53 protein-coding genes and 1 pseudogene (2 of these 54 cut by a window edge) are annotated in these 56,292 nt (G+C 66.0%); 28 read left to right on the top strand and 26 right to left on the bottom strand.

Going from position 1 to position 56,292, the window contains the following annotated elements; translation table 11 throughout:
- On the bottom strand, positions 1–302 hold the 5' portion of the coding sequence (locus LFT44_RS20065) for a phage holin family protein (RefSeq protein ID WP_236800265.1). It extends 124 nt beyond the left edge of the window; the window shows 302 of its 426 coding nt (coding positions 1–302); it begins with the start codon at positions 300–302; the stop codon falls past the left edge of the window.
- 103 nt (positions 303–405) lie between these two features.
- Here LFT44_RS20065 and LFT44_RS20060 point away from each other — a divergent pair, with 103 nt between their 5' ends.
- The 5 genes from LFT44_RS20060 to LFT44_RS20040 all read left to right on the top strand — a co-directional run bounded on the left by LFT44_RS20060 (position 406) and on the right by LFT44_RS20040 (position 5,996).
- Positions 406–1,524: a histidinol-phosphate transaminase gene (locus LFT44_RS20060; protein ID WP_236800264.1), complete on the top strand. Its 1,119-nt coding sequence runs from the start codon at positions 406–408 to the stop codon at positions 1,522–1,524.
- A gap of 149 nt (positions 1,525–1,673) precedes the next feature.
- Positions 1,674–2,903 (top strand): pyruvate dehydrogenase (acetyl-transferring) E1 component subunit alpha, encoded by a 1,230-nt coding sequence (gene pdhA / locus LFT44_RS20055; protein WP_236800263.1) that lies wholly within the window; start codon positions 1,674–1,676, stop codon positions 2,901–2,903.
- Complete coding sequence (locus LFT44_RS20050; RefSeq protein ID WP_236800262.1) at positions 2,903–3,883, top strand: alpha-ketoacid dehydrogenase subunit beta; 981 nt, start codon at positions 2,903–2,905, stop codon at positions 3,881–3,883. The genes pdhA and LFT44_RS20050 overlap by 1 nt, the downstream gene beginning before the upstream one ends.
- 7 nt (positions 3,884–3,890) lie before the next feature.
- Positions 3,891–5,375: a dihydrolipoamide acetyltransferase family protein gene (locus LFT44_RS20045; protein WP_236800261.1), complete on the top strand. Its 1,485-nt coding sequence runs from the start codon at positions 3,891–3,893 to the stop codon at positions 5,373–5,375.
- 3 nt (positions 5,376–5,378) lie between these two features.
- Positions 5,379–5,996 carry a phosphatase PAP2 family protein gene (locus tag LFT44_RS20040; protein ID WP_236800260.1) on the top strand — a complete coding sequence of 206 codons (618 nt, stop codon included), beginning with the start codon at positions 5,379–5,381 and terminating at the stop codon, positions 5,994–5,996.
- A 31-nt stretch (positions 5,997–6,027) separates the two neighbouring features.
- Here LFT44_RS20040 and LFT44_RS20035 read toward each other — a convergent pair whose 3' ends face one another.
- The 5 genes from LFT44_RS20035 to LFT44_RS20015 form a co-directional block, all read right to left on the bottom strand.
- Positions 6,028–6,363 carry a hypothetical protein gene (locus tag LFT44_RS20035; protein WP_236800259.1) on the bottom strand — a complete coding sequence of 112 codons (336 nt, stop codon included), beginning with the start codon at positions 6,361–6,363 and terminating at the stop codon, positions 6,028–6,030.
- A 175-nt stretch (positions 6,364–6,538) separates the two neighbouring features.
- Positions 6,539–6,967, bottom strand: coding sequence for a universal stress protein (locus LFT44_RS20030; protein WP_236800258.1), 429 nt, complete (start codon positions 6,965–6,967; stop codon positions 6,539–6,541).
- 44 nt (positions 6,968–7,011) lie between these two features.
- On the bottom strand, positions 7,012–8,304 hold the full coding sequence (locus tag LFT44_RS20025) for an aminotransferase-like domain-containing protein (protein ID WP_236800257.1): 1,293 nt from the start codon (positions 8,302–8,304) through the stop codon (positions 7,012–7,014).
- Positions 8,305–8,392: 88 nt separating this feature from the next.
- Positions 8,393–9,037 (bottom strand): GerMN domain-containing protein, encoded by a 645-nt coding sequence (locus LFT44_RS20020; RefSeq protein ID WP_236800256.1) that lies wholly within the window; start codon positions 9,035–9,037, stop codon positions 8,393–8,395.
- 179 nt (positions 9,038–9,216) lie between these two features.
- Positions 9,217–9,774, bottom strand: coding sequence for an NAD(P)H-dependent oxidoreductase (locus LFT44_RS20015; protein ID WP_236800255.1), 558 nt, complete (start codon positions 9,772–9,774; stop codon positions 9,217–9,219).
- Positions 9,775–9,896: 122 nt separating this feature from the next.
- Here LFT44_RS20015 and LFT44_RS20010 point away from each other — a divergent pair, with 122 nt between their 5' ends.
- The 6 genes from LFT44_RS20010 to LFT44_RS19985 all read left to right on the top strand — a co-directional run bounded on the left by LFT44_RS20010 (position 9,897) and on the right by LFT44_RS19985 (position 17,905).
- Entirely contained in the window at positions 9,897–10,508 is a 612-nt protein-coding gene (locus LFT44_RS20010; RefSeq protein ID WP_236800254.1) for a TetR/AcrR family transcriptional regulator, read from the top strand.
- A gap of 266 nt (positions 10,509–10,774) precedes the next feature.
- Complete coding sequence (locus LFT44_RS20005; RefSeq protein ID WP_236800253.1) at positions 10,775–11,758, top strand: ABC transporter permease; 984 nt, start codon at positions 10,775–10,777, stop codon at positions 11,756–11,758.
- A 2-nt stretch (positions 11,759–11,760) separates the two neighbouring features.
- Positions 11,761–12,750: an ABC transporter permease gene (locus LFT44_RS20000; protein ID WP_236800252.1), complete on the top strand. Its 990-nt coding sequence runs from the start codon at positions 11,761–11,763 to the stop codon at positions 12,748–12,750.
- Entirely contained in the window at positions 12,747–14,945 is a 2,199-nt protein-coding gene (locus LFT44_RS19995) for an ABC transporter ATP-binding protein (RefSeq protein WP_236800251.1), read from the top strand. Before LFT44_RS20000 ends, LFT44_RS19995 begins: the two co-directional genes overlap by 4 nt.
- A 49-nt stretch (positions 14,946–14,994) precedes the next feature.
- Entirely contained in the window at positions 14,995–16,713 is a 1,719-nt protein-coding gene (locus LFT44_RS19990; RefSeq protein ID WP_236800250.1) for an ABC transporter family substrate-binding protein, read from the top strand.
- A gap of 109 nt (positions 16,714–16,822) precedes the next feature.
- A complete protein-coding gene (locus tag LFT44_RS19985; protein WP_236800249.1) occupies positions 16,823–17,905 on the top strand; it encodes a Gfo/Idh/MocA family protein in 1,083 nt (360 codons plus the stop codon).
- Positions 17,906–17,956: 51 nt separating this feature from the next.
- Here LFT44_RS19985 and ald read toward each other — a convergent pair whose 3' ends face one another.
- A complete protein-coding gene (ald, locus tag LFT44_RS19980; RefSeq protein ID WP_236800248.1) occupies positions 17,957–19,075 on the bottom strand; it encodes an alanine dehydrogenase in 1,119 nt (372 codons plus the stop codon).
- Positions 19,076–19,164: 89 nt separating this feature from the next.
- On the opposite strand from ald, the pseudogene LFT44_RS19975 reads away from it, so the two are divergent.
- A pseudogene (locus tag LFT44_RS19975) lies at positions 19,165–20,530 on the top strand (PucR family transcriptional regulator).
- On the opposite strand, the gene LFT44_RS19970 reads toward LFT44_RS19975, so the two are convergent.
- The 3 genes from LFT44_RS19970 to ptsP are packed head-to-tail and all read right to left on the bottom strand — an operon-like array spanning position 20,493 to position 23,483.
- Positions 20,493–21,311 (bottom strand): alpha/beta fold hydrolase, encoded by an 819-nt coding sequence (locus LFT44_RS19970; RefSeq protein WP_236800247.1) that lies wholly within the window; start codon positions 21,309–21,311, stop codon positions 20,493–20,495. The pseudogene LFT44_RS19975 and the gene LFT44_RS19970 overlap by 38 nt on opposite strands.
- Positions 21,312–21,322: 11 nt before the next feature.
- Positions 21,323–21,745 (bottom strand): helix-turn-helix domain-containing protein, encoded by a 423-nt coding sequence (locus LFT44_RS19965; protein ID WP_236800246.1) that lies wholly within the window; start codon positions 21,743–21,745, stop codon positions 21,323–21,325.
- A 52-nt stretch (positions 21,746–21,797) separates the two neighbouring features.
- Entirely contained in the window at positions 21,798–23,483 is a 1,686-nt protein-coding gene (gene ptsP / locus LFT44_RS19960; RefSeq protein ID WP_236800245.1) for a phosphoenolpyruvate--protein phosphotransferase, read from the bottom strand.
- Positions 23,484–23,645: 162 nt separating this feature from the next.
- On the opposite strand from ptsP, the gene LFT44_RS19955 reads away from it, so the two are divergent.
- The 3 genes from LFT44_RS19955 to LFT44_RS19945 all read left to right on the top strand — a co-directional run bounded on the left by LFT44_RS19955 (position 23,646) and on the right by LFT44_RS19945 (position 27,727).
- The gene (locus tag LFT44_RS19955) at positions 23,646–24,374 is read left to right on the top strand and encodes a TetR/AcrR family transcriptional regulator (RefSeq protein WP_159629673.1); all 729 of its coding nucleotides are present in this window, start codon (positions 23,646–23,648) and stop codon (positions 24,372–24,374) included.
- A 90-nt stretch (positions 24,375–24,464) separates the two neighbouring features.
- The gene (locus LFT44_RS19950) at positions 24,465–26,564 is read left to right on the top strand and encodes a PTS mannitol transporter subunit IICBA (RefSeq protein ID WP_236800244.1); all 2,100 of its coding nucleotides are present in this window, start codon (positions 24,465–24,467) and stop codon (positions 26,562–26,564) included.
- On the top strand, positions 26,564–27,727 hold the full coding sequence (locus tag LFT44_RS19945) for a mannitol-1-phosphate 5-dehydrogenase (protein WP_236800243.1): 1,164 nt from the start codon (positions 26,564–26,566) through the stop codon (positions 27,725–27,727). The genes LFT44_RS19950 and LFT44_RS19945 overlap by 1 nt, the downstream gene beginning before the upstream one ends.
- Positions 27,728–27,819: 92 nt before the next feature.
- Here LFT44_RS19945 and LFT44_RS19940 read toward each other — a convergent pair whose 3' ends face one another.
- Positions 27,820–29,019, bottom strand: a complete 1,200-nt coding sequence (locus LFT44_RS19940) for an IS30 family transposase (RefSeq protein ID WP_442863690.1) — start codon at positions 29,017–29,019, stop codon at positions 27,820–27,822.
- 520 nt (positions 29,020–29,539) lie between these two features.
- Here LFT44_RS19940 and LFT44_RS19935 point away from each other — a divergent pair.
- The 3 genes from LFT44_RS19935 to LFT44_RS19925 are packed head-to-tail and all read left to right on the top strand — an operon-like array spanning position 29,540 to position 31,774.
- Positions 29,540–30,031 (top strand): GNAT family N-acetyltransferase, encoded by a 492-nt coding sequence (locus LFT44_RS19935; protein ID WP_236802964.1) that lies wholly within the window; start codon positions 29,540–29,542, stop codon positions 30,029–30,031.
- 42 nt (positions 30,032–30,073) lie between these two features.
- On the top strand, positions 30,074–30,514 hold the full coding sequence (locus LFT44_RS19930; RefSeq protein ID WP_236800242.1) for a MarR family winged helix-turn-helix transcriptional regulator: 441 nt from the start codon (positions 30,074–30,076) through the stop codon (positions 30,512–30,514).
- Between the two features lie 33 nt (positions 30,515–30,547).
- Positions 30,548–31,774, top strand: a complete 1,227-nt coding sequence (locus tag LFT44_RS19925; RefSeq protein ID WP_236800241.1) for an MFS transporter — start codon at positions 30,548–30,550, stop codon at positions 31,772–31,774.
- 81 nt (positions 31,775–31,855) lie between these two features.
- Here the strand turns inward: LFT44_RS19925 and LFT44_RS19920 are convergent, their stop codons facing one another.
- The 3 genes from LFT44_RS19920 to rraA all read right to left on the bottom strand — a co-directional run bounded on the left by LFT44_RS19920 (position 31,856) and on the right by rraA (position 35,761).
- Entirely contained in the window at positions 31,856–33,298 is a 1,443-nt protein-coding gene (locus tag LFT44_RS19920) for a sugar porter family MFS transporter (RefSeq protein ID WP_236800240.1), read from the bottom strand.
- Between the two features lie 205 nt (positions 33,299–33,503).
- Positions 33,504–35,168 (bottom strand): MDR family MFS transporter, encoded by a 1,665-nt coding sequence (locus LFT44_RS19915; RefSeq protein WP_236800239.1) that lies wholly within the window; start codon positions 35,166–35,168, stop codon positions 33,504–33,506.
- 98 nt (positions 35,169–35,266) lie between these two features.
- Positions 35,267–35,761: a ribonuclease E activity regulator RraA gene (rraA, locus tag LFT44_RS19910; protein WP_236800238.1), complete on the bottom strand. Its 495-nt coding sequence runs from the start codon at positions 35,759–35,761 to the stop codon at positions 35,267–35,269.
- 128 nt (positions 35,762–35,889) lie between these two features.
- Here rraA and LFT44_RS19905 point away from each other — a divergent pair, with 128 nt between their 5' ends.
- From LFT44_RS19905 to LFT44_RS19885, 5 genes are all read left to right on the top strand, one after another.
- Positions 35,890–37,176 (top strand): MFS transporter, encoded by a 1,287-nt coding sequence (locus LFT44_RS19905; protein ID WP_236800237.1) that lies wholly within the window; start codon positions 35,890–35,892, stop codon positions 37,174–37,176.
- Positions 37,177–37,314: 138 nt separating this feature from the next.
- Positions 37,315–37,923: a TetR/AcrR family transcriptional regulator gene (locus LFT44_RS19900; RefSeq protein WP_236800236.1), complete on the top strand. Its 609-nt coding sequence runs from the start codon at positions 37,315–37,317 to the stop codon at positions 37,921–37,923.
- A gap of 287 nt (positions 37,924–38,210) precedes the next feature.
- Entirely contained in the window at positions 38,211–39,410 is a 1,200-nt protein-coding gene (locus tag LFT44_RS19895; protein WP_236800235.1) for an NAD(P)-dependent malic enzyme, read from the top strand.
- A gap of 105 nt (positions 39,411–39,515) precedes the next feature.
- Positions 39,516–40,019, top strand: coding sequence for a DUF456 domain-containing protein (locus LFT44_RS19890; protein ID WP_236800234.1), 504 nt, complete (start codon positions 39,516–39,518; stop codon positions 40,017–40,019).
- 39 nt (positions 40,020–40,058) lie between these two features.
- Positions 40,059–40,433: a nuclear transport factor 2 family protein gene (locus LFT44_RS19885; RefSeq protein ID WP_236800233.1), complete on the top strand. Its 375-nt coding sequence runs from the start codon at positions 40,059–40,061 to the stop codon at positions 40,431–40,433.
- A 20-nt stretch (positions 40,434–40,453) separates the two neighbouring features.
- Here LFT44_RS19885 and LFT44_RS19880 read toward each other — a convergent pair whose 3' ends face one another.
- Entirely contained in the window at positions 40,454–40,684 is a 231-nt protein-coding gene (locus tag LFT44_RS19880; RefSeq protein WP_236800232.1) for a hypothetical protein, read from the bottom strand.
- A gap of 139 nt (positions 40,685–40,823) precedes the next feature.
- Here LFT44_RS19880 and LFT44_RS19875 point away from each other — a divergent pair, with 139 nt between their 5' ends.
- On the top strand, positions 40,824–41,801 hold the full coding sequence (locus LFT44_RS19875) for a hypothetical protein (protein WP_236800231.1): 978 nt from the start codon (positions 40,824–40,826) through the stop codon (positions 41,799–41,801).
- A gap of 32 nt (positions 41,802–41,833) precedes the next feature.
- On the opposite strand, the gene LFT44_RS19870 is transcribed toward LFT44_RS19875, so the two are convergent.
- Positions 41,834–42,475: a LysE family translocator gene (locus LFT44_RS19870; RefSeq protein WP_236800230.1), complete on the bottom strand. Its 642-nt coding sequence runs from the start codon at positions 42,473–42,475 to the stop codon at positions 41,834–41,836.
- A 106-nt stretch (positions 42,476–42,581) separates the two neighbouring features.
- Here LFT44_RS19870 and LFT44_RS19865 point away from each other — a divergent pair, with 106 nt between their 5' ends.
- Complete coding sequence (locus LFT44_RS19865) at positions 42,582–43,037, top strand: Lrp/AsnC family transcriptional regulator (RefSeq protein ID WP_236800229.1); 456 nt, start codon at positions 42,582–42,584, stop codon at positions 43,035–43,037.
- A 2-nt stretch (positions 43,038–43,039) separates the two neighbouring features.
- On the opposite strand, the gene LFT44_RS19860 is transcribed toward LFT44_RS19865, so the two are convergent.
- Entirely contained in the window at positions 43,040–43,510 is a 471-nt protein-coding gene (locus LFT44_RS19860; RefSeq protein WP_236802963.1) for an Lrp/AsnC family transcriptional regulator, read from the bottom strand.
- Positions 43,511–43,851: 341 nt separating this feature from the next.
- Here LFT44_RS19860 and gluQRS point away from each other — a divergent pair, with 341 nt between their 5' ends.
- Together gluQRS and LFT44_RS19850 are read left to right on the top strand one after the other, a co-directional pair.
- Positions 43,852–44,751 carry a tRNA glutamyl-Q(34) synthetase GluQRS gene (gene gluQRS, locus LFT44_RS19855; RefSeq protein WP_236800228.1) on the top strand — a complete coding sequence of 300 codons (900 nt, stop codon included), beginning with the start codon at positions 43,852–43,854 and terminating at the stop codon, positions 44,749–44,751.
- A 9-nt stretch (positions 44,752–44,760) separates the two neighbouring features.
- Positions 44,761–45,369 carry an HD domain-containing protein gene (locus LFT44_RS19850; protein ID WP_236800227.1) on the top strand — a complete coding sequence of 203 codons (609 nt, stop codon included), beginning with the start codon at positions 44,761–44,763 and terminating at the stop codon, positions 45,367–45,369.
- On the opposite strand, the gene LFT44_RS19845 is transcribed toward LFT44_RS19850, so the two are convergent.
- A complete protein-coding gene (locus LFT44_RS19845) occupies positions 45,366–46,682 on the bottom strand; it encodes an ATP-binding protein (protein ID WP_236800226.1) in 1,317 nt (438 codons plus the stop codon). The genes LFT44_RS19850 and LFT44_RS19845 overlap by 4 nt on opposite strands.
- A 74-nt stretch (positions 46,683–46,756) precedes the next feature.
- Positions 46,757–47,704 carry an L-lactate dehydrogenase gene (locus LFT44_RS19840; RefSeq protein ID WP_236800225.1) on the bottom strand — a complete coding sequence of 316 codons (948 nt, stop codon included), beginning with the start codon at positions 47,702–47,704 and terminating at the stop codon, positions 46,757–46,759.
- An 87-nt stretch (positions 47,705–47,791) separates the two neighbouring features.
- On the opposite strand from LFT44_RS19840, the gene ggt reads away from it, so the two are divergent.
- A complete protein-coding gene (ggt, locus tag LFT44_RS19835; RefSeq protein ID WP_236800224.1) occupies positions 47,792–49,624 on the top strand; it encodes a gamma-glutamyltransferase in 1,833 nt (610 codons plus the stop codon).
- A gap of 91 nt (positions 49,625–49,715) precedes the next feature.
- Here the strand turns inward: ggt and LFT44_RS19830 are convergent, their stop codons facing one another.
- The 7 genes from LFT44_RS19830 to LFT44_RS19800 form a co-directional block, all read right to left on the bottom strand.
- A complete protein-coding gene (locus tag LFT44_RS19830; RefSeq protein WP_236800223.1) occupies positions 49,716–51,230 on the bottom strand; it encodes an amino acid permease in 1,515 nt (504 codons plus the stop codon).
- Positions 51,231–51,252: 22 nt separating this feature from the next.
- Positions 51,253–52,683: an aspartate ammonia-lyase gene (locus LFT44_RS19825; RefSeq protein ID WP_236800222.1), complete on the bottom strand. Its 1,431-nt coding sequence runs from the start codon at positions 52,681–52,683 to the stop codon at positions 51,253–51,255.
- Positions 52,684–52,691: 8 nt separating this feature from the next.
- A complete protein-coding gene (locus tag LFT44_RS19820) occupies positions 52,692–53,774 on the bottom strand; it encodes an asparaginase (protein ID WP_236800221.1) in 1,083 nt (360 codons plus the stop codon).
- 30 nt (positions 53,775–53,804) lie between these two features.
- Positions 53,805–54,512 (bottom strand): FadR/GntR family transcriptional regulator, encoded by a 708-nt coding sequence (locus LFT44_RS19815; protein ID WP_236800220.1) that lies wholly within the window; start codon positions 54,510–54,512, stop codon positions 53,805–53,807.
- 42 nt (positions 54,513–54,554) lie between these two features.
- Positions 54,555–55,190 carry a DedA family protein gene (locus tag LFT44_RS19810; RefSeq protein ID WP_236800219.1) on the bottom strand — a complete coding sequence of 212 codons (636 nt, stop codon included), beginning with the start codon at positions 55,188–55,190 and terminating at the stop codon, positions 54,555–54,557.
- A gap of 182 nt (positions 55,191–55,372) precedes the next feature.
- A complete protein-coding gene (locus LFT44_RS19805; RefSeq protein WP_236800218.1) occupies positions 55,373–55,990 on the bottom strand; it encodes a uracil-DNA glycosylase in 618 nt (205 codons plus the stop codon).
- A gap of 102 nt (positions 55,991–56,092) precedes the next feature.
- Positions 56,093–56,292 carry the final stretch of a cytochrome c oxidase assembly protein gene (locus LFT44_RS19800; protein WP_236800217.1) on the bottom strand. The gene runs 682 nt beyond the window's last position, so the window shows 200 of its 882 coding nt (coding positions 683–882); its start codon lies beyond the right edge, outside the window; the stop codon is at positions 56,093–56,095.

The following is a 56,292-nucleotide window of genomic DNA, read 5'->3' as shown; positions in this document are numbered from 1 at the left end:
CATGCCGTCAGGTAGAGCATGGCGGCATTGATGACGATGGCGAACAGGCCAAGCGTCAGGATGGTGATGGGCAGTGCAAGAAGGCTGACCAGCGGCCGGACAAAAGCGTTCACCAGGCCGAAGATGAGGCCGATGAAGAGGTAGGCGAGGACAATCCCGATGATTCCGGGGTCCTGGGAGATGCCGGTTCTGGCCACCGCAGCGGACGCCCCGGTGCTGGTGATGTCCATGCCCGGCAGGATCCAGTTGGCGATCCAGAGGCCGGCAGCATTAACCACGATCCGAAGGATGAAGGAACCCATGGCACCATGCTTCCATACCGTCCCTCCGGGCGACTGGCGGCGGCCTGAATTTCTGCCGTTCGTTCCCCGGAACCCTTGAGGGCCTCGAAGTAGGCTAGGGGCCATGACTTCATCTGAGACCAGGGCGGGCGGAATCACGCCGCGCCCGGTGCTGGACCGGCTGCCCCGCTACGCCGCCGGAAAGCCGCCGGCCGCGGTCAACGGACTGGCCAGCTACAAGCTGTCCTCCAACGAAAACCCGCTCCCGCCGATTCCGGCCGTGCTGGACGCCATCGCCAACCAGAAGGACGTCAACCGCTACCCGGATCCCCTGAGCAGCAAGCTCCGTGCCGCGCTCGCAGAGTTCCTTGATGTGCCTGCCGAGGACATCGTGACCGGAGCTGGAAGCCTAGGCGCGTTGAACCAGATTCTGGCCGCCTTTGCCGGCCAGAACGATGACGGCAAGGCTGACGAAGTCATTTACGCGTGGCGCTCCTTTGAGGCGTACCCCATCAGCGTGGGCCTGGCAGGCGCCGAGAGCGTACGGATCCCCGTGACAGCCGACGGACGGCACGACCTCGCAGCCATGGCGGCCGCCGTGAGTGCCCGCACCAAGGTGATCCTGCTCTGCACGCCCAACAACCCCACCGGCCCCGCCCTTACCGCGGCTGAAACGGAGGCCTTCATCCGGTCCGTCCCGGCCGACGTCGTGGTGGTTATCGATGAGGCCTACCAGGAGTTCGTCCGGGCGGAGGATGCAGTGGACGGGATCGCGCTTTACCGCAAATACCCCAACGTTGTGGTGCTCCGGACGTTCTCCAAGGCACATGGCCTGGCCGGACTTCGCGTTGGCTACAGCGTCTCCCATCCGGAACTGACCCAGTACCTTCGGGTCGCCGCCACACCCTTTGCCGTGTCCCAAATTGCCGAAAAAGCGGCAATTGTTTCCCTGGAGAATTACTCCCAGGTTGTGGAAAGGGTACAAAAGCTCGTGGCCGAGCGGACACGGGTCCTGGCCGGCCTCCGGGAGCTGGGATGGGCGGTTCCCGATGCCCAGGGCAACTTTGTGTGGCTTGCCCTTGGCGCTGAAAGCACAGCCTTTGCGGAGTTCGCGGGCACCCGGGCCCTGTCCGTGCGGGCATTCGCCGGGGAAGGCGTCAGGGTCAGCATCGGGGAACCCGAGGCAAACTCCCGGTTCCTCCAATTGTGTGCCGACTATACAAAGGCGCCAGCAAGTTCCTAGCGCTTAACAAGTAGCCCTCCAGCTACTTACCGCAGATAAAGTTAGGATCAGTAAGCCAATGTATATGCCGTAAGAGGAATGTATTCCTTGTAAGGCATATATCCTCACGACATCGCATTGCATCCGGATGCGGCAGGCAAGGAGACGGTATGGGCACTCATCTGCCTTCCACCGAGTTCGACGGAACAGCTGTAGACGACCAGCGCGAGGCCGATGCTGAGGCCGTCATGGGAGAGCCCCCTGCCCAGATGGTGCAGTTGCTGGGCCCCGACGGAAAGCTGGGCGCCGATCCGGTCTTCAGTGAGTACGCGGACAAACTCACCCCGGAGGACCTCCGCGGCCTCTACGCCGACATGGCCGCCATCCGCAGGTTCGACGTCGAAGCCACCGCCCTCCAGCGCCAAGGGCAGCTGGCATTGTGGGTCCCGCTTACCGGCCAGGAGGCAGCACAGATCGGCTCGGGCAGGGCCAGCCAGCCGCAGGACTACATCTTTCCCACCTACCGGGAACACGGCGTAGCGCTCACCCGCAACGTGGACCTGGCAGAACTCCTGCGCCAGTTCCGCGGGGTTTCCAACGGTGGCTGGAATCCCAAGGACACCAACTTCCACCTGTACACCCTGGTCCTGGCCGCGCAGACCCTGCATGCCGTCGGCTACGCCATGGGAATCCAGCGGGACCAGAAGCTCGCGGCGTCAGACCGTGCAGGAAGGCAGCCGGATGCGGCCGTCATCGCTTACTTCGGCGACGGTGCCAGCTCCGAGGGCGATGTCCACGAATCGATGGTGTTCGCCTCCTCCTACAAGGCTCCCGTGGTGTTCTTCTGCCAGAACAACCACTGGGCCATCTCCGTGCCCACCAACGTCCAGACCCGCGTGCCGCTCTCCAACCGTGCCAAGGGCTACGGTTTTCCCGGCATCCGGGTGGACGGCAATGACGTGGTCGCTGTACACGCGGTCACCGAGTGGGCGCTTGAGCACGCACGCCAGGGCAAGGGCCCGGTCCTGATCGAGGCCTTCACCTACCGGGTGGGTGCGCACACCACCGCGGACGATCCCACCAAGTACCGGCACTCCGACGAAGAGGACGCCTGGCGCGCCAAGGACCCGCTGGCCCGGCTCGAAAAGTACCTGCGCGCCGAAGGCCTGGCCGACGACGCCTACTTCGCAAAGGTGAAGTCCGACGGCGACGAGCTGGCTGCGTATGTCCGACGCACCGCCCATGATCTTGAAAACCCGGACATCCGGACGGCCTTCGCCAACGTCTACGCCGAAGCGCACCCGCTGGTGGCGGAGGAACTGGCGTGGTTCGAGGAATACAGCGCAGGATTTGCCGGCGAGGAAGAATCCGCCGGGCAGGCAGCAAAGGCAGGCCACTGATGACCACCATGACCATCGCGAAGGCCATCAACGAGGGCCTTCGCGCCACCCTCGCCGCCAACCCCAAATCGCTGCTCATGGGCGAGGACATCGGCCCCCTGGGCGGCGTCTACCGGGTCACCGACGGGCTGATCGGCGAGTTCGGCCCGGACCGCGTGGTGGACACCCCGCTGGCGGAGTCCGGCATCATCGGCACCGCCATCGGCCTGGCCCTGCGCGGCTACAGCCCCGTCTGCGAAATCCAGTTCGACGGCTTCGTATTCCCCGGCTTCAACCAGATCACCACGCAGCTGGCCAAGATGCACGCCCGCAGCAACGGCAGCCTCACCGTTCCGGTGGTCATCCGCATTCCCTACGGCGGTGGCATCGGCTCGGTGGAGCACCACTCGGAGTCCCCCGAGGCCCTGTTCGCCCATACGGCGGGACTGCGGATCATCACCCCCTCCAACCCGCATGACGCCTACTGGATGGTCCAGCAGGCCGTGCAGTGCCAGGACCCGGTGATCATCTTCGAACCCAAGCGCCGCTACTGGCTCAAGGGGGACGTGGATGTCCAGGCGCCGGGCCCCGCCGAAGACCCGTTCAAGGCACATGTGCTCCGTGAAGGGACCGACGCCACCGTCGTGGCCTACGGCCCCCTGGTTCCCGTGGCCCTGGCCGCCGCCAACGCAGCAGAAGAGGACGGCCGCAGCGTTGAGGTCATCGACCTGCGCTCCATTTCGCCGATCGACTTCGACACCGTCACCGCGTCCGTGAAAAAGACCGGCCGGCTGATCGTGGCGCACGAGGCACCCACGTTCGGCGGAATCGGCGGCGAAATCGCCGCCCGCATCAGCGAACGGGCCTTCCACTCGCTCGAATCCCCGGTGATCCGTGTGGGCGGATTCCACATGCCGTACCCCGTTGCCAAGGTGGAGGAAGACTACCTTCCGGACATCGACCGCATCCTGGAGGCGCTGGACCGCGCCCTCTCCTACTGAGGACACCATGACCCTGAACAAGTTCAACCTGCCCGACGTCGGCGAGGGCCTCACCGAAGCGGAAATCGTCTCCTGGAAGGTCAAGCCCGGCGACGCCGTGGCCATCAATGACGTCCTGTGCGAGATCGAGACCGCCAAGTCCATCGTGGAACTGCCGTCCCCGTTTGCCGGGACCGTCACCGAACTGCTGGTGCAGGAAGGGGTGACCGTCGACGTCGGGACTGCCATCATCAGCGTCAGCGACGAGGTTGCCGGCGACCCCACCCCCGCGGACGTGCGCGCACCCGAAGCACCCGCACAGCCGCAACAAACGGCGCAGCCGCTCTACGGCAAGCTCCCCCAGGATGAGGCGCCGGAGGGGACGGACGACGGCGGCACTGGCGCCGGTGCCCCGGCCGGCGGTCCGCTGGTAGGTTCCGGCCCGAAGGCCGACGCCGTCAAACGGCGCCCGCGCAAGACCTCACCAGCCGCTGCCGTGACGGTCAACGCACCCGAGGTTGAGCCTGTGCAGCCGCGCACTCCCGCTGAGGTGTCCGCCGGCGCGCCCGCCGTCGTCGACAACCGCCCAACCCTGGGCGGCACCATCACCGGCCTGGTCAACCGGGTCCTGGCCAAGCCCCCGGTCCGCAAGATCGCTCGTGACCTGGGCATCGACCTGGCGGACGTCGTGGCCACCGGCTCCCGTGGCGAGGTGACGCGGGAGGACCTGGTGAGCTACCAGGCCCAGCGCGACGCCGAACTGGACAAGGCGGACGGCTTCTGGGGCAAGGCAGGAAAGCCGCAGGACCAGCGGGTGGAGCGGATCCAGGTCAAGGGCGTCCGCAAGGCCACGGCGAAGGCGATGGTGGAATCGGCCTTCGCGGCGCCACACGTCAGCATCTTCGTGGACGTCGACGCCAGCCGCACCATGGAGTTCGTCAAGCGGCTCAAGGCCTCCCGGGACTTCGAGGGCGTCAAGGTGTCGCCGCTGCTCATCCTGGCCAAGGCCGTCATCTGGGCAGCAGCCCGCAACCCCAGCGTGAACGCGTCCTGGGTGGACAACCAGGACGGATCTGCCGAGATCCAGGTCAAGCACTTTATGAACCTGGGCATCGCCGCAGCCACGCCCCGCGGCCTCATGGTGCCCAACATCAAGAACGCCCAGGACCTGTCGCTCAAGGAACTCGCCCTGGCCCTGAACAGCTTGGCCACCACCGCAAGGGCCGGGAAGACGCAGCCAGCGGAAATGCAGGGCGGCACGCTCACCATCACCAACATCGGCGCCCTGGGCATCGATACGGGTACGCCCATCATCAACCCGGGCGAGGTGGCCATCGTGGCGTTCGGGACCATCAAGCAGAAGCCCTGGGTCCTGGACGGAGAGGTGATTCCCCGCTGGATCACCACGCTTGGAGGGTCCTTCGACCATCGCGTGGTGGATGGTGATCTGTCCGCCCGCTTCATGGCCGACGTCGCGGCCATCCTGGAAGAGCCCGCGCTCCTCCTGGACTAGCAGGTGACGGTAAGTGGCGGGTCAATCCGGGTCAAGAACCGGACCGCCAGATGGCTGACTGAGGTTTTCCAGCCACCGGTGGTGGTTTCCCTCCAGCTGCTGATCAGCCCGCTGGCGGAGGCGGGGTTTCCCGGGTCCATCGGTTACGGCGCGCTGGCGGCGGTCTTTGTGTGCGTGCTACCGCTGGTGGTGCTGCTTGTCCTGGTCCGAATGGGGAAGGTGACGGACCACCACGTCAGCGACCGGAAGCAGCGTGCGCCCGTGCTCCTGATGGCACTGGCCTGCATCGCTGTCGGCTTGCTGGTGCTCAACGCCGTGGACGCCCCGCCGAGTGTGGTGGCCATGGTCCTGGCGGTGGTGGGCGGAGTCGCCGTCCTGGCAGCGGTCAGCCCGTTTTGGAAAATGAGTGGCCACGCCGCGGCGATGTCCTGTGCCGCCGTCGTATCCGTGCTGATGCTGGGCCCGGCGTGGGCGCCGCTGCTGCTCCTGGTCCCGGCGGTCAGCTGGTCAAGGGTGGTCCTAAGGGCGCACACGCCGGCGCAGGTGGTGGCCGGTTCGCTCTTCGGCGGCGTGGTGATGGCCGGAATCTGGTGGCTGTTGCGGGGCTGGCTGGTGGGATGAAGCCCCGGGCAGCACGCGCAGCGCCGGGGCTTTAGTACGCGTTGTAGGCAGTCAGGGCGTCAATGACCGCCGGATCGGCAGTGGCTCCCAGGGCGACCGCAGCGCCGGTCATGAGGACGCCCATCAGGGCGGCCATGCCGGCCCAGGCGCTTAGCAGCTTCCAGTCCTCGCGCAGGACACTGCGGACGGTCTGCGGAAGCTGAAGCCCGGGAGTGATGAGGTTGGGCGCGCTGTCCAGGCTGCCGTCGTCCAGCAGCGCAACCACCCTGTCGTTGCCGCGGTCCACCCGCATGGAGCTGATGTGGTTGCCGTGGCGGGCCAGGAGGATATCGTGGCCAACGAGCTGGCGGCGCTGCAGAGTAATCAAGGAGGAGCCCTTCGCTGGGGGTGGAATCGTCAGTGTCCACGCCTTTGGGGGCCCCTACAATTTTATCGTTGCGCCACCAGCTGAAACGGTGATGTGGCGGTGAGAACGGACACCCCCCGCAGCGATGTCCGCCACCACGGGGAGTGTCCGGGGTTACTCCCGGGGGCTGGAGGGCCTAGTCGGCGTCGTAGGTGTTGGCGATGTAGACGTCGCACGGAGCGTTGTGGGCCACGCTGTTGGCCACGCTGCCAAGTACCCGGCCGATGCCGTGCATGCGCCGGTTTCCCACCACGATGATCTGTGCGTCCATTCGGACCGCTTCCTTGATCAAAGCGTCGGCGGGCCGTCCGCGTGCTGCCGAGTACGTCACGGTGATGTCGCGGCCCAGCGATTCCGCCACGGTGCGCGCCACCTGCTCTGCGGCATCCGCATCGGAGACGATCCACCGGTCGCTGCCGCTGCCGAAAACCTCAGTCCGGTCGCTGTCGAAGGCGGATACGACGTGCAGCGAAGCGCCCATGGCTGCTGCCAGGCCCTTGGCCGACTCGGCCGCCTTCTTTGCGGTCTCACTGCCGTCAACCCCTACAACGATGATTCCACCCATATGCATGCTCCTTTGCTCGGTTTACGGCTTTCGTGTGGCTTACGCTACAGCGCGGCGATGGCTTCCTGCAGCACCGGCGCCAGGCGGCGCACTCCTTCGGCGATCGCGTCGGGAGGCACGGCGCTGAAGGCGAGCCTCAGCTTGTTGGACGGCTCGTCCGACGGCGTGAAGGCGGCTCCCGGGATAAACACCACCCCGGCGTCGATCGCCTTGTGCAACAGAGGGTAGGTATCGACGCCTTCGGGCAAAGTCACCCAGACGAAGAAGCCGCCCTGCGGACTGGTCCAGGATGTTCCGGCCGGCATGAATTCCTTGAGGGCGGCCAGCATGGCCCGGCACCTTTCGGCGTAAAGCCCCCGGTAGGTCTCGATCTGCCCCTTCCAGTCGTACCCGCGCAGATAGGCCGAGACCAGCATCTGGTTCAGGGCAGGTGGGCAGAGCGTCACGGACTCCGCGGCAAGGTAATAGCGGCGCTGCAGGTGCTCCGGTACCAGGGCCCAGCCGATGCGGAGGCCGGGAGCGAAGATCTTGGAAAAGGAGCCCAGGTAGATCACGTCGTCCGGGTTGGCGGCCCGGAGGGGAGCCAGGGATTCCCCCTCGAAACGGAGCAGGCCATAGGGGTTGTCCTCCAGCACCAGGATATTGGCACGGCGACATATATCCACCACCTGCTGCCGGCGTTCCTTGGCCAGGGTGATGCCGGAGGGGTTGTTGAAGTTGGGGATGGTGTACAGGAACTTGATGCTCCTCCCGGCCAGCTGCAGGGCTGCGATGCGGGCCTCCAGCAGTTCCGGAACCAAGCCGTACTGGTCCATTTCCACCGTCTCCACCTGGACCTGGTACGCCTCAAAAGTGTTCAACGCGCCCACGTAGGTGGGGTCCTCCACCAGCACCACGTCGCCGGGATTGCAGAAAAGCTTGGTGGCCACGTCCTGTGCGGACTGGGAACCGGCGGTGATCACCACGTTCTCCGGTTTGGCATCGAGGATGCCTTCGGTGGCCATCACCTCGCAGATCTGGGCCCGCAGTTCAGCGGTTCCCTGCCCGGCGCCGTACTGCAGGGCTGTGAGGCCGTCTTCGGCGATGATCTTGGCGGCCGTCGCTGCCAGGCGGTCGAGCGGCAGCGACTGCAGGTAGGGGCTTCCACCGGCCAGGGACACCAGGCCAGGCCGCATGGAGATGTCGAAGACGTCGCGCACGGCCGACTGTCGGATGTTTGCCGCACGCTCGGAGAAGAGTTCCTCATGCCGGTGCGCCGAGGTGGCGGCACGTTCGATGGCGTCAATGGCCTCTGCCGGAAGCGTGCCGGCCGCAGCGTCAAGTGTCTCGTGGCTCACAGAGTCAGGATACAGCCAGCTGTTGCTTCAAAAGCAACAGCTGTTTATCCCTGATTTACCGGCGCGAGGTTCGGCACCGGGGGGCGCGCTACTTCAACTTCAGGTAGTCCGCCAAGGTCTCGCCGTTGATGTAGATGGCGGCTTTGACGGCGCCGACGGCTTCAAGTGCCGTCTGGGTCAGCTGGGCCTCAATGCGGGGAAGGTCGCAGGTCCCGCCCGGGTTGAGGGTTCCTGCCAGGTAGACCGTGACAGTGGTGCCGTCGAAGCTGCCGGACAGGAACCTTAGCCGGGAGCTGCCCAGCGCGTTGTACAGATTTTCCGGCTGCTGTCCACCGCCCAGGATGGCGTTGACAGCTGCCTTAAGCCTGTCGTCTCCCGCGCCGCCGGCCAGGGCAGCGCCAACCAGGCTGTCGTTGCAGCCAAAGCGGACGCCGTGCCTGCCGCCGTCGTCCATCAGCACGAAGTAGGCCCTTACCGGCGGGGCCGTAGCCTCGGTGCCGCTGCCAGGGGCGGGCGAGGCCGCGGGCGCCCCGCGTCCGGATTCAGTGCCGGCAATTGTGGCGGGAAGGAAGGCCAGTGGGGCGGCACTTGGTCCGGTGCTTCCCGCTGGAGCGGGGGATTGCCCCTCCGGGCGGGGGAGCGGGGCGCTGCAAGCGGTGAGCAGCAGGGCCAGGCATCCTGCGGCAGCCATGGCGGCACGCCCACAGCTGTCCCAGCGTCTTTTTCCTGCCATGGGGCCGCAATCCGATCCGGTAGTTCCAGTGGATTAACGCTACGGCCGGTCTTCCCGCCGGGGATGTCCGGACGGTACCGGTTGGGACAAGAGTTGGTCACGGTGCCTGCGCCTGCCCTTAAACGCGGCAGTGTCCGGGACGCACGGGGCGTACCGGACACTGCGGGGTGCGTGACGGGCTAGGCTGCGGGCGCGGATGCGGCCAGGGCGTCGAAGATGCCCTTGATCTGCTCCACTACCTCGGCGTCGTCCTTGGGGTGGACCTCGGCGAAGCGCATCATGGAGCCGGGGACGGCAAGCTTGACGTCTTCCAGGACCTTGGCGCCTGCGATGCCGGCGGCCTTGCGGGCCTCATCCTGGGCCCACACGCCGCCGTACTGGCCAAAAGCGGTGCCGACGACGGCGGTCGGCTTGCCTGCCAGGGCGCCGGCGCCGAAGGGGCGGGACAGCCAGTCGATGGCATTCTTCAGGGTGGCGGGAACGGTGCCGTTGTACTCGGGGGTGACCAGCAGGACGCTGTCAGCCTCTTCGGCTGCAGCACGCAGTGCTGCCGCCGCGGCCGGGACCTGGCCTTCGACGTCGATGTCCTCGTTGTAGAACGGGATGTTGCCCAGGCTTTCGTGGATCACCACGTCCACCTGCTCCGGTGCGTTGAGCTGGATGGCTTCCGCCAGCTTCTGGTTCGTGGATCCGGCGCGGAGGCTGCCGACAAGGGTCAGTACGGTGCTCTTGGTCATGGAAACTCCTGGTTTGGGGGGCGCGGCCGCAGGCCGCCTTCGGTCGAACTTCAGGCTTCGAGCCTTTCAACAGAGTAAACGGACCGCGGTCCGCTTCTATTCCCTCTGGCTACACTGTCTTTGTGAGTTCCATCCCAGTGCGGCCGGAAACGGCTCCGGTCACGGCCGCGGAGCGCAGCGATGCTGCCCGGAACCGGGAGCGCCTCCTGCTGGCTGCCCGCGAACTGATCGAACAGGGCGGAGCGGCGGCGCTCACCATGGACCGCCTGGCCGAGCACGCAGGCGTGGGCAAAGGCACCGTCTTCCGCCGCTTCGGGAGCAGGGCCGGACTGATGCTGACCCTGTTGAATGACTCCGAGGCCGCCTTCCAGGCCCGCTTCCTGTTCGGTCCGCCGCCCATGGGGCCGGGCGCTGCGCCCCTCGAGCGGCTCATTACCTTCGGGACCGAGCGGATTGCCTACGTGGTGGAGTTCGGGGACCTGGTCCTCGCGGCCGGTCATGCCTCCCGGGGACGGTTCGAGGTGCCGGCCGTCGCCCTCTGGAACCAGCACGTGGAAATGCTGCTGCGTGAAGCTGGAGTGCAGTCGCCGGAGCCGTGGTTGATGGCCGGCTCCCTTACCGCAACCCTGGACCCCGAACGGCTCCTGCACCTCATCCGCGACCACGGAGTCACACGTGACCGTCTTGCCGTCTCGTGGCGCGATCTTGTGACACGTGTTGTAACAGCCGCGTAGGTTACGTGCTGGAGGTTCCGCCCGTCCAGTCATACAAACTTCACAGAACTATTCATAACGATCTGATACGGCGCGCCCGATTTCCGTGGATTACCGAGCTTTTTGGGTCGGGGCTTGTGATAGTTTCCTCTGGAATGTGACCCGCGACATAGTCCACCAGGACCGGCCCCAGGGCTGCGGGAAGCCAGCTACCCGCTGGTGCAGGACCCGGTGAGGCGGCACAATCCGTGCTTGTCCGGGGAAGACGGAAGGATCCAGCAGCGCACATGCTCAAGTACCTCGCCAAGCGCGGCATCACCTATGTGGTGATGATCTTCCTCACCACGTCCGCCGGTTATTTCCTGGCTGTCAGTTCACTCAAGCCGGCACTCCTCGAGCAGGAGCGGATCCCCCGGCCAACCCCGGAACAGGTCGCCAACTCCATGCGGTTGAAGGGACTGGACCCGGACCTCAGCCCATGGGAGCGCTACGTTGACTGGCTGACCGGCATCGTCACCCGCTGGGACTGGGGCCGGAGCCCCAACGGTGCCTACATCAACGCCGAGTTCGGGGACCGCGTCTGGATCTCCACCCGGCTCTTCCTGGCGTCGATCATTTTGACCCTGGTCATCGGTGTTGCCTTGGGCGTCTATTCGGCGGCCCGGCAGTACAAGTTCCAGGACCGCGCCATCACGTCCTACAGCTACCTTGCCTACATCGTGCCCGCGCCCATCGCCTACTTCCTTGTGCAGTTGGCCGCCATCAGCATCAACGAATCAGCGGGGAACCGCATCTTCTTTGTCACGGGCATCTCAACTCCAGGTGTCGAGCCCGGCTGGCCCCAGTTCGTTGACCTGCTGGCCCATTATGTTGTGCCCACGGTGGCCATCACCCTGGTGGGCTGGGGCGCCTACCAGATCGCGCAGCGGCAGTACCTGCTGGACAACGTCAACGCCGACTTCGTCAGGACCGCCCGGGCTAAGGGCCTGAGCCGGAACCAGGCCATCGCCCGGCATGCACTGCGCGTCTCCTTCATCCCGGTGGCCCAAAGCATCGCCTTCACCATCCCGGCCATCTTCGCCGGCGGTTTCTTCGCCGAAAAAATCTTCGCCTGGCCCGGCGTCGGTTCCTGGAGCATTGATGCGATTTCGCTGCAGGACGTCAACGCCGCCACGGCCACCCTGGCCTACGGCTCCGTGATCTTCGCCATTGGCGCCATCCTGGCGGACTTCGCCACCACGCTTGTCGACCCGAGAGTGCGGGTGCAGTAGCCATGACCAACCTCAACGCCGTCGACCCGGCAGCCGTGGCGCAGGACGCGCACCTGGACAATGCCGATGTCGTCATCGGCAAAAACACCATCATCTTCCGCCGGTTCCTGCGCAACAAGACGGCCGTTGCGGGGCTGGCCATCTTCCTGGCCCTGACGGTTTTCTCGTTCATCGGCGGGTTCTTCACCCAGTGGGACAAGGAGACCATCGACCCCTTCAGCATCGGGATGCCGCCGTCAGCCGACCACTACCTCGGCACGTCCCAGGCGGGCATCGACCTCTACGCCATGACCGTCGAGGGCACCAGGATTTCCATCCTGATCGGCCTGGTGGTGGGACTTGTCTCGGTCCTGATCGCCGCGGTCTACGGCTGCACCATGGCCTACTTCGGCGGCAAGGTGGACAAGGTCATGCTGTTCGTCCTGGAAGCGCTGATCATGATGCCAGCGCTCCTGGTGGTGGCAGTGGCCACCAGCGGCGGAGGCGCAGGCCTTAAGCGCGAGCTGCCGTCGTGGCTGCTGCTCATCATCGTCCTGCTGGTGTTCAGCTGGATGGGCACCGCACGCCTGATCCGTTCCATGTCCATGTCGCTGATGCAGCGGGACTTCGTCAAGGCGGCCCAGTACATGGGCGTCCCGCCGCGCCGGATCGTCTGGCGGCACCTGGTGCCGAACATCGGCTCGCTGCTGATCCTGGACATCACCCGCGGCGTCACCGCCGCAATCCTTGCCGAGGTGGCCTTCTCCTTCATCGGCATCGGCATCAAGGTCCCGGATGTGAGCCTCGGCGTGTTGATCGGCGCCGCAACCTCGCAGGTGCAGACCTTCCCATGGATGTTCTGGGTTCCGCTCGCCGTCATGTTCCTGCTGACCGGATCCCTGGCCATGATGAACGACGGCCTGCGTGACGCCTTTGACCCCAGCTCCAGTTCCACCGGCAAGGCCAAGAAGGCCAGGGCCCGGAAAATCACGGCGGAAAAGAAGACGGCATGAGCAGCGAAACCACCACCGGAGCCACCCAGCCAGCACGGTCCGACGTCGAGCGCCTGCACGTGGCAGGGCTACATGCCCCGACGGACGCGGTCCTGTCGGTCCGCGACCTCAACGTCCGTTTCAATTCCGAGAACGGCGTGGTCCACGCGGTCCGGGGCGTCGACTTTGACCTGATGCCGGGAAAGACACTCGGGATCGTGGGTGAATCGGGCTCCGGCAAATCCGTCACCTCCCTGGCCATCATGGGACTCCTCCCGCCAACAGCAGAGGTTTCCGGGTCCGTCCGGCTCAAGGGCCGTGAACTGCTGGGACTCAGCGACAAGGACATGTGCCAGTACCGCGGCAACGACCTGGCGATGGTGTTCCAGGACCCGCTGTCCTCCCTCACGCCGGTCTTCACGGTCGGCACCCAGATCATCGAAGCGCTCACCATCCACCACCCCACCATGAGCAACAAAGCCAAGGAGGCGCGCGCCGTCGAACTCCTGGCCATGGTGGGCATTCCCAGCCCCAAGGAACGGCTGAAAGCATTCCCGCACGAGTTCTCCGGCGGCATGCGCCAGCGCGTGATGATCGCCATCGCCATCGCCAACAACCCGCGTGTCCTGATCGCCGACGAGCCCACCACGGCCCTGGACGTCACCATCCAGGCGCAGGTCCTCGAAGTGCTGCACACAGCACAGGAGGAGACCGGAGCCGCCGTCGTCATGATCACGCACGACCTGGGCGTGGTGGCCGGGATGGCGGACGACATCATGGTCATGTATGCGGGCAAGCCCGTGGAGACCGGCGCCGTGGACGATATCTACTACAACCCCCGGATGCCCTACACCCTGGGCCTGCTCGGCGCCGTCCCGCGCGTAGACATGGCTGAGAAGACTTCGCTGGTTCCCATCGCGGGCATGCCGCCGAACCTCCTGCAGCCGCCTAACGGTTGTTCGTTCGCACCCCGCTGCCCGCTGGCCTCCGACGCCTGCCTGGAGGGCGAGCCCGCCCTGGAATCCGTCGACGGCCAGGGACTGCACCGTGCCGCCTGCATCAAGTCCGACGCCCTGGGCGGGGATGTGGACGTCCACGATGTGTTCGCGGCCCCGCCCGTGCCGGTGTCCCGCTTCGACGCAATTCCCCGGGCAGAGCGGACCACCGTGCTGCAACTCAAGGACGTGAAGAAGCACTTTCCGCTGACCAGGGGCGCCCTGATCAAGCGCAGGATCGGCACTGTCAAGGCGGTGGATGGCCTGAGCTTCGATATCCGTGAAGGCGAGTGCTTCTCCATCGTGGGCGAATCGGGGTCTGGAAAGACCACCACGCTGCTGGAGATCATGGAGTTCCACCCGGACCAGGACGGCGAGGTGGTGATTGGCGGCCTGAGCAACAAGCAGGCGGCGGACGCTAAGACCAAGGGCAAGATGCGCCGCGAACTCCAGATGGTGTTCCAGGACCCCACCGGTGCCCTGGATCCGCGGTTCACGGTCTACGAGGTCCTTGCCGAGCCGCTGCAGAACGCGGGCATGGACCGCGCCGCCATCAGGAAACGGATCATGGAGCTGATGAAGCTCGTGGGTCTGCAACCGGACCACGTCAACCGCTTCCCCAACCAGTTCTCCGGCGGCCAGCGGCAGCGGATCGGGATCGCCCGCGCGTTGGCCGTGAACCCCAAGCTGGTGGTCCTGGACGAGCCGGTGTCGGCCCTGGACGTGTCGGTCCAGGCCGGTGTCATCAACCTCCTGGACCACCTGCGCGCCGAACTCGGCCTGAGCTACCTGCTGGTGGCGCACGACCTTTCCGTAGTGCGCCACATCTCCAACCGCGTGGCCGTCATGTACCTCGGCAAGATCGTGGAGATCGGGGCCGTGGACCGGGTGTTCGACAACCCCCGCCACCCCTATACCCGGGCGCTGCTCTCCGCCATCCCCGTGCCGGACCCGCACCTGGAACGAACCCGCGAACGCATCATACTCCAGGGTGACCTGCCCTCGCCGCTGCAGGCACCCAAGGGCTGCAACTTCGCCACCCGTTGTCCTGTCTTCGCGGCGCTGCCGCCGGCCAAGCAGGAAAAGTGCCTCACCCTCGAACCACCACTGGAAGCTGCGGCATCCGCCAGGGACCAGCGGTTCGCCTGCTTCTTCCCGGACGGGGAACTGGATGAGGACATGTTGGTGGTCCATGAACCCGCGGACCACCATGCACCCTGAGACTTCTCGACCCACACGCTCCACCACTCGCACCTATGAAGGGAAAACCATGAGGAAACTGAACAGGATCGGCGGAGCTGCAGCAGTTGCTGCGGCCCTGGCGCTGACGGCCTGCGGCGGCGGTGGCGGTGCCGGCGGCCCCGAAACCGCGAAGGGGCAGGAATCGGGCAGCGACCTGTCCAAACTGATCAGCATCAACGAGAAGCCGGCAGCGGACCTTCAGCAGGGCGGCAAAGTCACCCTGCCGCTGGGTAACATCGGCCCCGACTTCAACGGGTTCTCCAACAACGGCAACAGTGCGGACAACTCGGCGCTCCAGGTGCCCATGAACCCGGTGGGAATGAACAGCGGCGGCATCGGCGGCTGCTGGAAGGTGGACTTCAAGGGCAAGGTCACCCCGAACACGGATTTCTGCGAGTCGGTGGACAGTGAGGTCAAGGACGGCAAGCAAACCATCACCATCAAGGTGAATCCCAAGGCCACCTACAACGACGGCACCCCCATTGACGTCAAGGCCTTCAAAAACACCTGGAACATCCTCAAGAGCCCTGACGCCGGCTACGACATCGTCAGCTCCGGCGCCTACGAGTTCGTTGATTCGGTTGAGGCGGGCAGCAACGACAAGGAAGTCATCGTCAAGACCAGCCGCCCGGTCTTCCCGGTGGATTCGCTCTTCTTCGGTCTCATCCACCCCGCCGTCAATACCCCCGAGATCTTCAACGAGGGCTACAACGGCAACCTGCACCCCGAGTGGATGGCCGGCCCCTTCAAGCTGGACCAGTACGACACCGCCGCCAAGACCGTCACCCTGGTGCCGAACGACAAGTGGTGGGGCCAGAAGCCCGTCCTGTCCAACGTGACCTTCCGCCAGTTGGAAACCAGCGCCCAGATTGCCGCGTTCAAGAACGGCGAGATTGATGCCATGAACGCCAACACCATCTCCCTCTACAAGCAGGTGGATGGCACCAAGGATACCGATATCCGCCGGGGCCAGCGGCTGTTCGCCGGTGGCCTGAACCTGAACGCCCAGCGCATCACCGATGTCAATGTCCGCAAGGCGATCTTCGCCGCCGTGGACCGCGAAGCCCTCCGCAAGGTCCGCTTCAACGGCCTTAACTGGGAAGAGCCGAGCTCCGGCTCCATGATGCTGCTGCCGTTCTCCGAGTACTACCAGGACAACTACCCGGTCAAGGAAACCGGCCCGGACGCCGCCAAGAAGGTCCTCACCGATGCCGGCTACACGGCCAACGCCAACGGCGTCATGGAGAAGGACGGCAAGCCCGCCGCCTTCAAGATCAGCAACTTCGGTGACGACCCCACCACCCTGGCTGTGGCCCAGACCCTGCAGAAGCAGCTCCAGGCCGGCGGTATGGACGTGGGGATTGACCAGCGCGCCTCCGCCGACTTCGGAAAGGTGCTGGGCAGCCGCGAATTCGACTTGAGCATCTCCGGCTACACGGTTGGTGCTGACGCCACGGATGCGGTCAAGCAGTACTACGACTCCAAGGTCAACGAGAACAAGCTGGGCGACGCCGAGCTGGACAAGAAGATCGCCGACCTCGCCTCCATCGAGGACAACGCCGCCCGCAACAAGGCAGCGATGGACGTGGAGAAGGAGCACATGGCCAAGTACTACTCCATGGGCGTGGTCTTCAACGGCCCGCAGATCTCCTTCGTGCGCAAGGGCCTGGCCAACTACGGACCGTCCCTGTTCCAGAGCCTTTCCCAGGTTCCGGACTGGACCACCCTCGGCTGGGAAAAGAAGTAACCACCACTTCGGCGGCCTTAGCCACCTGACGTAGAAGCCGGCATCCCTGGGCACTAGGGGTGCCGGCTTTCTTCTTTGTGCCTTCGGCAGCGGCGGTAGCGTAGTTTCCATGACCGGTACCGAAGGCGAACCCCGCACCATCCGCACCGCCGTCGTCGGCTATGGACTCGCCGGCAGCGTGTTTCACGCGCCGCTGTTGGCCACCAACGCCAGCTACTCGCTTGACGTCATCGCAACATCCGACGCCGGGCGGCAGGCGGCTGCCTCATCCCGGCTCCCGGGGGTGAAGGTGGTGCGCGACGGGGCCGCCGTCCTCGAGCGGGCAGCGGACCTTGACCTTGTGGTGCTGGCGACGCCGCCACTGACCCATCACCCCCTGGCCAAGGCTGCGCTGGAGGCGGGCCTGGACGTGGTGGTGGACAAGCCGTTCGCCGTCACCAGCGGGCAGGGACAGGAACTGGTTGACCTGGCCCGGCAGCGGGGCCGCGTCCTGACGGTGTTCCACAACCGCAGGTGGGACGGCGACTTCCTCACCCTGCAAAAGCTGCTGGCCGCCCAGGCCCTGGGTACGGTGACCAGGTTCGAGTCGCGGTTTGAGCGCTGGTCGCCCACCATCGCCAAAGCCTGGAAAGCAAGGGCCACCGCAGCCGACGGGGGAGGAACGCTCTTCGATCTCGGCAGCCACCTGATCGACCAGGCGCTGCAGTTCTTTGGTCCGGCCACCGTGCTGCATGCTGAGCTGACGGCGCGGCGTTCCGACGAACGGGCGGAGGACGACGTCTTCCTGGCCCTGCAGCATAATTCCGGAGTGGTCAGCCACCTGACAATGAACATGCTGTGCGCGCAGCAGGGGCCGCGCTTCCGGGTGCTGGGGTCGATTGGCGGCTTCACCAAGCATGGGGTGGACCCGCAGGAACCGTACATCGCCGCCGGCGGGAGCCCCCTGGACGCGGAGTACGGCGTCGAGGCACCCGAGTGGGCCGGACTCCTGGGCCGCGACGGCCACCTGGACCGGCTTCCCACCGAGCGCGGAAACTACCCGGAGTTCTACCGCCTGCTGGCGAACAAGATCCTCGACGGCGGAGCAGAGTCTCCCCTGCCCCTCCCGGTGAACCCAGAGGACGCCGTTGAGGTCCTAAAGATTATCGAGAGTGCCCGCGAACTGGTTAAAAGCCAATCGATTGCTCCGTAGGTGTCGTTTTGAGGGTTCAAAAGGACAAGTACGGAGCAATCGATGGAGGGACTAGGCCGAAACGAGCTCGTGCCAGTCGGCGACGAGGGGCAGGCCGTGGGCCTCGGACACGGAGTGGTGTGCCACGTGGCCGGCGGCGATGTTGAGGCCGGCGGCGAGGGCCGGATCGCGGTCGAAGGCGGCCTTGACGCCAAGGTTGGCCAGTGCCACGGCGTACCGCAGGGTGACGTTGGTCAGCGCGTAGGTGGAGGTGTTGGGCACGGCGCCGGGCATGTTGGCCACGCAGTAGAAGATGGTCTCGTGCACTTTGTACGTCGGTTCCTGGTGCGTGGTGGGGTGCGTGTCCTCGAAGCAGCCACCCTGGTCCACGGCGATGTCCACCAGGACCGAACCGGGCTTCATGCGGGCCACGAGGTCGTTGGTGACGAGCTTGGGGGCCTTGGCGCCGGGAATCAGGACTGAACCGATCACCAGGTCCGCATCCACCACGGACTTTTCGATTTCGTACTTGTTGGAGGCCACGGTCTTCAGCCGGCCCTGGTACTGGGCGTCCAGTTCACGGAGGCGGTTGATGTTGATGTCCAGGATGGTGACGTCGGCGCCGAGGCCCAGGGCCATGGCTGCGGCATTGGTGCCGGCCACGCCGGCGCCCAGGACAACCACCTTGGCGGGGCGGACGCCGGGCACGCCGCCGAGCAGGACGCCCTTGCCGCCGGCCGGAGCCATCAGTGAGGTGGCACCCACCTGGACGGAGAGGCGGCCGGCAACCTCGGACATCGGGGCCAGCAGCGGGAGGGTCCGGCCCTCCTGGACGGTTTCGTAGGCGATGGCGGTGACGCCGGAGTTGATGAGCTCCTTGGTCAGCTCCGGTTCGGCGGCCAGGTGCAGGTACGTGAAGAGGATCAGGCCCTTGCGGAAGCGGTGGTACTCGGACTTGATGGGTTCCTTGACCTTCATCACCATGTCCGCGCGGGCCCAAACGTCATCGGCTTCGTTGACGATCTCGGCGCCGGCAATTGAATATTCCTCGTCGGTGATGCCCGAGCCCAGGCCCGCCCCACGCTCCACCAGGACGGTGTGTCCGTGGGTGAGGAACTCGTGGACGCCGGCGGCGGTGATGGCCACCCGGAATTCGTTGTTCTTGATCTCTTTGGGGACGCCGATGATCATCGTCTGCTCCAGTTTTTGGGGCCGGTGGGCCGGGAAATGCGGAAGGATTTTGGTGTTTCAACGATAAATCCCGCTGTGAGCCAGCCGACATGACGGGTGGGTGGCGCAGACTTCAAAACCGCGGATTTCTGCGGTTTTTCGCCGCTTCAGCTCGACATCTGTCGAGTCCTGAAGCGTCAGGTGTCGCCTCCTGTCCGTTCGTCCCGGGCGCTTTGAAGGCAGTACTGTTGGCCCATGCAGCAGCAGGGTGTGGAACAGCTGGTCGAACAGGTGGCGCAGAAGCTGGGCCGCGGCCTGTCCCTAGAGGACCTGGACGGCCTGCTGCTTGCCTACAGCTCCAACCAGTCCCACGCCGACCGGGTGCGGGTGAACTTCCTCCTGAGCAAGAAGGTACCTGCGGACGTGAGCGCGTGGCAGCTGTCGCATGGGATCGCCACCGCCGTGCGCCCCGTCGTGGTCCCGGCCAACCCGGACCTGGGCATGCTGGGCCGGGTCTGCGTCCCGCTGATGGTCCGGGGTTTCCGGGTGGGGTACCTCTGGGTGCAGCAGGACTCGGCGGAGGAAAGCCCGACGGCGATCCTCACCCAGCTGCCGGCCGTCAACCATGAGCTGGAGCTGCTTTCCGGCCTCCTGCTCGACTCCAATACTGCCGAATCCGAATTCCGGCGGAGTCGGGAGCGTGAGTTCCTGCTGGCCTGTTCCGGAGAACCCAACGCGGTGGCGGCGGTGGCGGGATGGAAGGAAGTCCAGGGCCGGGGGCCGTGGCAGATGGTCACGGTACTTGATGCCGACGGGTGGGCCAGCGGCCCGGACCCCATCGCGTCCACACTGATCCACCGCTCCACGGCGCTGCAGGCAACGGTGGGCATGGATGCCGCCCTCTTCAGTGCCGGCACGGAGACCCATTCGGTGGTGCTGTTCCGGGAATCGACCGGCCGCGCCAACCATGCGCAGGTCCTGGTCCACTACCAGCTGGAGCTGGCAAAGCGCTCTGGCCGTCCGGTCCACCGGATCATCCTGGGCATCAGCGAGGGCTTCGCCAAGACCAGGCAGCTCGCCGAGGCATACCGGCAGTCCCGCGTGGCGGCCCAGGCCGCGGCGGTGGATCCGCAGCTGGGCGAGCTGGTGGATTGCAGGTCCACCGGCGTGTACCAGCTCCTGGCTTCGGCCGGGGGAGGAGTGGGGGCCTGGGCGGACTCCGGATCGGTGTACTTCCGAATGCTTGAGGACCACGACCGCAACGGCGAGCTCATCCCCGTGCTGGAACTGCTCTATGACAACGACGGATCGGTCCAGGACGTGGCCGGCAAGCTCCACCTGCACCGGAGCAGCATCTACAACCGGCTGGGCCGGATCCGCCAACTGCTGGGCGTGGACCCCCTGAAGGGGCTTCCCCGCCTGGAACTGCACGCCGCGCTCAAGATGCGCCGGTGGGCCGCGCGGCCCAGGATTTGATGGCGTCGGCCACCAGCCGGGGGCGCAGGTGCTGGACCACGTGCCCCGCTCGCGCTATCTCGACGAAACTGCCCTGCTGCACCACGCGAGAGAGCCGGAGCGACCAATCGCCGCCTGCCACCTGGTCGTGGCTGCCCCGCAGGACCAGGACCGGCACGTTGATCCCCGCGAGCCGCAGCTCGGTTGGATAGGACATCATCACGGGCAACTCAGTCAAGTACCAGCGCGGGCCGCAGCGGAAGTAGTCCGAAACGACGAGCCAGTTGGAGGAGGCGCTCTCGCGGAGGAGCGCATCAAGGAACAGGGCCAAGCCCTGCCGCCGCAGGCTGCGGTGCCGCGAGTCCACCACCGGGCCCATCAGCACCACCCGTTGCGCCTGGCCTGGCGCGTAGAGGGCGGCCTCGATGGCGAACTGCACGCCCATCGAATGCCCCACCAGGATGTACGAGCTGATGCCGCTGGCCTTCAGCACCTGCGCGATGAAGGCGCCATAGTCCGCCACGGACAGCTGCCTGCCGGGCTTGGGTGTTGCGGCGAATCCCGGAAGGTCCAGCGAATAGGTGGGCGCGACGGCGGCAAGTTGGCCATGCAGGCGCCGCAGGTAGCGGTGCGAAACACCGATGCCGTGGATGAGGATATAGGCCGGTGCTGCCGCACCGGCCGCAGCCTCCAGTCCCGGTGCAGGAGTTCCGTCTGACCAGAGGATGCGCCCCTGAAAGCCGTTCGCTTCCACGTCGGCTGACTGCAGCGCAATGTCTTTCCGGGCCCGCGGCCAAGCCATCCGCGTCCGCACTACTCGCCCGCGCCGGCGTTGTCCCCGGCGTTCTTTTCCTGCTTGCGCTTCTGTTCCGCAAGCTTCTGCTTTTCGAGCCAAGCCATGATGTCGGCCGTCCGGATGCGGCGGTGCGAGCCGCGGTACTCCACCGGGATCTCGCCGCGGTCAGTCATGTTGCGCAGGTAGGTGTGCGAGATCCCCGCCAGTTCGGCTGCCTGCGAGGTGGTCAACATGTCCTCCACGCTGCTCACGGTCACCGTCTCGCCACGGCCCAGCCTGGCGAGGAGGTCCACGACGGCGTCCCGCGCCTGTCCGGGCAGGCGGTGGACAGTGCCGTCAACGAACACGGTGATGTCATTGCTGTCCTCAAGGGCGCGCGCAAGGCTGCGCGCATCGCCGGCGGGCAGGCCGGCCGTGACGCGGGGGGCTATCAGTGCCATGCATGTAGCCTATCCCGGCCGCAGCCGGTGTACCGGAGGCGGGCGGGGGGCGTCAGAGCCCCAGCTCCTCCAGGACCGGCAGCTTCTCCCGGACCCATGCCCGTGCCTCGGTGGCGCTCGGTGCGGACAGGGCCAGCTTGGCCAGTTCCTGCGCCTCGGACAGGGTGACCGTCTTCAGGACCGCTGCCACTGCGGCCAGCGAGCGGGCGGTCATGGACAGGGTGCTGACGCCAAGGCCGGTAAGGACGACGGCGAGGGCGGGATCGGCGGCAGCCTCACCACAGACGCCCACGGGCTTGTTGTGGCCTTCCGCGCGGGAGCCTTCGACGGTCAGCCCAACGAGGCGCAGGACCGCGGGCTGCCACGGGGTGTTCAGGTTGGCCAGCGGGCCGAGCTGGCGGTCGGCGGCCATGGCGTACTGCGTGAGGTCGTTGGTTCCCAAGCTCGCGAAGCCGACTTCGCGGAGGATGGATTCGGCGGTGAGGGCCGCGGACGGAACCTCCACCATCACGCCCGGGGTCTTGATGCCGGCGTCAGCGCACATGGAGGCGAAGCGGGCGGCTTCTTCCGCCGTGGAGATCATGGGTGCCATGACCCAGACGTCGGCCTGGGACTGCTGCTCGGCCAGGGCGATGGCTTCCAGCTGCCGGTCAAGGACACCGGGGGTGGTGAAATCAGTGCGGTAGCCGCGGACACCCAGGGCCGGGTTGGGTTCGGTGGAATCGGTCAGGAAGGGCAGCGGCTTGTCGGCGCCGGCATCCAGCGTCCGCAGGACCACCTTCTTGCCGGGGAAGGCGTCGAAGACGCTCTTGTAGGCTGCGGCCTGTTCCTCGACGCTGGGTTCGGTGTCCCGTTCCAGGAAGCAGAACTCGGTGCGGAAGAGCCCCACGCCCTGGGCTCCCAGCTTTGCGGCCGCCTCGGCGTCCTTGCCGCCGCCCACGTTGGCCAGCAGCGGCACTTCGTGGCCGTCCGCCGTCGCGCCCGTGCCGGTGAATTCCGCGAGCAGTGATGCCGTGGCAGCCCAGGCTTCCGCCGTTGCGCGCAGGGAATCGTCCGGCTCGACGGTGATGAGGCCGGCAGCGCCGTCCACGTAGACCTCGGTGCCGTCGGGCAGTTCGTCAACACCGACGGCGGCCACCACGGCGGGCAGGCCGAGGGAGCGGGCGATGATGGCGGTGTGGGACTGGGGGCCGCCGCCGGCGGTGACGAGGGCCAGGACCTTGTTGGGGTCCAGGGTTGCGGTGTCCGCGGGGGCCAGGTCTTCTGCCACCAGGACGAAGGGGGCGTTGGAGGCGGGGATGCCGGGTGCGGCTACGCCCCGCAGCTCGGCGACGATCCGGGCGCGCACATCGAGGACATCGGTGGCGCGTTCGGCCATGTAACCGCCCAGGTTGTGCAGCATTTCGGACACCGAGGAGCCGGATTCCCAGATGGCGCGTTCGGCAGAAACACCCCGGGCCACCAGCTTGGCCGCGCCCTTGATCAGCATGGTGTCCTTGGCCATCAGGGCAGTTGCTTCCAGGACGGCCTTGCCGTCGCCGGTGGCGTGGGCGGCACGGTCCTTCAGTTCGTCGTGCACGGCCTGGGCTGCAGCCTTCAACGCTGCGGTGGCTTCTTCGGCAGTGGTGTCAGGGGCCAGCTGTTCACCGGCGGGAGGCTCGCTGATCGGCTTGGGCATCTGCCGGATCGTGCCGATGACGCGGCCTGGGCTGACGCCTACTCCTGGGAAGTTCTGCACTGAAGGTCCTCATTCTCTGCCGGTAGACAGGCCCGCCAAGTGCTCCGGCGCCATGCCGGGTCCGGCCGGAGGACTGCTACGTCCAGGGGCAGGAAACGTGCCTGAAAAAATTGTATGTGATTCAGTTCATATAGCAACGCTATAGGTGCTAGGGTAGCGGTTATGAGTTTGGATGGCCAGCTTCCCCCCAAAATGCGGCTGCTTCGTGCTGCCGCGGAACTGTTGGCCAATTCCGCGGGAGCACCGGTCTCCACCCGCCAGATCACCCAGCTGGCGGGGGTTTCGGCTCCCACGCTGTACCACCACTTCGGTGACAAGGAAGGTTTGTTCGACGCCGTCGTCGCCGCAGGGTTTGAAGAATATGTCGCGGGCGAAAGGGATTTCGCCCCCTCCGGACAGCCGCTTGAGGACATCCGGAGAATGTGGGACAACCACGTCCAGTTCGGCCTCAACCAGCCGGAGCTGTACCTGGTGATGTTCGGCAATATCCGCCCGGAAAGCCGGCCGGCCATTGTGGCCGATGCCGAAGCGTTGATGGAGGAGATGCTGAACAAGGCAGCGGCGGCGGGCCAGCTGAATGTCCAGCCAAGGGAGGCGGCCAGGTCCATCCTGGCGGCCAACGTGGGTGTGACGCTGATGCTGATTGCGGAGCCCGCCACCGAACGCAACCTCGAATTGTCCACCATGACCCGGGACGCCATGATCTTCGCGGTGTCCGCCGAGCCTGCCAGCGGCCCGGCCCCGGGCGGCACCGGGAAGTCCTCGGTGGTGGTGGCAGCGATCGCCCTGAACGCCGCACTTCAGGCTTCGCACTCTGACCAGCTTTCCAGCTCGGAACTCAAGCTCTTCCTCGAATGGCTCCACCGGATCTCCACCAGCCCGGCAGGTTAGCCACACAACCCGGTAATACCCAGCAGTACATCGTCGTAATCATCGAAACCAATCCTGCGGAGCAGCAGGAAATGACGGTTAGGAAATCACATGGCAACAGAGACAGTTGCAAAACCCCGCACCAGCGCGCGCGTGCACGTCCAAAAGTTCGGGACATTCCTGTCCGGCATGATCATGCCCAATATCGGGGCGTTCATCGCCTGGGGCATCATCACCGCCCTCTTCATCGAGAAGGGGTGGCTGCCGGTTCCGCAACTGGGTGGTTTCGGTGAGACTGGCGGGAAGCCGAACATCGGCCTGGTAGGCCCCATGATCACCTACCTGCTGCCGCTGCTCATCGGCTACACCGGCGGCAAGATGGTCTACGACGTCCGCGGCGGCGTGGTGGGAGCAATCGGCACCATGGGCGTGATCGTCGGCGCAGGCATCCCGATGTTCATCGGCGCCATGATCATGGGCCCCCTTGGCGGCTGGACCATGAAGAAGATCGACTCGATCTGGGACGGCAAGATCCGCCCCGGCTTCGAGATGCTGGTCAACAACTTCTCCGCCGGCATCTGGGGCGCCCTGTTGGCGTTGCTGGGGTTCTACGGCATATCGCCTTTGGTCACCGCCTTCAGCACCGCCGCGGGCAATTTCGTGCAGTTCCTGGTACAGAACGGCCTCCTGCCGCTGACCAGCATCTTCATCGAGCCGGCCAAGGTCCTGTTCCTCAACAACGCCATCAACCACGGGGTGCTCACCCCGCTGGGCGTGCAGCAGTCCCTTGAGCAGGGCAAGTCGATCCTCTTCCTGCTGGAAGCCAACCCCGGCCCCGGCCTGGGCCTCCTGCTTGCGTACACATTCTTCGGCCGCGGTGCCGCCAAGGCATCGGCTCCCGGCGCAGCCATCATCCAGTTCCTCGGCGGCATCCACGAGATCTACTTCCCATACGTCCTGATGCGCCCGCTGCTGATCCTGGGTACCATCGCCGGCGGCATGACCGGCATCGCCACCCTTGCCGTTACCAACTCCGGCCTGGTGGCGCCGGCCGCCCCTGGCTCCATTTTCGCCGTGCTGGCACAGACCTCCCGCGACAGCTACTTCGGCGTGATCCTCTCCGTGGTCCTGGCGGCCGCAGTTTCCTTCCTGGTCTCTTCGGTCATCCTGAAGACCACCAAGCACAGCGACGAAGCGGACCTGGGCGATGCCACCGCCCGCATGGAGGAGATGAAGGGCAAGAAGAGTTCCGTGTCCTCCCACCTGACCGGTGCCGGAACGGCTGCGGGCGCAGCGGCGGGCCGCGGCGGAGTGGGCGTGCTGGCCGGTCCTGTGCGGAACATTGTGTTCGCGTGCGACGCCGGCATGGGCTCCAGTGCCATGGGCGCTTCGGTGCTGCGGAACAAGATCAAGGCGGCCGGCTTCCCGGACGTCAAGGTCACCAACGCCTCCATCGCCAACCTCAGCGACACCTACGACGTGGTGGTCACCCACCAGGACCTGACCGAACGCGCCAAGCCTGTCACCTCCAGCGCCATGCACTACTCGGTGGACAACTTCATGAACAGCCCCCGCTACGACGAGATCGTTAACCTGGTCCGCGAGAGCAACACTGAAGGTACTGCGGCAACCGAAGGGCCGGACGCGGGAGCAGGTACACCCGGCGGCGCCTCCGCCTCCGGGCCGGCAGTGGCAGCGGCGGCCGACGCCGGCACCACCCACGGTGCCCACGCCGCCGACGCCCCGGCCGACGCAGCCCCTGCCCCCGCCGCCGGCTCGCCGGAGATCCTGGCCCGCGAGAGCGTGGTGCTGACCGGTTCGGCCACCACCCGCGACGCCGCCATCGACGAAGCCGGCCGGTTGCTGCTGGCCCGCGGCGCCGTGGACGAGGGCTACATCGCTGCCATGCACGAACGCGAGGAATCGGTGTCCACCTACATGGGCAGCTTCCTGGCCATCCCGCACGGCACCAACGCCGCCAAGGACCACATCCGCAAGTCGGCCGTGTCCGTCATCCGCTACCCGGAAGGCATCGACTGGAACGGCAAGCAGGTGAAGTTCGTGGTGGGCGTTGCCGGCATCAACAACGAGCACCTGCACATCCTGTCCTCCATCGCCAAGGTCTTCACCAACAAGGAGCAGGTGGCCCGCCTGGAAGCCGCCACCTCCGTGGATGAAGTCCTGGACCTCTTCGGAAAGGTCAACGCATAGTGAAGGCAGTACATTTTGGTGCCGGCAACATCGGCCGGGGGTTCGTGGGCCTGCTCCTGCACGATGCCGGGTACGAAGTGGTGTTCGCGGACGTGGCCGAGGAGCTGATCAACCGGCTCAAGGAGGCGGACAGCTACGCGGTGCACGAGGTGGGGGAGAACCCTGCCGTGCGCACCGTGGACAACTTCCGTGCCCTGAACTCCAATGCCCAGGAAGCGGAACTGGTCCAGGAAATTTCGACGGCGGACATCGTCACCACTGCGGTGGGTCCGCACATCCTGAAGTTCGTGGCGCCCGTGATCGCCAAGGGCATCGTTGCGCGGGAGCCGGACCTGGCACCCCTGCAGGTGATGGCCTGCGAGAACGCGATCAACGCCACGGACATCCTGGCCAAGGAGGTGGCATCCCAGCCCGGGGTTACCGCTGCGGTGCTGGACGGCAAGGCAGTTTTCGCCAACACCGCCGTGGACCGGATCGTGCCCAACCAGGAGGCCGGACAGGGCCTGGACGTCACCGTGGAGACCTTTTACGAGTGGGTCATCGACCGCACGGCCTTCGGTGATTCCGCCCCCGTGATCCCCGGTGCCACGTTCGTGGACGACCTTTCGCCCTACATCGAGCGCAAGCTGTTCACGGTCAACACCGGGCACGCCTCGGCGGCCTACTTCGGGTTCGAAGCCGGACTGGAGAAGATCTCCGACGCCATGGCGGACCAGGACGTGGCCGAGGACGTGCGGGCGGTGCTGGAGGAGACCAAGCAGCTGCTGGTGGCCAAGCACGGGTTCAGCAACGACGAGCAGGAAGCTTATGTCCAGAAAATCCTGGTCAGGTTCTCCAACCCGTACCTGCCGGACACCGTCAACCGCGTGGGCCGCGCTCCGCTGCGGAAGCTGAGCCGGCACGAGCGGTTCATCGGCCCGGCCGCGGAACTTGCCGAACGCGGCGTGGTGCCCGAGGCCCTGCTGGGCGCGATCGCCGCCGCGCTGCGGTTCAACGATCCCGCCGATGCCGAGGCCACCGAGCTGGCCGGCATCCTGGGATCGGCCAGCCCCGCAGAGGCCACGGCAAGGATCACCGGCCTGGAGCCGGAGCATCCGCTGTTCAATGCCGTCGCTGTCCTGGTAGAGGAGCGGCAGGCGGAGATGGCCCGCACCCCCGCCTGACCCGGTCACCCGGGACTTACCGACCCACTGCGGAAACCACGACGCCGGCACTTACCCGGCGGTTTCTAGGGGTCGTTGCAACACTGCTGGTGTTATGTGGTCATTAGTAGATCACGCAGACGCTCGGCTGGGGTGTCCCAGCCGAGCGTTTTGCGTGGTCGGCTGTTGAGTTCTTGGGCGACGTGTTCGAGGTCTTCGGGGCCATAGATGGATAGGTCCGTGCCTTTTTCGAAGTATTGGCGCAGCAAGCCATTGGTGTTTTCGTTGGAGCCGCGTTGCCAGGGGCTGGCGGGGTCGCAGAAGTAGACCTGCATGTCCGTGGCCATGGTGAAGGATTTGTGGGCTGCCATTTCCGCGCCCTGGTCCCAGGTCAGGGAGCCTCGGAGGTGTTCGGGGAGTGTCTTCATCGTGGCGATGAGGCCATCACGGACGGTTTCGGCGGTGTGGTCTCCGGGCAGATGGACGAGCATGACGTATCTGGTGGTGCGTTCAACGAGGGTGGCGATGGCGGACTGGTTGCTTGCCCCGGTGATCAGGTCTCCTTCCCAGTGTCCTGGAACGGCGCGGTCTTCAACTTCGGGTGGGCGTTCGGAGATCATCACCATAGGGTCAGCGAAGCGGGGCTGCCGCTGCTGGGGGTCCTTGTGAGGCTTACGGCGCGTCCGGCCGGTGCGCAGAGCTGCCTGGACTTCACGTTTGAGTCCTCCGCGGGCCTGGAAGTAGAGGGCCTGATAGATCGTTTCTGGGCTCACGCGCATCTCCGGGTCGTTGGGAAACTTCCTGATCAGCTTGTTGCTGATCTGTTCCGGTGACCAGCGCCGAAGCAGCTTCTTCTTCACATACTTTCGTAACCGGTGGTGAGTGACCAGCTTGCTGTCCTTGGGCCGGGGCCGCCGGGCGGTCGCGGCACGTTGGGCTGCATAGGCGTAATACTTCCCATCGTTGACACTGTTCCTGGCCAGTTCCCGGCTGATGGTCGAGGCGGACCGGCCCAGCTCCCTGGCGATCTTCCGGACCGGTGTGCCGGCAGCGCGGAGGTCAGCAATCCGTTCCCGGTCCTGCAAAGTCAGGAATCTGGCATCCAGTGGTTTCTCCAAGGCCGCAAGTGCGGGAAACGCGCCAGAATCGGTGATCGCTTCGTCGGTGGTCAGTGTCATCACACCACTGGTGTAATCGACCCGGCGGCCATCACGGTAGATTCGCCCGTTCCGTGTCCTTCTGACCCCGTTGTCCCATTCCTGGGCCGTGCACCGGTTAATGCCCAGTTCTTTGGCAGCCTCCCGGCGTGTCATTCCAGCTTCGCGGAGCTTGCGGAAATCCTCACGGCTGGGGCCTTCCGTGCGTTTCCGCGCAAGCCCGGCCTTCTGGGTCCACTTGTAACAAGTTTGACGGCTCAACCCCAGTTCGGCAGCGGCAACCGTAGTGCTACCGGTACGCGCCAAAGCCTTGAAGAACGCTGCCTTCACCTCCGGGGTTACTCTCGCCCCACGGACATTCCCGCCATTTATGGTGCCGGCAGATATTCCCGCCTCACGCAGCCACCGGTAGCACGCCGACGGTTTAAGCCCGAGCTCAGCCGCGGCAAGAGCAACACTCCCCGCGCTTGCCAGTGCCCGGAAGAACCCTTCCCTTTCCCCGGAGGTATAGCTCCGTCGAGGGGTCCTGCCCTCGCTTAAAGACGACATGGTCGTTGCAACTCCCAAAACTAAGGGGTGTTGCAACGACCACTAGAACCCAAGCCCAAGTGCCGGCGTCGTTCTTTGTTTGTGCCAAGCTGGGCGGGTGACCCTTACCCCGGATGCCGCGCCCACAGTGTTCACCGCCGACGTCGACGGCGGCACGTTCCGCCTCCGCCGCGCCGCCCGCGCGGACCTGCCCGCCATGGTGCAGCTGCTGGCTGACGATGCTTTGGGGGCCGGCCGCGAGGCGGCCCGGGACCTGGAGCCGTACCGGCGCGCCTTCGAAGCCATTCAGGCTGATCCCGCCCACCTGCTGCTGGTAGGGGAAGCAGTGCCCCCGGGCAAGAACGCGGGACCGGTGGTTGCCACGTTCCAGCTGAGCTTCCTCCCCGGCATCTCCCGCCAGGGAGCCTGGCGCTCGCAGCTGGAGGGCGTCCGGGTGGCAGCGTCCCTTCGCGGCCAGGGCATCGGCAAGCTGATGGTGGGATGGGCTGTGCAGGAGTCCCGGAGCCGGGGCTGCACCCTGATGCAGCTGACCACCCACAAAAGCCGCTCGGCGGCACACCGGTTCTACGAACAACTGGGATTCGAGGCCAGCCACGTCGGCATGAAGCTGGCCCTCTGACGCCTTGACCGTTAGGATGCCTAAATGTTAGGCTACCTAACGATGAATACCGACGATGCCAAGCTGCAGGAACTTGCCAGCGGGTTCCGCGAAGCCCTCCGCCACAGTGTGTACCTGGTCCGGCGCCTCGACGCCGACGGTGAGCTCAGCGCCGCCCAGCTCAGTACCCTCAAGATGCTGCTCGGCGAAGGCCAGCGCGTCGGCGAGATCGCCCGGAACCTGGGGGTCCGCGTGCCCAGCGCCACGGAACAGATCATCAAGCTTGAGCGCGCGGGCCTGGCCCGCCGCGAGCCGGACCCTGCGGACTCCCGCGCCGTCCGGGTGATCCTGACTGAAGAAGGCCGCGCCGCCGTCGACTCCGCCAACAGGCGCCGCAACCACGTGATGGCCGAAATCCTCAGCACCCTCACCGACCAGGATCGCAAAGCCCTGGCCGAGGCCCTGCCGGTCATCGACAAAATCAACGCCTCCCTCCAGAACTGAACCGATTCGTACTGAAACTTAGGAGTACCCTCCATGGACGGCCAGCTCGCAGAATCCCTGCAAGCACCAGAATCAACTTTGCAGGCTGAAAAAGCCTCATTCCTGAAGCAGCCCAAGGCGGTATGGGCAACCGCCCTCGCCGCGGTGTTCGCCTTCATGGGCATCGGGCTGGTGGACCCCATCCTCCCGGCCATCGCCACCAACCTGGACGCCAGCCCCAGCCAGGTATCCCTGCTGTTCACCAGCTACTTCCTGGTCACGGCGCTGGCCATGCTGATTACCGGCTTCGTCTCCTCCCGGATCGGCGGCAAAAAGACGCTGCTGATCGGCCTGGCCGTCATCGTAGTCTTCTCCTCGCTGTCCGGCCTGTCGGCAAGCGTCGGTGAACTGGTGGGCTTCCGCGCCGGCTGGGGGCTGGGCAACGCCCTCTTCGTGGCCACCGCCCTCGCCGTGATCGTGGGCGTGGCCAGCGGCGGCGCCGGCACCGCCATCATCCTCTACGAAGCCGCCCTGGGCCTTGGCATCTCCCTCGGCCCGCTCCTTGGCGCCCTCCTGGGCGGTTGGCAGTGGCGCGCACCCTTCTTCGGCACCGCCGTCCTGATGGCCGCCGCCTTCATCGCCTTGATCGCCCTGCTGCCCAACACGCCGCTGCCCGAACGCAAGGTGCGCCTGCGCGATCCCCTGCTGGCGCTGGGCCACAAGGGACTGCGAACGACGGCGGCAAGCGGCCTGTTCTACAACTACGGCTTCTTCACCATCCTGGCTTTCACCCCGTTCATCCTGGGCATGAATGCATATGGAATCGGCGGCGTCTTCTTCGGCTGGGGCGTTGCCGTGGCCGTGTTCTCCGTCTTCGTAGCACCGCCCCTGCAGAACCGCTTCGGCGCCGTCAAGGTCCTGACCGGAACGCTGTTCCTGCTCATGCTGGACCTCGCCGGGCTGGGACTGGCAGCCGGGCACTCGGTTCCCGCCGTCGTCGTCCTGGTCATCGCGGCCGGTGCGCTCCTGGGCATCAACAACACCATCTACACCGAACTGGCCATGGGTGTGTCCGATTCGCCGCGGCCCGTGGCGTCCTCCGGCTACAACTTTGTCCGCTGGATGGGCGGCGCGCTGGCACCGTTCCTGGCGGCGCAGCTCGGTGAACACTTTGGCCCGCAGGTTCCGTTCTTCGCCGGCGCTCTGGCGATGGTGATCGCCATCGCCATCGCCTTCGGCGGACGCAAGTACCTGTCCTCGCACGAACCGCACGTCGTCTAACCACTGCTCTTCAAACAGCAGACCCTCCATCACGCCACGTGATGGAGGGTCTGCTGTTTTCCTGCGAAAGGGGAGGCGGCGTTACTTCACCTTCGCCGACCCCTTCGGCACGAACAGGGTCTCCGCCTGCTCCAGGGACATCCCGTTGGTCTCCGGCACCTTGAACATCACAAAGAAGAAGGACGCGGCCGCGAACAGGGCGTACATGGCGTAGGTCAGCGGCAGCGAGGCGGCGGCCATCGCCGGGAAGCTGAGGGTGATCACGAAGTTGGCCACCCACTGCGCCGCGGCGGCAAGGCCCAGGGCGCGGGCGCGGATCCTGGACGGGAAGATCTCACCCAGGAGGACCCACACCAGCGGGCCCCAGGAGGCGCCGAAGCTGATGACGAAGACGTTGGCGGCCACCAGGGCAACAGGACCCCAGGCGCCGGGGAGGGTGATGTCCTCGCCGCTGCCGGTTGCGGACGAGAATGCCAGCGCCATGGCGCCCAGGGACACGGCCATGCCCACGGATCCGGTCAGGAGGATGGGGCGGCGGCCCACCCGGTCCACCAGGGCGATGGCCACCAGGGTGACCAGGATGTTGGTGACGGACGTTGCCACCGAGATGGCCAGGGAGTCCTTCTCCTGGAAGCCCACTGCCTTCCACAGGGTGGTGGAGTAGTAGAAGATCACGTTGATGCCCACGAACTGCTGCAGCACGGAGAGGGTGATGCCCACCCAGACCACGGCCTGCAGGCCCAGGGTCTTGCCGCGCAGGGAGCCCTTCTGGCCGGCGAGCTTGTCCTCCTCGATGGCTTCCTGGATGTCGCGGATGTGCCGGTCGGTGTCCTCGGAGGGGGCGATGGAGGCGAAGACCTTCCGGGCCTCCTCCTCCTTGCCCTTGAATACCAGGAACCGGGGGGATTCGGGCAGGGTGAAGGCGATCCAGCCGTAGACGACGGCGGGGACTGCTGCGGCAAGGAACATCCAGCGCCACGCTTCAATGCCCAGCCAGAAGCGCTGGTCCGCACCGCCTGCGCTGGTGGCCAGGAGCGCGTCCGACAACAGTGCCGCGAAGATGCCGGTGGTGATGGCCAGCTGCTGCAGCGAGGCCAGGCGGCCGCGGACCTTCCGGGGTGAAATCTCGGAGATGTAGGCGGGGGCGATAACGGAGGCCAGGCCGATGCCCAGCCCGCCCACCAAGCGCCAGAACACCAGGTCCCATACGCCGAAGGCGAAGCCGGTACCCAGGGCGCTGACCAGGAAGAGCAGTGCGCCCAGCTTCATGGCGGGGATGCGGCCATGGCGGTCCGCCACCCTGCCCGCCAGGAAGGCGCCCGCCGCGCAGCCCAGGAGGGCGACGGCCACGGCGAAGCCGGTCACGGCCTCGGACAGCGCGAATTCTCCCTTCAGGGCGTCCACGGCACCGTTGACCACGGACGAGTCGAACCCGAAGAGGAATCCGCCCACCGCCCCCGCGAGGGCCAGCCAGATCACCCGCCGCGGTATCCCGGTGTTGGTCTGCTCCTGTGCAGTGGGCATGGTTCTCCCTGGGTTCTGGAATGGGTGGAAGCGGTGCGGACGTCGTCGGCTGCAGAACCGGCCGAATGGCCAGTGTACTTACGGTAGTGTTCCACGCCATGGCTCCCCGATCCACTTAGGGGCCCGCCCAAGCGGTGATGCGCGCCAAAAAGAAGACGACGACGGCGGGCCGTGCCGCCGTCGTCGTCTGGTCTTAGTGCCCGGGCTAGTGTGCCGGGATCTGCATGTCGTCTTTGTCCTGCGGGGAGGCCTTCTGGTCTGTCAGCTTCTTCCGCGGCAGGGCGAAGCTGATGAGGAACGCCAGGCCGGTGAGCGCCGCAGCCGTCAGCATCACCGTGTCGATGGACGTGGCAAACCCTTCGGTGATGGGGCGGGTCAGCGTGCTGTTGGCCGTGTGCAGCCAGCTGGTGTCGTTCAGCGAATCGTTGGAGGCGCCGTTCTTGAAGAAGTCGTACAGCTTGGCGTTGGCCGGGTCCGAGGCCACCGCGGGATCCTTGAGGACGGCCAAATAGGCAGGATCCGTGGCGGCGGACTTCATGCCCTCGGCGATCCTGTCAGCGGCCAGGCTGAACAGCATGGAGATGAAGACGGCGGTGCCCACGGCGCCGCCCATGGAGCGGAAGAAGGCGGCGGAGGAGGTTCCCACGCCCATGTCGCGCGGCGGCACCGAGGTCTGCATGGCCAGGGTGAGCGGCTGCATGCAGAAGCCCAGGCCGACGCCGAAGAACACCGCGATCAGGCCGGGAACCCACAACCCTGTGTCCACTTTCAGGACCGAGCCCATCACCAGGGCGGCGGCGGTGAGGATGCCGGTGCCCATGATGGGGAAGATCCGGAATGTGCCGGAGGCCGAAATGGTGCGGCCGGCGGTGATGGAGCCAAAGAGGATGCCGACGGTGAAGGTGATCATCATCAGGCCGGCCTCCGTGGGGGTGAGGCCCTTGACCAGCTGCAGGTACATGGGGAGCATCGCGATGGCACCGAACATGCCGATGCCGATGATGAAGTTCAGCAGCGAGGACAGCCCGAACGTGATGTTGCTGAAGAGCCGCAGCGGAATCAGGGCATAGTCGCCCGCGCGCTTCTCGGCGAGCAGGAACCACGCGATGCCCAGGATGCCCACCCCGTAGCAAAGGAACGAGTTGGTGGACGCCCAGCCCCACGAGCGGCCCTGCTCGGCCACCAGGAGCAGCGGAACGATGGCCACCGTGATGGCGGCGGCGCCCCAGTAGTCGATCCTCTGCTTGAGGTGTTTCGCCGGCAGGTGCAGGAACAGGAACACCACCACCAGGGCGGCCAGTCCGATGGGCACGTTGATGAAGAAGACCCAGCGCCAGCCGTCAAAGCCCAGGATGTTGGCGGAGCCGGCGAACGCGCCGCCCACCACCGGGCCCAGGACCGAGGAGATGCCGAACACGGACATGAAGTAGCCCTGGTACTTGGCGCGGTCCTTCAAGGAAACGATGTCCCCGATGATGGTCAGCGCCAGGGCCAGCAGGCCGCCGGCGCCCAGGCCCTGGATGCCGCGGGCAATGGCAAGCTCGGTCATCGAGTGCACGGACCCGGCGTAGATGGAGCCCACCAGGAAGACGGCGATCGCGGTCAGGTACAGCGGACGGCGGCCAAAGATGTCGCTCAGCTTGCCGTACAGCGGGGTGCTGACAGTGGAGGTGATGAGGTACGCCGTGGTGGCCCACGCCTGCAGCGAGAGCCCGTCAAGGTCATTGGCGATGGTGTAGATGGACGTGGAAACGATGGTCTGGTCAAGGGACGCCAGGAACATGCCCAGCATCAGGCCCACCATCACGGTGACGATCTGGCGTCGCGTCAGGGTTTCTCCCGCGCCGGGCGCGGCCGTGGATTTGGACATGGGTGCTCCAAGGGAAAGAAAAGGATATAAGCAGCGATAGTTGCTTTCAGTAACTATCTTACCCGCTCTTTCTATTCCCCGCCCTGCGGACCTTTCCGCTACGGCTCCACGAGGATTCCGTCCGGGTCGCACCAGACGGTGGCTCCGGGGCGGAAGGTCACGCCGTCAATCACCACATCCACGTCCACCTCGCCTGCGCCGGCCTTCAGGCTCTTCCTTGGGTTGCTGCCCAGGGCCTTGACGCCCAGGTCCAGCCGCGCGATGGCCAGTCGGTCGCGGATGGCCCCATTGATGACGACGCCGGCCCACCCGTTCGCCACGGCGCTTTCGGCGATCATGTCCCCCATCAGCGCGGTGCCCAGCGAACCGCCGCCGTCCACCACCAGCACGGCCCCGTTGCCTGGGGAATTGAGCGTCGACTTCACCAGGGCGTTGTCCTGGAAGCAGCGGATGGTGCGCACGGGACCGCTGAAGTGCGAGCGGCCGCCCAGGGACTGGAACTGCAGGGAGACGGACGCCAGTTCGTCCCCGCGCTCATCGTAAAGGTCTGCCGTGTTCACCGCTGTGCCTTCTGCCGGGGTGGGTGCGCTCATCTGGGTCTCCTTTGTCCTTGCCAACGTTGTTCCTTGGGCGATAGGCCGCCAATTACCCGGGCGGCCGGCTACCGCCCACGATAGTCTGATCCCACCGCCAACCGGCCGCAGCAGGGGGAGCCAAGCGAATGAGTCCGTTCCACACGCCCGTGCCGCCGGGTGGCACCTCCGAAGGTGTTAGTACGACGGCGGCGCTCGCCGAACCGGTGCACAAAGTAACCGCCCGCTGGGTCACCGGCCTGGTGCTGGTGGACGTGGGCATCAACGCGGCGTTCTTCGGCCCCATCAACGTGTTTATCGGCCAGCAGGCGATCAGCATCGACGCGCCCGGCAAGGAGGCTATCCTTTCGCTGGTCACGGCCTGTGGCGCGGCGGTCTCCCTGGTGGCCAATCCGCTCTTCGGTGCGCTCTCGGACCGGACCACCTCCCGCTTCGGGCGGCGCGCGCCATGGGTGCTGGCCGGTGCGGTGCTGGCCACTGCGGCGCTGCTGGCCATGTCCTTCTCCGGTGCCGTGGCGCTGATGGTGCTGTTCTGGTGTCTGGTGCAGCTTGGCGCGAATGCCGCTTATGCTGCCATCACCGCCGCCGTCCCCAACCGGGTACCGGTGGTCCAGCGCGGGGGAGTGGGCGGGCTTGCCGCCATGGGCCAGACACTTGGAATCCTCACCGGAGCCGTCTTCGGTGCCGTGGTGTCAGGCAACTTCATGGTGGGTTACTGGCTGTGCGCCGGGGCGCTGCTGGTGTCCGTGCTGCCATACCTGTTCCATAGCAACGACCCCGCACTGCCGAAGGACGCTGCCGGACGGTTCGGGCTTGGCCGGTTCCTGCGCGGATTCTGGATCAGCCCCCGGCGCTACCCTGACTTTGCCTGGGCCTGGCTGACGCGGTTCCTGGTGAACGTTGGCAACCAGCTGACCATCGTGTACCTGCTCTTCTTCCTGCGGGACATCATCAAATACCAGGATCCGGCCACCGGCGTGCTGGTCCTGACGGGGATTTATGCCGTGATGGTGATGATCACCGCAGTGTTGGCGGGGCCCTGGAGCGACCGGATGGGGAGACGGAAGCCCTTCGTCATCGGCTCCTCCGCCACCATTGCCATGGCCGGCGCCATCATGGCGTTCTTCCCTGTGTGGCCGGGCGCCCTTGCCGGCGCCGCCGTGCTGGGCATCGGCTTCGGCGCGTACCTGGCCGTGGACTTCGCACTGCTCACCCAGGTCCTGCCCTTCGCCGTCAGCCGCGGCAGGGACATGGGCGTCATCAACGTGGCCAACTCCCTGCCGCAGGTGGTCGCCCCGGCGCTGGCGCTGCTGGCCGTGACCTACGGGGGCGGCTACCGGACACTGTTCCTGACGGCAGCCGTCATTGGGCTGCTGGGCGCCGTCTTCGTGGTGAAAATCAAGGGCGTCAGCTAACCCTGGAGGTACCGATAGTAAGGCTGGCTGACAAATTAGGGCATGGTTCTGTGCCGTATAGTTGAACCCGGCTGCAGGGCGGTACGGAAGTGGGGGCGCTCCTGGCCGCAGTCGCTAAAACACAACCCCGGAATGCTGATGCCCGAGACTTTTTCAGACCATCCGCCCATGGCCGCCCGGCCTTCCGCTCCACGCCAGCGCCTCCGCTACACGCGGATCCTCGATACTGCTGCAGGGTTCGCCCGCACGGGACTCGACGGTGTGGAACTCTCCCAGGTCGCAGAAAAAGCAGACGTACCGCTGGGCACCCTTTACCGCTACTTTCCGTCGCCCACGCACCTGATGCTGGCGCTGTACCGGCAGCAGCTTGATGAGCTGCAGGCCGGAACCCGCAATTCCTCACCCCGCTTCCGTGGCCGAGCACTTTCGGGCCTGCTGATGGAGATCTTCCACATGCGCGTCATGCAGCCCGCCGTGGAGCAGTGCCTTAGCCGGGGCGTGTACCTCCCGGAGAAGGACACCACCAACCTCCTGCGCGAGATCGACGTGCTCAGTGAGAAGCTCGTCACCACCGCCTGCGGCGATGCCGTAGGGGCGCGGGTCCTCCTGCTGACCGTCACTGGTCTGGTCCAGTCCGTACGGAACCGCCGGCTTTCCCTCTTCGAAGCCGAGGAAGACCTCAAAAAGGCGTGCGGCAGGCTGTCTCCCGCGGCCGACTCCGGGTTCACAGTTACCAAATCTGCGTAACTGGTCTAGACCAAACGCGGATTAAATCCGCCATAATGCCGTGATCTGGACCATAAAAAAGCGTGCCTAAACGTTTTTTCACCGTCCATTCCTGTCAAGAGGCGCCAGAAGTCGGTTCCCGGCCTGCCTACGATGGGGGCACAGGAGCGGCAGGGCGGAAACATCCCCGGCGTTCCCGCGGACCCGCCACCCCTGGGTTTCCTGTCGCACTACTTTCCCTGCTTGGGCCCGGCCGGGCTCCAGCCCCATGTGCCGTGCGCCCACGGCGAGCACCAGGAGACAACGACGTGTCCATTGACGCAATCACTGCCATTGACGATTCCGCTACCGCCCCGCTGACCGAGGACGAGATCTTCGGAGCCCACCAGGGCGGAAAGCTGTCCATCAGCACCACAGCCCCGCTGTCGAACAAGCGTGACCTGTCCATCGCTTACACGCCGGGTGTCGCCGAAGTCAGCCGCGCCATCCACGCGAAGCCTGAGCTGGCCCGAACCCTCACCTGGGCCGAGCGCCTGGTGGCCGTGGTCAGCGACGGCACCGCCGTCCTGGGCCTGGGCAACATCGGCCCCAGCGCCTCGCTGCCCGTCATGGAAGGCAAGTCCGCCCTGTTCAAGACCTTTGGTGACCTCGATTCCATCCCGCTGGTCCTCAACACCACCGACGTGGACGAGATCGTGGAAACCCTGGTCCGCCTGCGCCCCAGCTTCGGTGCCGTCAACCTTGAAGACATCTCCGCTCCGCGCTGCTTCGAGCTCGAGGAGAAGCTCATCGAGGCCCTGGACTGCCCGGTCATGCACGACGACCAGCACGGAACCGCCGTCGTGGCCCTCGCCGCCCTGACCAACGCCGCCAAGGTGACCGGCCGCGGCCTGGAAGGGCTCAAGGTGGTGGTGTCCGGTGCAGGGGCTGCGGGCATCGCGGTCGCCGAAATCCTGCTGGCCGCCGGCATCAGCGACGTCGTCCTCCTGGACTCCCGCGGCGTCATCAACAGCAGCCGCCCGGACCTGGCAGCAGACTCCACGAGCAAGAAGGCCGACATCGCCGGCCGCAGCAACCCCCGTGGCGTTGCCGGCGGCCCCGCCGAGGCACTGGCCGCAGCCGACGTCTTCATCGGCGTCTCCTCCTCCAAGCTGGACGAGGCACACCTTGCCACCATGAACCAGGACGCCATCGTGTTCGCGCTGTCCAACCCGGACCCCGAGGTCCTGCCCGAGGTGGCTGTGAAGTACGCCGCAGTAGTGGCCACCGGCCGCAGCGACTTCCCCAACCAGATCAACAACGTCCTGGCGTTTCCGGGCATCTTCCGCGGCGCCCTTGATGCCGGTGCCCGCCGCATCACGCCGGCCATGAAGCTGGCGGCGGCCCGCGCCATCGCGGACCTCGCCGCAGAGGACCTTTCGGCAGAGTACATCGTGCCCAGCCCGCTGGACCCCCGTGTTGCCCCGGCCGTCACCGCGGCAGTGGCCGCGGCGGTGGAAGCGGAGTAAGGCTTTTTCCTGCAGGAAACCACGACGGCGGCGCCCCCTTTGTGAAGGAGGCACCGCCGTCGTGGTTAAGAAGCCGCGCGTAAAGCGGCCCCTAGACTGGGGACCATGAGCTCCGAGACCGTAGTGACCATCCTGTGCGGCCTGGCGATCCTGGTGGGGGTGGCGGGCACCATCATCCCCGTCCTGCCCGGAAGTGTCCTGATCGGCGTCAGCCTGTTGGCTTGGGCTATCTGGGGCGGCGCCGGGACTGCCGGATGGGTGGTCTTCGCGGTGGCCATGATCTTTGTCGCCGCGGGGATGACTGCCGGGGCGGTCCTCACGGGGAGGAAGCTGAAGCAGCATGCCATTCCCAGCCGCAGCATCGTGGTGGCACTGGTGGCGGGCGTGGTGGGGATGTTCATCATCCCGGTCGTGGGGCTCTTCGTGGGCTTTGCCGCCGGCCTGCTGGTCAGCGAGTTCCTGCGGACGCGGGACATGTCGACGGCGGCGAGATCCAGTTGGGCGGCGCTGAAGGCCACCGGCCTGGGCATGCTCGCCGAATTCGGACTCGCCTGCCTCGCCGCCAGCACCTGGATCATCGGCGTGTGGATAGCCGCTGCCAATGGCTAAGCCGTTGCTTGCTAAGTGCGGCGCGGGTAAAACCAAGATATGACCCAGCCAGCTTCAGCCTCCGAGCACGTCCACGACTGGATGGAGAGATACCAGGCCGCCTGGACCAGCAACGCGGCCGACGATATCGGTGCCCTCTTCACCCCTGACGCCGTCTATGAAACCCGTCCCCATGATCCCGAACCATGGCGGGGTAGGGACGGGATCGTCGACGGCTGGCTGGCGGCCAGGGACGAACCGGGAGGCTGGACGTTCAGCTGGGAACTGATCGGGTGCGACGGCGCCACCGCCTTTGTCCAGGGCGTCACCGTCTATTCGGGCGGCGGGCCGACTTACGACAACCTGTGGGTCATCAGGTTTGGCGAGTCAGGCCGCGCCGCCTCCTTCACCGAATGGTTCATGGCCAGGAGCTGACCTTTCCCGGCCCGGTAGTCCTACAGGCCCAGTCCGCCGAGCTTGTCGCCCAAGCCGCCGGGAAGTTTGTCGCCCAGGCCGCCGGGAAGCTTCGACAGCAGGTCCGCGGGATTGATGCCGAGCCTGGAAAGCAGGCCGGCATGCTGTTCGGTGTCCACCTGGTCCGGCAGCTCGGACTCCGCCTGCGACGCCTTGTCCTGGTCTCCCTGGGACCGCAGGAGTTCGAGGATCTGGTTCTTGTCGATCTGCATGGCATTTCTCCTACTGAGGATAGTTGCTAAGGGTGCTTACCACCCTTCCTGAAAACGGCGCCGGGGACAAGGGCCGGGCTCGGGGTCCGCGCCTTGGAGACCGCGTCCGGCGGGAGCTCTCCACAGCTAGCATGGAAGGATGAGCTCCGGGGATACTGCACCGATCTACTGGGACAGCCGCGACCTCACTCCTTTCGGGCAGGCCCAACTGCGCACCCCGGTCCATGACCTTGCTGGGGGAGTAGGTGGCTTGCTCACAGGGGTTTTGGGCGGACGCAATCCGGCCCTGCTGTCCATCGACGGCGAGGTGCCGCGGCTTAAGCGGCTGATGCCCAAGCCGGCCAAGGCGGTCCACGAGGCCGTCTTCACCAGCCGTGAACCGGAGCGCCTGATCACCTTGGCCCGCGCCTACCCTGGTTGGGCCGGGCTCTGCTACCTGATGGCCGGACTGCTGGTGTACAAGCACGGAGGCTACCTGCGGGCCTCCGAGCTCCTCCAGCGCGGGCTCACCACCAGGAACGACGACGAAGCGAACCGCTACTCCTCCACTTACCTCACCCGCATCGTCACCAGGATCGAACTCGCCGAGCGGGTGGAGATCCCTGTCCTGTTCAGCGAGGAATCGGTGTTCCTGGCGCTGGCCCATTCGCTGCGCGAGACGGGCCGCACGGAAGCTGCGCTTGATGCACTCGCCGGCCTGCCGCCGTCGCTCCCCATGGCCCTGGCGCGCTGTTCGCTGGCCCTCGCGCTGGGCCGGAGCCGAACCGTCATCGACTGGACCGAGGGCCTGCTGAACGCGGACGACCTCTCTGCCGCCCTGCTGCTGGTCCGCGCCCGTGCCCTGCGCCGGGAGGGCCGGCTGGATGCTGCACACCAGGCGATCGCCGAAGTCCTTCGCCGCCGCAAGACTCACCTGGCGCTCCGCAACGATGCGCTCACGGACCGTGCATTGCTGGTGCTGGAATCAAGCCGCCGGTCCCTGAATCCGCGTGATTGGGGACGTCGGCGGGAAGACCCGGAACCGCAGCGTGAGCTTGCGGCGCCGGTACCCATCCGCAAGGACGAGGAAATGCGCCGGATCTGGGAGCAGGACTGGAAGGAACTCAGCGGGGACTAGGAATTCCGCTGTGAACCAGGCATGGCCGGGATCTAGGCCCGCCCGGCCAGGAACGGCACCAGCTGCTCACCCAGCAGCACTGCCCCCAGCGCCACCATGATGATGCCGCTGGCCAGGGTCACTGACCGGGCGGCGCCGGGCCTACTCTGCAGCAGTTTGCGCGAGAGCAGGGCCACAACGGTGTAGACCACGCCCACCAGCGCCACGAACGTCATGCCGAGGAGCCCGGATTGCACCGGCACCGGCAGTGAAGCGTCGGCGCTGACGAACTGCGGGATGAGCGCCACGTAGAAGAGCAGGCCCTTGGGGTTGATCCCGCTGGTGCCCATCCCCTGCAGGAAGGTACGCAGTTGGGTGCCGGTACCGCCGTCGGCAGAGGCGCTGAAGCTGGCACCGCGCCAGGACCGAAGGGTTCCCACCCCTAGCCACAGCAGGTAACCGGCACCCGCCAGCGTGATCCAGCCCAGGACGCCGGGCATCCCGGCCAGCACTGCGGCGAGCCCTGCCACCAGCAGGACCGTGTGGAGGACGTAACCACCGCAGAGCCCGGCCACCGCGGGGACGAAGCTGCGCTGCCGGAGCCCTGCGGCAATGGTGTACGCCCAGTCCACTCCCGGAGTGCAGGCCAGTGCTGCGGCCACCACCAGAAAGGCCAGGAACAGCTGCGGATTCATGGGTTTCTCCTGTCGAAGGGCTCTCAGGAGCAACCATAGGGAGAATCCGGCCAAAAGTGCTCTCCTGTTTTCGCCCGACTCACGGCCCAAGCAGTATGTTTATTGCGTGCTGGACAACATCGACAGAAGTATTTTGCGCCACCTCCAAGAGGATGGGCGGATGACTGCCACCGCCCTCGCTTCGAAGGTGGGCCTAACGGTGGCGCCATGCCACCGGCGGCTACGGGACCTGGAACAGTCCGGGGTGATCCGCGGGTATAAGGCGGACGTCGATCCGGCAGCCGTGGGCCTGGGCTTCGAGGCAATCGTCTTCGTCACGCTGCGGCAAGTGGACCGGCCCACCATGGAAATCTTCGAGAACCGGGTGGCGGAGAATCCCAACATCATCGAGGCGCAGCGGCTCTTCGGTTCCCCGGACTACCTGTTGAAGGTCATCGCCGAGGACCTGCCGGCCTACCAGCGCTTTTACGATACCGAGCTCACGTCCCTGCCCGGGGTGGAGCGGCTGACCTCAACACTGGTGATGAAGAACCTGAAATCAAACGCGGGTCCGCCGGTTTAGCCTCAGCGCTCCGGCTCACCCTGAAGGAGGCCGGTGGTGCGGTACGGGATGACCTCACGCAGGAACATGCTGGTGGAGGTGCGGACGATGCCTGGGCAGAGACGGATTTCTTCGGAGACCCGGTAGAGGTCGTCCGGGCTTTTGGCCACCACCCGGATCAGCAGGTCGGTGTCCCCGGCCGGTGCATGGCATTCCAGGACTTCGGGAATTTTGCGGAGGGCGGCAATGGCCTCGTTGAGGTGGCTCTGGTCCAGTTCGGCGCTGACGGCTGCGGCCACGCCCCTTCCAAGGGCGGCCGGCAGCACCCGGCTGCTGTTGGGCCGCAGCGCCCCCGACGCCGTCATCCGCTCCAGCCGGCTTTGCACGGTTCCGCGGGCAAGGCCAAGCCGCTGCGCCAGCACCATGATCGGGACTCGCGGGTCCTCGTCCAGGGCATTCAGGATGCGCTTGTCCGTGGCGTCCAGTTCCTGCAATCTGACCACTCCCTGCTTGTTCTAGCGTCAGGAATTAGTCAGAGTGACCAATCCAACTCCTGCCGGTTGTCCCAACTGTATGGTGTCTGCTGAAATTGTGGCAACAAGGGCAAAAGCTACCGCTGGTCCCCTCAGGCTACAGTTTCCCGGCACACCACCCGGCACGCTGGACACCGCTTCCCGCAAGGAGGCCGCCGCTGGATGAGTCTTGTTCACACCACGCTCACTCTGCAAACACGGCAAGAGCCCCTGAGCTACCGACGTCGGAATTCCGCAGTCATCGGTAGCTGAGGGGCTCTTGTGTTGTCCTGGCATTCCGGTCTCCCGCATAGGCTGGGTCCATGACCTCCGCCGGCCGCTTTGCCCCCAGTCCCTCCGGTGAACTGCACGTGGGAAACCTGCGGACCGCCATCCTTGCCTGGCTCTTTGCCCGCTCCACCGGGCGCAGGTTCCTGCTGCGGGTGGAGGACCTCGACCGCGCCCGTGCTGGAGCGGAAGCCGTGCAGTTGCGCGACTTGGCCGCCATTGGCGTGACTTGGGATGGGGACGTCGTTCGACAGACGGATCGGCAAAGCCTGTACGCCAAAGCGATTACCCGGTTGCAGGAAGCGGGCCTGACCTACGAGTGCTTCTGCACCCGACGCGAAATCCAAGAGGCGCCCTCGGCCCCGCATGCGCCCCAAGGTGCCTACCCGGGGACTTGCCGCAACCTGGACCCGGCAGAACTGGAGTTCAAGCGGTCCCTGCGTCCTGCCGCCATCCGGTTGCGGGCGGATGTGGCGGAATACACGGTGCGGGACGTCCTCCGCGGCGACTACACGGGAGTGGTTGACGACCTTGTGCTGCGCCGCAACGACGGCGTGGTGGCGTACAACCTCGCCGTCGTGGTAGACGATGCCGAACAAGGCATAGACCAGGTGGTCCGCGGCGATGACCTGCTCCCGTCCACCCCGCGGCAGGCATATGTGGCGTCCCTCCTGAATATTCCCGTTCCGGAATATGCCCATGTTCCATTGGTGGTCAACCACGACGGCGCCAGGCTGGCCAAGCGTGACGGAGCCGTAACGCTGGCGGACCTGGCAGCCCGGGGCACTACTGCCGACGCGGTGCGGGACCATCTGCTCGGCTCATTGGGGCTCCCGCCGGGTCCGCTCGAACGTGCCTTGGCAGAGTTCAATCCCGAACTGCTACCCAGGGAAGCGTGGGTTTGGTCCGCCCCGGGCGGCCGCTCTGCCCCGTAGGCTGGTGGCATGCCGGAACCCACTGATCAGCGCTCTGCCAGCAGTTTCACTCCCGAGACGGCCCGTGTCCTTGCCGAGGTGGCGCACAACCGCCAGAAGGACAAGCTCAAGCGGCCTTACAAAGACCACGTGCTGGCTGTGGGGGATGCGCTGGCAGACTTCGACGACGACGTCCGGATCGCCGGCTATCTTCATGACATTGCCGAAGACACCCCCATGACCCGGCAGGCTCTGCTTGAAATGGGGGTTTCCGAGCGCGCGGTCGACATCATTGAACGCGTCACCAATCGGCTGCACAGCAACCCCGATGACTACCTCGCCGGTATCCATGAGATAGCCCAGGACCATGACGCCGCCCTGGTCAAAATCGCCGACAACGCGCACAACTCACTGCCCGAACGCGTCCGTGCCCTTGCCGAAAAATGGCCCGATAAGCCGCCTGTTACCAAATACCGGGACGCCCGGCCGGTGCTTTACGCGGCCGTTGAAGCGGAGGAGATCCGCAAAATCCTGGCCCGCGTCAACCCTTGGCTGCTGGAGGAGTTCGACGCAGAGTTGGACGAGGCGGATGACACCGACTACGAAAACCTCCGATACGACGACGCTCCCGGGAGCTAGACCCGGCCCAACGCCTCGATGTCCTCCAGGAAGTCCGCCTGCACTTCGGGACTGACCGTGGTGCGCGTGTCGCCGATGGCGTCGAGGTAGTCCTGGGTGGAGGGGCCCTTCCGGACCGCCTCGCGGACGGAAACCCCGCCTCCGGAGGCCAGCCCGCCGTCGTCGTACACTGCTTTTTCCAGCGCCCGCTGGGAGGCGCTCCGGGCTGCGTACTCGATGTCAGCCGGGGAGAAGCCTTGGGTCTTCTCCACGAGCAGTTCCACGTCCACGCCGTCCACCACCGCCGCAGGGATGAACCGCTGCCACATCGCTTCCCGCGCCTGCCGGTCCGGCAGCCCGATGGGGATGACGTAATCGAACCGGCCGTGGCGCAGGAAGGCCGAGTCCAGGGCGCGGATGAAGTTGGTGGCGCAGACCAGGAGCCGGCCCGGCTGTTCACGGAACGCGGGGATGATCTTCAGCAGTTCATTCGTGACGCCCTGCAGCGGCGACGGCGGATCGCCCGCGCGCTGGGACGCGATCTCCTCCACCTCGTCGATGAACACCACGGCGTGCTCCAGCTCCGCGATCTCCAGGAAGGTCTCGCGGAGGGCACCGGCCAGGCCCTGGGGATCGCCGGCCAGGCGGGAGGGGAACACCTCCACGAACGGCCACTCCAAACGGGACGCGATGGCCTTGGCGAAGGTGGTCTTGCCGGTACCGGGCGGGCCAAAGAGGACGACGGCGCGCGGCGGCACCACGCCGAATTCATCCGCCAGGTCCGCCTCGGCGAGCGGCAGCACCAGGCGCCGTTCCAGCAGTTCCTTCTCCTTGCGCATGCCCGCCACGTTCTCCCACAGGTCGCGGGCCAGGACGCGGCCGCCCAGCTGGCCCAGGGCGCCGAGCTCCTGCCGCTGGACCGGGATGGTGCGCTCGAAGTAGCGCAGGTTCTTCTTGAGCGCGAAGCCGCGCCCCAGGAAGGCCTCCACCCGGGTTTCGGATTCCGGCATAAGGGCCGACAGTTTGTTCAGGCCGTGCGGGGCCATGCGGTTCTCGACGGCGGCAAGCAGCGAGGTGCCGATGCCCCTGCCACGGTACTCCGGCAGGGTGGCGAGGAAGACGATCCAGCCCTGGTCGTGCGCGGCGCGCCCGACGGCGGCACCCACCACCTGCTCGCCCTGCACCGCCACCACGGCGTGGTCCTTTTCGCAGGACGCGAGGACCTCTGACAGGGCGTAGACAGGCTCCACATTGTGGGCCTTGAGCGTCTCCCAGAGGTGCAAAATCCCGTCCAGGTCAGCCGAATGGAAATCCCTGATGCGCCAGTTGGTCATGCGTTGCTCCTGTTTGGTTCGTCGTTGAGCCTGCGTTGCCGCCTTAGCTGAGCATAGGTGACCGGGCGCGGTGGTCAGATTCCCAAGGCGTCCATGGTGTTGCGCAGGGTGTCCGCGGAATGCCGCAAAGCCGCCAGCTCGCCGTCGTCCATGGGTGTTTCCAGGACGCGGTGCACCCCGCCCCGGCCCACCACGCTGGGCAGGGACAGTGCCACCCCGGAGATCCCGTGCAGCCCCGACAGTACGGTGGAGACCGGCAGGACGGCGTTGTCGTCGCGCAGCAGCGCCTCCACGATTCGGGCGCCGGACAGGCCGATGGCGTAGTTCGTGGCGCCCTTGCCGGCGATCACCTTGTAGGCCGCCTGGACCACCTCCTTGGCGGTGGCGGCGAGGTAGTCGGGCGTGAAGATACGCTCGCCGTCGTCCGTCCAGTCCCGGATCGGGACCGGCCCGATGGTGGCGCCGGACCACAGCGGGAATTCGGTGTCGCCGTGCTCGCCCACCATGCTGGCGTGGACGCTGGTGACGGAAACGCCCGCCCGCCGGGCCAGCAGCCAGCGCAGCCTGGACGTGTCCAGCACCGTCCCGGAGGAGAAGATCCGCTGCGCCGGCAGCCCGGAAATCCGCTGGGCGGCCACCGTCAGCACGTCACAGGGGTTGGTGACCAGGACATAGACGGCGTCCGGCGCGCGCTCAAGCAGCAGCGGCATCAGCTGCTCCAGGATCCGCACGTTGGTGCCGGCCAGGTCCAGGCGGCTTTGGCCCGGATTCTGCTTGGCACCCGCCGTGATCACCACGACGTCGGCGCCTTCCGTCACGCCGATATCCCCGCCTCCGGTGACGGTTGCCGAGGCTGCGGCGAACTGGCTGCCGTGCGCCAGGTCCAGGGCTTCCGCCTCCGCCTTTGGCGCGTTGACATCGAACAGCGCGATGTTGCTGGCGGAGCCGCGGATCAGGGCGGCGTACGCCAGCGAGGTGCCGACGCTGCCCGCGCCCACCACTGCGAGTTTGGATCCTGCCATCGTGTCCGTCCCATCCGGAGTCGTTGAGAGTGTCCTACCCGAAGAGTAGCGTGGCCCACACCACTCGAACCCCATGTAGGAGCCACCATGCCACATCTCGGACGCCGGCTCGCGGCTGTTACTGCCGCGCTGGCAATGAGCGTCAACACCGGGGCCATCAGCCCCGCGTCTGCCGACCCCCGGCAAACCGACAAGAATCCCACGGCCACCGGCTACGGTGGGGCCGTCAGTACGGTGGACCCCGACGCTTCAGCGGCGGCCATCGAAGTCCTCAGCAAGGGTGGAAACGCGGTGGACGCCGCCGTCGCCGCGGCAGCCACCCTTGGCGTCACTGAACCGTACAGTGCCGGGATCGGCGGGGGCGGCTACTTTGTCTATTACGATGCGAAGTCCGGGAAAGTCAGAACCATCGACGGGCGGGAAACGGCACCGGCCGGGATCAAGCAGGATGCGTTCATCGATCCAGCTACGGGCAAGCCTTACCGTTTCACTCCTGAACTGGTCACCAGCGGCGTCTCGGTAGGCGTTCCCGGCACGCCGGCCACCTGGGAACGGGCGCTGGAACGCTGGGGCACACTCAGCCTGGGCGACGCCCTGAAGCCTGCCATCAAGGTTGCAGACCGTGGTTTCGTGGTGGATGAGACCTTCCGTAACCAGACCCAGGACAACCAGGCACGGTTTGCGGCCTTCACCTCCACCAAGGACCTGTACCTGCAGGGCGGCAAGCTGCCCGAGGTTGGCTCAATCTTCAAGAACCACGACCTCGCCGCCACCTACCGCATGCTGGCCAAGGATGGCATGAGTGCCTTCTACACCGGCCCGTTGGCGGAGGAGATCGCCAAGACGGTGCAGAATCCGCCCAAGTCCCCGGACACCACCCTCCCCGTCCCGGTGGGTTCCATGACGGCGGAGGACCTGGCCGACTACGAAGCCCTGGACCAGGATCCAACGCACGTGAACTACCGCGGCTATGACGTCTACGGCATGGCCCCCTCCAGCAGCGGCGGCACCACCGTTGGTGAGTCCTTGAACATCCTGGATGTGTTCAACCTTCCGGCGCTGAAGAAGGACCAGCCTGCTGTGCTGCACCACTACCTCGAGGCCAGCGCCCTGGCGTTCGCGGACCGCGGAAAGTACGTAGGAGACCCCGCATTTGTGAAGGTGCCGACCAAAGCCCTGACTGACCCCATCTTCGGCAAGGAACGCGCCTGCGAACTCGACCCCAACAAGGCGGCAACCAAGCCCGTGCAGCCCGGCGACGTCACCTCGTACGACGGCACCTGCCCGGCGGCACCGGCGGCGCCCGCCGATGAGAAGGACACCGAGAACATCTCCACCACCAACATGACTGTCTCGGACAAGTGGGGCAACGTGGTGGAGTACACGCTGACCATTGAGCAGACCGGCGGCTCGGGCATGGTTGTCCCCGGCCGTGGCTTCCTGCTCAACAACGAGCTCACCGACTTCTCCACGGTCTACAGCGCCACCGACCCCAACCGGATCGAGCCGGGCAAGCGGCCGCGTTCGTCCATGTCGCCAACCATCCTCCTGGAGGATGGCAAGCCGTTCCTGGCCCTGGGTTCCCCGGGCGGTTCCACCATCATCACCACCGTCCTGCAGACCATCGTCAACCGGATCGACCTGGGCATGAGCACCCCTGATGCCATTGCTGCACCCCGTGCGTCCCAGCGGAATACGGCCAGCGTCACTGCCGAGCCGGCCTTTATCGACAAGTACGGCGCGGCCCTGACATCCCGCTTCGGCCACAAGCTGACACCGTCGGGTGACTCGTTCACGTCGGCCTCTGAGATTGGCGCAGCCACCGCCATCGAGTTCCTTGATGACGGTCGCGTCCTGGCGGCCGCGGAGCCGGTCAGGCGCGGCGGCGGATCAGCCATGGTGGTCAAACCGTCCAAGTGACGGGCAGCAGCCACCGTTAAACCCCGACGGCGGCACTTGGATTCTGCGAATTCCAGAACCCAGGTGCCGCCGTCGGATGTTTAAAGCGCGGTTACTTCTTGAAGGTGTCAGCCGGGGCGTTGGCGACCACGGGGGACATTCCCGTGAAGCCTTCGCGGGTTTCGGCGATCTCGCGGATGCGCGTGCGGCAGGCGTACCAGCCGATGACCATGAGGATGGAGGCGATCGCGGTGACGAGCATGGTGAGCGGTGAGTCGATGAAGACCATGATCAGGACGCCGACCAGGAAGAGCAGTGAAAGGTAGCCCGTGTAGGGGGCGCCGAACATCCGGAACGAGGGGCGTTCCACCCAGCCCTTGTCCGCCCAGCGTTTGAGCTGGATCTGGCAGAGCACGATGGTGGCCCAGGTCATGATGATGCCCACGGAGGCGATGTTCAGGACGATCTCGAAGGCTTCGGCGGGGACGAGGTAGTTCAGCGGCACGCCGAGAAGGGAGACGACGGCGGTGATGGCGATGCCGCCGTAGGGGACGCCGGCTTTGTTCATGCGGGAGGCGAACTTGGGGGCCGAGCCGTTGACGGACATCGAGCGCAGGATCCGGCCGGTGGAGTAGAGCCCTGCGTTCAGCGAGGACAGGGCGGCGGTGAGGACCACGAGGTTCATGATGACATCCACGCCCTGGACGCCGATGGAGCCGAAGAAGGTCACGAAGGGGCTGACGCCCTTTTGGTAGGACGTGAACGGCAGCAGCAGGGCCAGCAGGATTACGGAGCCGACGTAGAACACGGCGATGCGGAAGACCACGGAGTTGATGGCCTTGGGCATGATCTTTTCCGGGTTTTCGGTTTCGCCGGCGGCGGTGCCCACCAGTTCGATCGAGGCGTAGGCGAACAGGACGCCCTGCATGAGGATGATCATGGGCAGCAGGCCGTTGGGGAAGATCCCGCCGTTATCGGACAGCAGGTTGATGCCGACCTGTTGTCCGTCCACGGGGGTGCCGAAGATGACGAAGTAGGTGCCGATGATGAGGAAGGCGACCAGGGCGGCGACCTTGATCAGGGCGAACCAGAATTCCATTTCGCCGAAGACCTTCACGGAGACCAGGTTCAGGGCCAGGACCACGATCAGGGCGGTCAGTGCCCAGGCCCACTGGGGGACGTCGGCCATCCAGGGGATGTAGTTGCCGAAGAAGTGCATGTAGAGGGCGGCGGCGGTGATGTCCACGATGGTGGTGGTGGCCCAGTTGATCCAGTAGAACCAGCCGGAAACGAACGCGGCCTTTTCACCGAAGAATTCGCGGGCGTAGGAAACGAACGAACCCGACGAAGGGCGGTGCAGGACCAGTTCGCCCAGGGCGCGCAGGATCAGGAACGCGAAGAACCCGCACACCGCGTAGGCGATGACCAGGGACGGGCCTGCAGCGTTCAGCCGGCCGCCGGCGCCCAGAAACAGGCCGGTACCGATCGCACCGCCGATCGCGATCATCTGGATCTGCCGCGGCTTCAGGTTCTTGTGGTAACCCTTGTCCTCCGCGTGCAGGGAGGTCTCGGTGGCATGCGCGTGCCCACCATCGATCAGGTGGTCTGGAAGGGGGGTGTTTGTCATGGGGGTGTCCTTACAAGACGGATTACTTGCTGAGGTTGGCCAGGCGTTCGGGGCTGAGGAGTTCCTGGAGCTGGGCGTCGGTGAGGAGCCCGTGTTCCAGGACCAGTTCCGCCACGCCCTTGCCGGTGGCAAGTGCTTCCTGCGCGATGGCGGTTGCAGTGGCGTAGCCGAGGTGGGGATTCAATGCGGTGACCAGGCCGATGGACTGCTCCACGGTGCGGCGCAGGTGATCGGTGTTGGCGGTGATACCCCGGATGCAGCGGGCCGTAAGGGTGCGGCAGGCTGCTTCCAGGTGGGAAATGCTCTTGTGGAGGCTGTGGACAATGATCGGTTCGAAGGCGTTGAGCTGCAGTTGCCCGGCTTCGGCGGCCATGGTGATGGTGACGTCGTTGCCGATCACCTCGTAGGCCACCTGCGAGACCACTTCCGGGATGACCGGGTTGATCTTGCCGGGCATGATCGAGGACCCGGACTGCACCGCCGGCAGGTTGATCTCGCCGAAGCCGGCGCGCGGGCCTGAGGAGAGCAGACGGAGGTCGTTGCAGATTTTGGACAGCTTGACCGCCACCCGCTTGAGCACGCCGGACAGGTGCACGAAGGCGCCCACGTCCTGGGTGGCTTCAATCAGGTCGACGGCGGTCACCAGCGGGAGTCCGGTGATCTCGGCCAGATGACGGCAGGCTGTTGCGGCGTAACCGGCGGGGGCGTTCAGGCCGGTGCCGATGGCGGTAGCTCCGAGGTTGATCTCGTGGATCAGCAGCTCGGCCTCCGCCAGGCGCAGCCGGTCCTCACCGATGGTGATGGCGTAGGTTCCGAATTCCTGGCCCAGGGTCATGGGGACGGCGTCCTGCAGCTGGGTGCGGCCCATCTTCACCACGGTGCGGAACTCCATGGCCTTGGCGGCGCAGGCTTCCTCGAGTTCTTCGAGTGCCGCCAGCAGTTCCCGGCCGGCGAAGATGGTGCCCAGCTTGACGGCCGTGGGGTACACATCGTTGGTGGACTGGCTGAGGTTGACGTGGTCGTTAGGGTGCAGCCGCGCGTAGTCACCCTTGGGGTGGCCCAGGATTTCCAGGGCGCGGTTGGCGATGACCTCGTTGGCGTTCATGTTCGACGACGTCCCCGCACCGCCCTGCACAACGTCCACCACGAACTGGTCGGCAAGTTTGCCGTCCAGGACGTCCTGGCACGCCTGCCCGATGGCGTCGGCGCGTTCGGCGTCCAGCAGGCCGAGCTCACGGTTGGTGCGGGCGGCGGCCAGCTTCACCGCCGCAAGGCCGCGGACCAAGTGCATGTTGGATGACAGCTTCTGGCCGGTGATGGGGAAGTTTTCCACGGCGCGAAGCGTGTGCACGCCCCAGTACGCGTCGGCTGGGACGTCCCGGTCGCCGAGCAGGTCGTGCTCCGACCTGGCTGGGGCGGAGGTGGCTTCCGCCGCGGTTTCGGTGATGGTCATGGTTGTCCTCACAGGGCTTCGTTGTCGGGCGTGGACTGGTTGGTGTTCAGGAAAGCAGGGTTCAGGAAGTCGGTGGCCAGGAGCTGGCCCACAGGGTGGCCGCCGCCCAGGACAGGGGCCGTGGCGATCCCGGCAAGAGGCTCGGTATCCATTCCCAGCGCTTCCAGGAGGCTGACGGTGGCGGGCATCCGGGCGCGGTCGCCGCCGTCGGAAATCTTTACGGCGACGGCGCTGCCGTCGGGCAGGCCCACCAGCTGCACGCCTTCAAAGCCGTCCTTGGCTACGGCGCCGGGGACCAGGCGCATCAGGGCGGTGACATCGCGGCCTTCCCCGGCCACCATCTCCGGGTGCCGCTGCATGGCGAGCCCGACGGCGGCCGCCGGGCTGCCGTCGTCGTCGTTTCCGTCCAAGGAGGCCGCGGCCGCCCGGGCGATCCGGCCGAAGGCTCGGGCCATGCCGCCCAGCGTCAGGGCGAACAGCGGGGTGCCGCAGCCGTCGGTGCTTACAGCTGAGGGCTCCTCGCCGGTCAGGTCGAGGACCGTTTCCGCCACGAGCTGCTGCAGCGGGTGCGACGGGTCAAGGTACCCCCGCACGGGCCAGCCGTTGATCTTGCAGGTGGCCACCATGGCGGCGTGCTTGCCCGAGCAGTTCTGGGTGATCTGCGTGGCGCTGCCCCCGGTGCGGAGCCAGTCCTCGCGCTCCGCCGTGCCGTAGGGCAGGTCCGTGCTGTTTTCCAGGTCGGTCGGGGCCAGCCCGTGCAGTTCGAGGATGCGCAAAGCGCCGTCCCGGTGTGCAGCCGCACCGGAATGGCTGGCGGCGGCCAGGGCCAGGAGGTCGGCCGGGAGTTCAAGGCCGGCGCGGACCATGGCAACCGCCTGGAGGGGCTTGAGTGCGGAGCGCGGGTAGAAGGGGGCCAAGGGATCACCCGCAGTTGCCGCCACTGAACCGTCGGCACCCAGGGCGATTGCGGAGCCGTAGTGGACGCTCTCCACCAGGCCGTCGCGCACGGTGGCGACCAACGGGGTGTGCTGCGGCAGGGCCAACTCGGCCGGGGCAGCAGTATGGGCAGCAGAAAAGACGGGGGAGGGCATGGGGTCCTTGGAAGGGTCGGTTGAAGCTGGCTAGTTATTGAGGATGGAGTCGAGGGCCACGCCCACGGCGTCCAGATGGTGCGCCATCGCAGCGCGGGCCTTTTCCGCGGAGCCGGACTCGATCGCGGCAAGGATTTGCTGGTGCTCAATGTCGGAGGCGTGCTGGCGGTCCGCCACCATGTTCAGTGTCTCGGACTGGTGCGCCAAGGCATCCCGGATGTCTGCCACGACGCTGGCAAACACTTTGTTGCCGCTGGCGCGGGCGATGGTGGCGTGGAAGCTGGAGTCCAGGGCCACCCAGGACTCCGGATCGGTTTCCACGGCCATGGCGGCGACGATCCCCCGCAGGATTTCCAGTTCCTCCGCAGTGCGCCGTTCAGCCGCCAGTCCAGCGGCCGGGACTTCGATGTGCGGGCGTGCTTCCGTCAGGTCGCGTGCCGAGTACTGCCCCAGGGTGAGGTCATTGGCCACCTTGCTGGCGACGACGAACGTGCCCTTGCCGGTCCTGGTTACCGTCAGCCCCAGGGCGGTGCAGGATCGGAGGGCTTCCCGAATCACCGAGCGGCTGACTCCATACACCTGTGCGAGGGTGGCTTCCGAGCTCAGTTTGCTCCCCACCGGAAGCGCGCCGGACTCGATGTCCTGGCGGATGGTGTTGAACACCGCCTCGGCAGCGCTCAGCCGGGCAAGGGGGCGGACTACAGGCTGTCCTGCTGTCCGGCTGTCTGACAGGTTCACGCCTTAAATATGGCACTGGTCACAGTGGGTGTCAAACTCTCCCTAGTCCTGCCGCTGGTTCGCTGCGCGCCGCCGCTGCTGCCGCCGTCGTGAGCGAAAGTGCCAGGCGATGAGCCCTGCCACCGCAACTGCGGCGATGACGACGGCGAGGTCCCGGCCCACTGCCTGGGCTACGGCCTCGTAGGAGTTGCCTGCGAGGAAGCCCAGCAGGACGAAGCCGATGCCCCAGACAATGCCGCCGGCAGCGTTGTAGGCGAGGAACCGGCCGTAGGGCATCCGGGATGTACCGGCCAGGGCGGGCATGACGGCGCGCAGGAAAGCGGTGAAGCGGCCCAGGAACACGGCGGAACCGCCCTTGCGCCGGAGGAATTCCTGCGCGTTTTCCAGCTTGCGGGAGTGCCGTGCCAGCACTTTTGTCTTCACGAGCCGGGCTCCCAGGTGCTTGCCGACTTCATAGCCCACGCTGTCGCCGATGATGGCGGCGAACACCACCAGGGCCATCATGATGCCCAGCTGCACCTCGCCCCGGCTGGCCACCACACCGCCCAGGACGGCTGCCGTCTCACCTGGGATCACGAAACCGACGAATATGGCGTCTTCGGCGAAGACCAGGCAGAAGACGGCTATGTACGCCACGATCGGGCTGACGTTCAGGAGTCCGTCGATGAAGCCCGTCATGGAACCAACTTTAAGCCCGCGGAGCGGGGACGGGGCCGGGCTTCACCAGGAATCTCCCGGCTGGGGATGCTGCCCCGGTTGGGCGCTTTGCGGAGGACGTCAAGGTTCAGCCTGGTTCTTTCGCCGGTCAGGTGTACCTACGAGTATGCGCAGGTGCGGCTGAAAGAAAGCTGTGGTATCCGTTAGAGGTGCTGGATTCCGGCCCGCTGCATCGCGTCCCGGTAGGTCTCCACGTTCTTGGCCAGGAGCTCTTCCTGCTTGGCCTCGGAAACAGCAAAGGCCCTGCCGCCAAGGGCAGTGGCCTTGTAGATTTTGATGCCGTTGTTCTTCAGCGACGAGTGGTAGGTCTTCTCGAACAGGGTCAGGAACGTGGATGCATCCGTACCGTGGGCGATGATGGCCGAAACGCGGGAGTTGATCTTGAGGAACTGCCGGAATGGGCGGAGGCCGTCGGTCTTCTCCTGGACGCTAAGGGCCGACGGGCTGCCGCTCTCGCGCACCCAGGGATAGGCGTTCCAGGGCATGACGTAGCGGGGGTCCAGTTCTGCGAGCTCATAGATTTGGGTCGCACGGCGGGCCGCTTCGTCATCGTTGTAATGGGAGACAAATCCCGATTCCGTCCCCTTGCCGGGGCTGGCCTGGAGGCTGATGATCCTGCATTCATCTTCGTCGTGGACGGGGTCGATGTAGGGGACGGTGGAACCCGGCTTCTTTTCCATCAGTTCATCGCACAGTTGGGTGACCTGCGCGATATTCGGTTCCTGCAGCAGGGCCTTTTTTTCGTCCCAATCAATCGTCACGATTTCTCCTTGGCAGCGAGGCGTCCAGAATCAGGCGTCCTATGTCACTCTACGCTTCCCCGGGGAGGGGTGGGCACACCGAATTTTTTGGAGCAGGCCAACCTAGTGCGGGCCGCGCAGGTGCTGCTTGTGCAGTTCGCTGAGCTGCTCATCGGTCAGCTCGTCAAAGACGCCCGCTTCACGCTTGTCGCTTCGTGAGAAGCGAACGAACATAAGGATGATCAAGGGGAGGTCCAACACTTCACAGATGAACCACAGCAGATTTCCCGCAAACTGCTGGTCCTGGAACGCGTCCCTGAACC

Source organism: Arthrobacter sp. FW306-05-C (assembly GCF_021801725.1).
Lineage (GTDB): Bacteria > Actinomycetota > Actinomycetes > Actinomycetales > Micrococcaceae > Arthrobacter.
Note: the sequence above shows the minus strand (reverse complement) of the source record. Positions and strands in the feature narration are given on the sequence as shown.

Bases quoted from the DNA above. Each gene is read 5' to 3' on its own strand.
- LFT44_RS20060 (WP_236800264.1), top strand. From the start codon at position 406: ATGACTTCATCTGAGACCAGGGCGGGCGGAATCACGCCGCGCCCGGTG.
- pdhA (WP_236800263.1), top strand. From the start codon at position 1,674: ATGGGCACTCATCTGCCTTCCACCGAGTTCGACGGAACAGCTGTAGAC.
- LFT44_RS20050 (WP_236800262.1), top strand. From the start codon at position 2,903: ATGACCACCATGACCATCGCGAAGGCCATCAACGAGGGCCTTCGCGCC.
- LFT44_RS20045 (WP_236800261.1), top strand. From the start codon at position 3,891: ATGACCCTGAACAAGTTCAACCTGCCCGACGTCGGCGAGGGCCTCACC.
- LFT44_RS20030 (WP_236800258.1), bottom strand. From the start codon at position 6,967: ATGGGTGGAATCATCGTTGTAGGGGTTGACGGCAGTGAGACCGCAAAG.
- LFT44_RS20020 (WP_236800256.1), bottom strand. From the start codon at position 9,037: ATGGCAGGAAAAAGACGCTGGGACAGCTGTGGGCGTGCCGCCATGGCT.
- LFT44_RS20015 (WP_236800255.1), bottom strand. From the start codon at position 9,774: ATGACCAAGAGCACCGTACTGACCCTTGTCGGCAGCCTCCGCGCCGGA.
- LFT44_RS20005 (WP_236800253.1), top strand. From the start codon at position 10,775: ATGCTCAAGTACCTCGCCAAGCGCGGCATCACCTATGTGGTGATGATC.
- LFT44_RS20000 (WP_236800252.1), top strand. From the start codon at position 11,761: ATGACCAACCTCAACGCCGTCGACCCGGCAGCCGTGGCGCAGGACGCG.
- LFT44_RS19995 (WP_236800251.1), top strand. From the start codon at position 12,747: ATGAGCAGCGAAACCACCACCGGAGCCACCCAGCCAGCACGGTCCGAC.
- LFT44_RS19990 (WP_236800250.1), top strand. From the start codon at position 14,995: ATGAGGAAACTGAACAGGATCGGCGGAGCTGCAGCAGTTGCTGCGGCC.
- LFT44_RS19985 (WP_236800249.1), top strand. From the start codon at position 16,823: ATGACCGGTACCGAAGGCGAACCCCGCACCATCCGCACCGCCGTCGTC.
- ald (WP_236800248.1), bottom strand. From the start codon at position 19,075: ATGATCATCGGCGTCCCCAAAGAGATCAAGAACAACGAATTCCGGGTG.
- LFT44_RS19970 (WP_236800247.1), bottom strand. From the start codon at position 21,311: ATGGCTTGGCCGCGGGCCCGGAAAGACATTGCGCTGCAGTCAGCCGAC.
- LFT44_RS19965 (WP_236800246.1), bottom strand. From the start codon at position 21,745: ATGGCACTGATAGCCCCCCGCGTCACGGCCGGCCTGCCCGCCGGCGAT.
- LFT44_RS19955 (WP_159629673.1), top strand. From the start codon at position 23,646: ATGAGTTTGGATGGCCAGCTTCCCCCCAAAATGCGGCTGCTTCGTGCT.
- LFT44_RS19950 (WP_236800244.1), top strand. From the start codon at position 24,465: ATGGCAACAGAGACAGTTGCAAAACCCCGCACCAGCGCGCGCGTGCAC.
- LFT44_RS19940 (WP_442863690.1), bottom strand. From the start codon at position 29,019: ATGACACGCCGGGAGGCTGCCAAAGAACTGGGCATTAACCGGTGCACG.
- LFT44_RS19930 (WP_236800242.1), top strand. From the start codon at position 30,074: ATGAATACCGACGATGCCAAGCTGCAGGAACTTGCCAGCGGGTTCCGC.
- LFT44_RS19925 (WP_236800241.1), top strand. From the start codon at position 30,548: ATGGACGGCCAGCTCGCAGAATCCCTGCAAGCACCAGAATCAACTTTG.
- LFT44_RS19920 (WP_236800240.1), bottom strand. From the start codon at position 33,298: ATGCCCACTGCACAGGAGCAGACCAACACCGGGATACCGCGGCGGGTG.
- LFT44_RS19915 (WP_236800239.1), bottom strand. From the start codon at position 35,168: ATGTCCAAATCCACGGCCGCGCCCGGCGCGGGAGAAACCCTGACGCGA.
- rraA (WP_236800238.1), bottom strand. From the start codon at position 35,761: ATGAGCGCACCCACCCCGGCAGAAGGCACAGCGGTGAACACGGCAGAC.
- LFT44_RS19905 (WP_236800237.1), top strand. From the start codon at position 35,890: ATGAGTCCGTTCCACACGCCCGTGCCGCCGGGTGGCACCTCCGAAGGT.
- LFT44_RS19900 (WP_236800236.1), top strand. From the start codon at position 37,315: ATGCCCGAGACTTTTTCAGACCATCCGCCCATGGCCGCCCGGCCTTCC.
- LFT44_RS19890 (WP_236800234.1), top strand. From the start codon at position 39,516: ATGAGCTCCGAGACCGTAGTGACCATCCTGTGCGGCCTGGCGATCCTG.
- LFT44_RS19885 (WP_236800233.1), top strand. From the start codon at position 40,059: ATGACCCAGCCAGCTTCAGCCTCCGAGCACGTCCACGACTGGATGGAG.
- LFT44_RS19880 (WP_236800232.1), bottom strand. From the start codon at position 40,684: ATGCAGATCGACAAGAACCAGATCCTCGAACTCCTGCGGTCCCAGGGA.
- LFT44_RS19875 (WP_236800231.1), top strand. From the start codon at position 40,824: ATGAGCTCCGGGGATACTGCACCGATCTACTGGGACAGCCGCGACCTC.
- LFT44_RS19870 (WP_236800230.1), bottom strand. From the start codon at position 42,475: ATGAATCCGCAGCTGTTCCTGGCCTTTCTGGTGGTGGCCGCAGCACTG.
- gluQRS (WP_236800228.1), top strand. From the start codon at position 43,852: ATGACCTCCGCCGGCCGCTTTGCCCCCAGTCCCTCCGGTGAACTGCAC.
- LFT44_RS19850 (WP_236800227.1), top strand. From the start codon at position 44,761: ATGCCGGAACCCACTGATCAGCGCTCTGCCAGCAGTTTCACTCCCGAG.
- LFT44_RS19845 (WP_236800226.1), bottom strand. From the start codon at position 46,682: ATGACCAACTGGCGCATCAGGGATTTCCATTCGGCTGACCTGGACGGG.
- LFT44_RS19840 (WP_236800225.1), bottom strand. From the start codon at position 47,704: ATGGCAGGATCCAAACTCGCAGTGGTGGGCGCGGGCAGCGTCGGCACC.
- ggt (WP_236800224.1), top strand. From the start codon at position 47,792: ATGCCACATCTCGGACGCCGGCTCGCGGCTGTTACTGCCGCGCTGGCA.
- LFT44_RS19830 (WP_236800223.1), bottom strand. From the start codon at position 51,230: ATGACAAACACCCCCCTTCCAGACCACCTGATCGATGGTGGGCACGCG.
- LFT44_RS19825 (WP_236800222.1), bottom strand. From the start codon at position 52,683: ATGACCATCACCGAAACCGCGGCGGAAGCCACCTCCGCCCCAGCCAGG.
- LFT44_RS19820 (WP_236800221.1), bottom strand. From the start codon at position 53,774: ATGCCCTCCCCCGTCTTTTCTGCTGCCCATACTGCTGCCCCGGCCGAG.
- LFT44_RS19810 (WP_236800219.1), bottom strand. From the start codon at position 55,190: ATGACGGGCTTCATCGACGGACTCCTGAACGTCAGCCCGATCGTGGCG.